General features: G+C 63.4%; 51 protein-coding genes and 4 pseudogenes (2 of these 55 only partly in view). 36 read left to right on the top strand and 19 right to left on the bottom strand.

Annotation, left to right across the window (positions count from 1 at the left end):
* From EJ078_RS28990 to EJ078_RS29010, 5 genes and pseudogenes are all read left to right on the top strand, one after another.
* Positions 1–111, top strand: a pseudogene (locus EJ078_RS28990) (metal-dependent hydrolase) (it extends 596 nt beyond the left edge of the window).
* Between the two features lie 137 nt (positions 112–248).
* Positions 249–536, top strand: a complete 288-nt coding sequence (gene gatC / locus EJ078_RS28995) for an Asp-tRNA(Asn)/Glu-tRNA(Gln) amidotransferase subunit GatC (protein ID WP_095800780.1) — start codon at positions 249–251, stop codon at positions 534–536.
* 7 nt (positions 537–543) lie between these two features.
* Entirely contained in the window at positions 544–1,002 is a 459-nt protein-coding gene (locus tag EJ078_RS29000) for a GNAT family N-acetyltransferase (RefSeq protein ID WP_127240654.1), read from the top strand.
* Positions 1,002–2,567 carry an amidase family protein gene (locus EJ078_RS29005; RefSeq protein ID WP_127404107.1) on the top strand — a complete coding sequence of 522 codons (1,566 nt, stop codon included), beginning with the start codon at positions 1,002–1,004 and terminating at the stop codon, positions 2,565–2,567. The genes EJ078_RS29000 and EJ078_RS29005 overlap by 1 nt, the downstream gene beginning before the upstream one ends.
* A gap of 82 nt (positions 2,568–2,649) precedes the next feature.
* Entirely contained in the window at positions 2,650–3,447 is a 798-nt protein-coding gene (locus EJ078_RS29010) for a YdcF family protein (protein ID WP_128294538.1), read from the top strand.
* Here the strand turns inward: EJ078_RS29010 and EJ078_RS29015 are convergent.
* Entirely contained in the window at positions 3,420–4,139 is a 720-nt protein-coding gene (locus EJ078_RS29015) for a DUF599 domain-containing protein (RefSeq protein ID WP_095800776.1), read from the bottom strand. The two genes, EJ078_RS29010 and EJ078_RS29015, sit on opposite strands and share 28 nt — an antisense overlap.
* Positions 4,140–4,307: 168 nt before the next feature.
* Between EJ078_RS29015 and EJ078_RS29020 the strand changes: the two genes are divergently transcribed.
* The 3 genes from EJ078_RS29020 (at position 4,308) to EJ078_RS29030 (ending at position 7,110) form a co-directional block, all read left to right on the top strand.
* Positions 4,308–5,711, top strand: a complete 1,404-nt coding sequence (locus tag EJ078_RS29020; RefSeq protein ID WP_208720973.1) for an L-serine ammonia-lyase — start codon at positions 4,308–4,310, stop codon at positions 5,709–5,711.
* Positions 5,712–5,850: 139 nt separating this feature from the next.
* On the top strand, positions 5,851–6,288 hold the full coding sequence (locus EJ078_RS29025; RefSeq protein WP_127403702.1) for a DUF1489 family protein: 438 nt from the start codon (positions 5,851–5,853) through the stop codon (positions 6,286–6,288).
* Between the two features lie 123 nt (positions 6,289–6,411).
* The gene (locus tag EJ078_RS29030; RefSeq protein ID WP_127403703.1) at positions 6,412–7,110 is read left to right on the top strand and encodes a molecular chaperone DnaJ; all 699 of its coding nucleotides are present in this window, start codon (positions 6,412–6,414) and stop codon (positions 7,108–7,110) included.
* A 41-nt stretch (positions 7,111–7,151) separates the two neighbouring features.
* On the opposite strand, the gene EJ078_RS29035 is transcribed toward EJ078_RS29030, so the two are convergent.
* Positions 7,152–8,606 (bottom strand): D-alanyl-D-alanine carboxypeptidase, encoded by a 1,455-nt coding sequence (locus tag EJ078_RS29035; protein ID WP_127403704.1) that lies wholly within the window; start codon positions 8,604–8,606, stop codon positions 7,152–7,154.
* A 287-nt stretch (positions 8,607–8,893) separates the two neighbouring features.
* On the opposite strand from EJ078_RS29035, the gene EJ078_RS29040 reads away from it, so the two are divergent.
* Positions 8,894–9,223, top strand: coding sequence for a phasin family protein (locus EJ078_RS29040; RefSeq protein ID WP_066992785.1), 330 nt, complete (start codon positions 8,894–8,896; stop codon positions 9,221–9,223).
* A 10-nt stretch (positions 9,224–9,233) separates the two neighbouring features.
* Here EJ078_RS29040 and EJ078_RS29045 read toward each other — a convergent pair whose 3' ends face one another.
* Positions 9,234–9,410, bottom strand: a complete 177-nt coding sequence (locus EJ078_RS29045) for a hypothetical protein (protein ID WP_156751000.1) — start codon at positions 9,408–9,410, stop codon at positions 9,234–9,236.
* A gap of 89 nt (positions 9,411–9,499) precedes the next feature.
* On the opposite strand from EJ078_RS29045, the gene clpS reads away from it, so the two are divergent.
* Positions 9,500–9,826, top strand: a complete 327-nt coding sequence (gene clpS / locus EJ078_RS29050; RefSeq protein ID WP_041000825.1) for an ATP-dependent Clp protease adapter ClpS — start codon at positions 9,500–9,502, stop codon at positions 9,824–9,826.
* 6 nt (positions 9,827–9,832) lie between these two features.
* Positions 9,833–12,298: an ATP-dependent Clp protease ATP-binding subunit ClpA gene (gene clpA, locus EJ078_RS29055; RefSeq protein WP_066992605.1), complete on the top strand. Its 2,466-nt coding sequence runs from the start codon at positions 9,833–9,835 to the stop codon at positions 12,296–12,298.
* A 238-nt stretch (positions 12,299–12,536) separates the two neighbouring features.
* On the opposite strand, the gene EJ078_RS29060 is transcribed toward clpA, so the two are convergent.
* The 5 genes and pseudogenes from EJ078_RS29060 to EJ078_RS29080 form a co-directional block, all read right to left on the bottom strand.
* Positions 12,537–13,469, bottom strand: coding sequence for a phosphatase PAP2 family protein (locus tag EJ078_RS29060; protein ID WP_127216027.1), 933 nt, complete (start codon positions 13,467–13,469; stop codon positions 12,537–12,539).
* Positions 13,470–13,842: 373 nt separating this feature from the next.
* Positions 13,843–14,271: an HIT family protein gene (locus EJ078_RS29065; RefSeq protein WP_127216022.1), complete on the bottom strand. Its 429-nt coding sequence runs from the start codon at positions 14,269–14,271 to the stop codon at positions 13,843–13,845.
* A 358-nt stretch (positions 14,272–14,629) separates the two neighbouring features.
* Positions 14,630–15,843 (bottom strand): annotated as a pseudogene (locus tag EJ078_RS29070) (GNAT family N-acetyltransferase).
* A 144-nt stretch (positions 15,844–15,987) separates the two neighbouring features.
* Positions 15,988–16,716 carry a glycerophosphodiester phosphodiesterase gene (locus tag EJ078_RS29075; RefSeq protein WP_127216025.1) on the bottom strand — a complete coding sequence of 243 codons (729 nt, stop codon included), beginning with the start codon at positions 16,714–16,716 and terminating at the stop codon, positions 15,988–15,990.
* 12 nt (positions 16,717–16,728) lie between these two features.
* The gene (locus EJ078_RS29080; RefSeq protein WP_066992618.1) at positions 16,729–17,193 is read right to left on the bottom strand and encodes a RidA family protein; all 465 of its coding nucleotides are present in this window, start codon (positions 17,191–17,193) and stop codon (positions 16,729–16,731) included.
* Positions 17,194–17,331: 138 nt separating this feature from the next.
* Between EJ078_RS29080 and EJ078_RS29085 the strand changes: the two genes are divergently transcribed.
* The 5 genes from EJ078_RS29085 (at position 17,332) to tsf (ending at position 21,976) form a co-directional block, all read left to right on the top strand.
* Positions 17,332–18,162: a cell envelope integrity EipB family protein gene (locus tag EJ078_RS29085; RefSeq protein WP_127216026.1), complete on the top strand. Its 831-nt coding sequence runs from the start codon at positions 17,332–17,334 to the stop codon at positions 18,160–18,162.
* 96 nt (positions 18,163–18,258) lie between these two features.
* Entirely contained in the window at positions 18,259–19,554 is a 1,296-nt protein-coding gene (locus EJ078_RS29090) for a hypothetical protein (RefSeq protein WP_127403706.1), read from the top strand.
* A 64-nt stretch (positions 19,555–19,618) separates the two neighbouring features.
* Positions 19,619–19,897 (top strand): DUF4031 domain-containing protein, encoded by a 279-nt coding sequence (locus EJ078_RS29095; RefSeq protein WP_067319872.1) that lies wholly within the window; start codon positions 19,619–19,621, stop codon positions 19,895–19,897.
* 259 nt (positions 19,898–20,156) lie between these two features.
* Positions 20,157–20,936, top strand: coding sequence for a 30S ribosomal protein S2 (gene rpsB / locus EJ078_RS29100; protein ID WP_059188654.1), 780 nt, complete (start codon positions 20,157–20,159; stop codon positions 20,934–20,936).
* Positions 20,937–21,055: 119 nt separating this feature from the next.
* Complete coding sequence (tsf, locus tag EJ078_RS29105; protein WP_127216993.1) at positions 21,056–21,976, top strand: translation elongation factor Ts; 921 nt, start codon at positions 21,056–21,058, stop codon at positions 21,974–21,976.
* 27 nt (positions 21,977–22,003) lie between these two features.
* On the opposite strand, the gene EJ078_RS29110 is transcribed toward tsf, so the two are convergent.
* Positions 22,004–22,930, bottom strand: a complete 927-nt coding sequence (locus EJ078_RS29110; protein WP_127216992.1) for a LysR family transcriptional regulator — start codon at positions 22,928–22,930, stop codon at positions 22,004–22,006.
* 115 nt (positions 22,931–23,045) lie between these two features.
* Here EJ078_RS29110 and EJ078_RS29115 point away from each other — a divergent pair, with 115 nt between their 5' ends.
* From EJ078_RS29115 to lpxB, 13 genes and pseudogenes are all read left to right on the top strand, one after another.
* On the top strand, positions 23,046–23,573 hold the full coding sequence (locus tag EJ078_RS29115) for a nuclear transport factor 2 family protein (RefSeq protein WP_067319881.1): 528 nt from the start codon (positions 23,046–23,048) through the stop codon (positions 23,571–23,573).
* A gap of 29 nt (positions 23,574–23,602) precedes the next feature.
* Positions 23,603–24,712: an aldo/keto reductase gene (locus EJ078_RS29120; protein WP_127216991.1), complete on the top strand. Its 1,110-nt coding sequence runs from the start codon at positions 23,603–23,605 to the stop codon at positions 24,710–24,712.
* Between the two features lie 151 nt (positions 24,713–24,863).
* The gene (pyrH, locus tag EJ078_RS29125; RefSeq protein WP_067319888.1) at positions 24,864–25,586 is read left to right on the top strand and encodes a UMP kinase; all 723 of its coding nucleotides are present in this window, start codon (positions 24,864–24,866) and stop codon (positions 25,584–25,586) included.
* Positions 25,587–25,674: 88 nt separating this feature from the next.
* On the top strand, positions 25,675–26,229 hold the full coding sequence (gene frr / locus EJ078_RS29130) for a ribosome recycling factor (protein WP_082953689.1): 555 nt from the start codon (positions 25,675–25,677) through the stop codon (positions 26,227–26,229).
* 20 nt (positions 26,230–26,249) lie between these two features.
* A pseudogene (locus tag EJ078_RS29135) lies at positions 26,250–26,981 on the top strand (isoprenyl transferase); the annotation flags it as partial.
* 10 nt (positions 26,982–26,991) lie between these two features.
* On the top strand, positions 26,992–27,807 hold the full coding sequence (locus EJ078_RS29140; RefSeq protein WP_127216500.1) for a phosphatidate cytidylyltransferase: 816 nt from the start codon (positions 26,992–26,994) through the stop codon (positions 27,805–27,807).
* Positions 27,808–27,909: 102 nt separating this feature from the next.
* Complete coding sequence (rseP, locus tag EJ078_RS29145) at positions 27,910–29,052, top strand: RIP metalloprotease RseP (RefSeq protein WP_066992647.1); 1,143 nt, start codon at positions 27,910–27,912, stop codon at positions 29,050–29,052.
* Between the two features lie 218 nt (positions 29,053–29,270).
* A complete protein-coding gene (gene bamA / locus EJ078_RS29150; protein ID WP_128294537.1) occupies positions 29,271–31,640 on the top strand; it encodes an outer membrane protein assembly factor BamA in 2,370 nt (789 codons plus the stop codon).
* Between the two features lie 78 nt (positions 31,641–31,718).
* On the top strand, positions 31,719–32,774 hold the full coding sequence (gene lpxD, locus EJ078_RS29155) for a UDP-3-O-(3-hydroxymyristoyl)glucosamine N-acyltransferase (RefSeq protein WP_067319901.1): 1,056 nt from the start codon (positions 31,719–31,721) through the stop codon (positions 32,772–32,774).
* Positions 32,767–33,228 (top strand): 3-hydroxyacyl-ACP dehydratase FabZ, encoded by a 462-nt coding sequence (fabZ, locus tag EJ078_RS29160; protein ID WP_095800760.1) that lies wholly within the window; start codon positions 32,767–32,769, stop codon positions 33,226–33,228. The genes lpxD and fabZ overlap by 8 nt, the downstream gene beginning before the upstream one ends.
* A gap of 15 nt (positions 33,229–33,243) precedes the next feature.
* Positions 33,244–34,080 (top strand): acyl-ACP--UDP-N-acetylglucosamine O-acyltransferase, encoded by an 837-nt coding sequence (lpxA, locus tag EJ078_RS29165; protein ID WP_127216498.1) that lies wholly within the window; start codon positions 33,244–33,246, stop codon positions 34,078–34,080.
* Entirely contained in the window at positions 34,067–34,969 is a 903-nt protein-coding gene (gene lpxI, locus EJ078_RS29170) for a UDP-2,3-diacylglucosamine diphosphatase LpxI (RefSeq protein WP_127403946.1), read from the top strand. The genes lpxA and lpxI overlap by 14 nt, the downstream gene beginning before the upstream one ends.
* A complete protein-coding gene (gene lpxB, locus EJ078_RS29175; RefSeq protein WP_127217074.1) occupies positions 34,959–36,140 on the top strand; it encodes a lipid-A-disaccharide synthase in 1,182 nt (393 codons plus the stop codon). The genes lpxI and lpxB overlap by 11 nt, the downstream gene beginning before the upstream one ends.
* A gap of 79 nt (positions 36,141–36,219) precedes the next feature.
* On the opposite strand, the gene gltA is transcribed toward lpxB, so the two are convergent.
* Together gltA and gltX are read right to left on the bottom strand one after the other, a co-directional pair.
* Entirely contained in the window at positions 36,220–37,548 is a 1,329-nt protein-coding gene (gene gltA / locus EJ078_RS29180) for a citrate synthase (protein ID WP_095777720.1), read from the bottom strand.
* Between the two features lie 181 nt (positions 37,549–37,729).
* Positions 37,730–39,154, bottom strand: coding sequence for a glutamate--tRNA ligase (gene gltX / locus EJ078_RS29185; RefSeq protein WP_127217075.1), 1,425 nt, complete (start codon positions 39,152–39,154; stop codon positions 37,730–37,732).
* A gap of 102 nt (positions 39,155–39,256) precedes the next feature.
* On the opposite strand from gltX, the gene EJ078_RS29190 reads away from it, so the two are divergent.
* On the top strand, positions 39,257–41,713 hold the full coding sequence (locus tag EJ078_RS29190; RefSeq protein WP_208720974.1) for a ComEC/Rec2 family competence protein: 2,457 nt from the start codon (positions 39,257–39,259) through the stop codon (positions 41,711–41,713).
* Here EJ078_RS29190 and lexA read toward each other — a convergent pair.
* From lexA to EJ078_RS29220, 6 genes and pseudogenes are all read right to left on the bottom strand, one after another.
* On the bottom strand, positions 41,697–42,431 hold the full coding sequence (gene lexA, locus EJ078_RS29195) for a transcriptional repressor LexA (protein ID WP_066992799.1): 735 nt from the start codon (positions 42,429–42,431) through the stop codon (positions 41,697–41,699). The two genes, EJ078_RS29190 and lexA, sit on opposite strands and share 17 nt — an antisense overlap.
* Positions 42,432–42,547: 116 nt before the next feature.
* A pseudogene (gene glp, locus EJ078_RS29200) lies at positions 42,548–43,752 on the bottom strand (gephyrin-like molybdotransferase Glp).
* A 1-nt stretch (position 43,753) separates the two neighbouring features.
* Positions 43,754–44,233 (bottom strand): cyclic pyranopterin monophosphate synthase MoaC, encoded by a 480-nt coding sequence (gene moaC, locus EJ078_RS29205; RefSeq protein WP_095825377.1) that lies wholly within the window; start codon positions 44,231–44,233, stop codon positions 43,754–43,756.
* A gap of 2 nt (positions 44,234–44,235) precedes the next feature.
* On the bottom strand, positions 44,236–45,051 hold the full coding sequence (trpC, locus tag EJ078_RS29210) for an indole-3-glycerol phosphate synthase TrpC (RefSeq protein WP_067320163.1): 816 nt from the start codon (positions 45,049–45,051) through the stop codon (positions 44,236–44,238).
* 1 nt (position 45,052) lies between these two features.
* Positions 45,053–46,063 (bottom strand): anthranilate phosphoribosyltransferase, encoded by a 1,011-nt coding sequence (gene trpD, locus EJ078_RS29215; protein ID WP_067319924.1) that lies wholly within the window; start codon positions 46,061–46,063, stop codon positions 45,053–45,055.
* On the bottom strand, positions 46,060–47,952 hold the full coding sequence (locus EJ078_RS29220) for a SurA N-terminal domain-containing protein (RefSeq protein WP_127216131.1): 1,893 nt from the start codon (positions 47,950–47,952) through the stop codon (positions 46,060–46,062). The genes trpD and EJ078_RS29220 overlap by 4 nt, the downstream gene beginning before the upstream one ends.
* Before the next feature lie 144 nt (positions 47,953–48,096).
* Here EJ078_RS29220 and tpiA point away from each other — a divergent pair, with 144 nt between their 5' ends.
* The 5 genes from tpiA (at position 48,097) to EJ078_RS29245 (ending at position 53,332) form a co-directional block, all read left to right on the top strand.
* Positions 48,097–48,864, top strand: coding sequence for a triose-phosphate isomerase (gene tpiA, locus EJ078_RS29225; RefSeq protein ID WP_066992805.1), 768 nt, complete (start codon positions 48,097–48,099; stop codon positions 48,862–48,864).
* Between the two features lie 161 nt (positions 48,865–49,025).
* Positions 49,026–49,550 carry a preprotein translocase subunit SecG gene (secG, locus tag EJ078_RS29230; RefSeq protein WP_127216132.1) on the top strand — a complete coding sequence of 175 codons (525 nt, stop codon included), beginning with the start codon at positions 49,026–49,028 and terminating at the stop codon, positions 49,548–49,550.
* Positions 49,551–49,763: 213 nt separating this feature from the next.
* Positions 49,764–50,888: a L,D-transpeptidase gene (locus EJ078_RS29235; protein WP_127216133.1), complete on the top strand. Its 1,125-nt coding sequence runs from the start codon at positions 49,764–49,766 to the stop codon at positions 50,886–50,888.
* A gap of 249 nt (positions 50,889–51,137) precedes the next feature.
* Positions 51,138–52,775, top strand: coding sequence for a CTP synthase (locus EJ078_RS29240; protein WP_127403782.1), 1,638 nt, complete (start codon positions 51,138–51,140; stop codon positions 52,773–52,775).
* A gap of 17 nt (positions 52,776–52,792) precedes the next feature.
* A complete protein-coding gene (locus EJ078_RS29245) occupies positions 52,793–53,332 on the top strand; it encodes a DUF1697 domain-containing protein (protein WP_067319938.1) in 540 nt (179 codons plus the stop codon).
* Between the two features lie 573 nt (positions 53,333–53,905).
* On the opposite strand, the gene EJ078_RS29250 is transcribed toward EJ078_RS29245, so the two are convergent.
* Positions 53,906–55,159, bottom strand: coding sequence for a serine hydrolase domain-containing protein (locus EJ078_RS29250; RefSeq protein ID WP_095825380.1), 1,254 nt, complete (start codon positions 55,157–55,159; stop codon positions 53,906–53,908).
* A 246-nt stretch (positions 55,160–55,405) separates the two neighbouring features.
* Here EJ078_RS29250 and EJ078_RS29255 point away from each other — a divergent pair, with 246 nt between their 5' ends.
* Entirely contained in the window at positions 55,406–55,687 is a 282-nt protein-coding gene (locus EJ078_RS29255; RefSeq protein WP_127217328.1) for a hypothetical protein, read from the top strand.
* A gap of 420 nt (positions 55,688–56,107) precedes the next feature.
* On the opposite strand, the gene EJ078_RS29260 is transcribed toward EJ078_RS29255, so the two are convergent.
* A protein-coding gene (locus tag EJ078_RS29260) for an NCS1 family nucleobase:cation symporter-1 (RefSeq protein WP_067319942.1) crosses the window boundary here: on the bottom strand, positions 56,108–56,876 show its 3' portion. It continues 689 nt past the right edge of the window; only the last 769 of its 1,458 coding nucleotides appear in the window; its start codon lies off the right edge, out of view; the stop codon is at positions 56,108–56,110.

Consider the following 56,876-nt stretch of genomic DNA (forward strand, 5'->3'; position numbering starts at 1 on the left):
TTCGGCACCTTCCCGATGATCGACCAGACCGCCGACAAATTCGTCGCCGGCATGGAGGGATCCGGCGTCAAGGTGGCGCTGCCCGAGATCGGCAAGGCGATCACGATCTAGGCGTTCGCCCTATGTAGTAGGGTACACTACCTAGAGCGGCGCCCGAAGCACCGCATCCCGGTCGGCGGCATGATCTATGTTGCGCCGCAAGCGCGGCGCCGCTATAGCCCGCACTGGTTTTCCCGAGGCAAATAGACATGTCCGTTGATCTTCAGACCGTGAAGCGCGTCGCGCACCTTGCCCGCATTGCCGTGAGCGAGCAGGATGCCGAGCGCATGACAGGCGAGCTGAACGCCATCCTTGGCTTCGTCGAGCAGTTGAACGAGGTGGACGTCTCCGGCGTCGAACCGATGACTTCGGTCACGCCGATGGAGATGAAGAAGCGGCAGGATATGATCACCGACGGCAACAAAGCGGTCGACATCGTCGCCAACGCGCCGGCCATGGAAGAGAATTTCTTCCTCGTTCCCAAGGTTGTGGAGTAAGGGCAGGATGGCCGTCGAAATCGGCGTCGAGACGCCCTTGCAGGACGACGTGCGCGCGCTGGTCGCAGAACTCAACACCGCGCTGCTCGAACTGACGCCGCCGGAACATTGCTATCACCTCACCGTCGAGCAGATGGCTGGCCACGACACGACCGTGTTCGTCGCCCGCGACGCTGGCCTTGCGGTCGGCTGCGGCGCGCTGAAGCGTCATGCGGACGCGGTCGGCGAGGTCAAGCGCATGTACACGCGGCCCACGCATCGCGGCCAGAAGATCGGTGCCCAAATCGTTGCGCGGATCGAGGGTCTGGCGCGGCAGGAAGGCCTGAAGCGCCTGGTTCTGGAGACCGGCGATCGCCACCCTGCCGCCTGGGCCGTCTACGAACGCGCCGGGTTTTCGCGTTGCGGCCCGGTGCTGGAATATCCCGACTCGGAATGGTCGGTGTTTTACGAAAAGAGCCTTGCCTGATGAGCGACCTCACACATCTCACCATTTCCGAGGCCCGCGCCAAGCTGCGCGGCAAGGAGATTTCGGCTGCCGAGATCACCGAAGCCTATCTCTCGGCGATCGAGCGCGCCAATCCGGTGCTCAATGCCTATGTCGCGGTGACCGGCGACAAGGCGCGCGAGATGGCCAAGGTTTCCGACGCGAAGCTCGGCAAGGGCGAGGGCGGGGCGCTCGAAGGAATTCCGCTCGGCATCAAGGATCTGTTCGCCACCGAAGGCGTCCACACCCAGGCCTGCAGCCATGTGCTCGACGGTTTCCAACCGCGCTACGAATCGACCGTCACATCCAATCTGTGGGCCGACGGCGCCGTTATGCTCGGCAAGCTCAACATGGACGAGTTCGCCATGGGCTCCTCCAACGAGACCTCCTATTACGGCCCGGTTATCAATCCTTGGCGGCGCTCGCGCCTCGACACGGTGATGACGCCGACGACGCATCAGGGCGACGGCGGGTTTGTCTCGGCCGGCGGCGCGAAGACCGCGCGTACGTTGGATAACGCCCAGCTGGTGCCGGGCGGCTCCTCCGGCGGATCGGCTTCCGCGGTCGCCGCCTTCCTCTGCGCCGGCGCCACCGCGACCGACACCGGCGGCTCGATCCGCCAGCCGGCAGCCTTCACCGGCACCGTCGGCATCAAGCCGACCTATGGCCGCTGCTCACGCTGGGGCGTCGTCGCCTTCGCGTCCTCGCTCGACCAGGCCGGTCCGATCGCGCGCGATGTGCGCGACGCCGCGATCCTGTTGAAGTCGATGGCCTCCTCCGACCCGAAGGACACGACGTCGGTCGACCGGCCGGTGCCGGACTACGAGGCGGTGATCGGCAAGCCGATCAAGGGCATGAAGGTCGGCATTCCGAAGGAGTACCGCGTCGACGGCATGCCCGAGGATATCGAGGCGCTCTGGCAGAAAGGCATTGCCTGGCTGAAGGATGCCGGGGCGGAGATCGTCGATATCTCTTTGCCGCACACCAAATACGCGCTGCCGGCCTACTACATCGTGGCGCCGGCCGAGGCCTCGTCCAACCTCGCCCGCTATGACGGCGTGCGCTACGGGTTGCGCGTGCCCAGCAAGGACATCGTCGACATGTATGAGAAGACGCGCGCCGCCGGCTTCGGCCGCGAGGTTAAGCGCCGCATCATGATCGGCACCTACGTGCTTTCCGCGGGTTACTACGACGCCTACTACCTGCAGGCGCAGAAGGTGCGCACGCTGATCAAGCGCGATTTCGAGACCGTCTTTGCTGCCGGTGTCGACGTCATCCTGACCCCGGCCACACCGTCGGCTGCCTTCGGCGTCGCCGACGAGGACATGAACGCCGATCCGGTGAAAATGTATCTCAACGACATCTTCACCGTGACGGTGAACATGGCCGGGCTGCCGGGGATATCGGTGCCCGCCGGCCTTGACGGCAAAGGCCTGCCGCTCGGCCTGCAGCTCATCGGCAGGCCGTTCGACGAGGAAACGCTGTTCCAGACCGCCCACGTCATCGAACAGGCCGCGGGCAGGTTCCAGCCGGACAAGTGGTGGTAGCGTTGTCCCTCATCTAGTCCGTTAGCGTTGTGGCGTTCTTTGCGCGTCCAAACGGACGCGCGGCGCCGTAATGGGGTGAGGGATGTTCTATTATCTTTCCAAGATCCTCTGGTTTCTCGTCCAGCCGCTCAATTTGGCGATCTTCCTGCTGCTCGCCGGTCTGCTGGCGGCGCTCTTCCGCCGCCCTCGGCTGGCCGGCACCGGCAGCGTGCTCGCCTTCCTGATCCTCGCGCTTTCGACCTGGACCTCGCTTGGCGCAATGATGCTCAATCCGCTGGAGGAACGCTTTCCCAAGCCGCCGCTGCCGGACAAGGCCGACGGCATCGTCGTGCTCGGCGGCGGTTTCGAGGGCGCGATCAATCTGGCGCGCGGCGGCTATGAACTGAACAGCGGCGGCGATCGCATGGTCGAGACGGCGATCCTCGCTAGGCGTTTTCCGCAAGCGAAAGTGGTCGTCTCCGGCGGCAATGGCGAGCTTTTCCTGGACGGCGAGGGCGATGCCGACACCGCGCCGCGCCTGCTTGGCGCGCTGGGGGTCGCGCCCGATCGCCTGATTCTTGAGAACAAGTCCCGCAACACGCACGAAAATGCAGTCTTCACCCGCAGGCTGGTCGAGCCGAAACCGGGCGAGACATGGCTGCTGGTGACGTCTGCCTTCCATATGCCGCGCGCCAAGGCGCTGTTCGACAAGGCCGGTTTTCCAACCGTCCCTTGGCCGGTCGATTACCGGACCTCAGGCAAGGAAGGCATCGGTCTGTTCCGCGACAATCCGGCCGATTCGCTGCAGGCGACCACCATGGCGATCCGCGAATGGATCGGGCTCTCCGCCTATTGGCTGTCGGGCCGCATCGATCAACCTTTCCCTGCGCCGGGCGGCTGACCGAGCACTGCCTGGCGCGCGGCCGAGAAGAACTGGCGCCGCACAAGCACGGCAAGCAGCACCAGCGTCGACAGCACGAACACCGTCGGGCCGACGAACGAGCCGAGATAGCCGATCGAGAAGAAGACGGCGCGCAGGCCGGAATTGAAATGCTTGCCGGCAAGCACGTTCATGCGGGTGGCCCGCCACACCGCCGCCCCGCTGACCGGATTGCGCGAGGCCTCGCCATGCGGGACCGGCACGGCACCGATCAGGATCGAGCAGTAGTTGAACAGCCGGTAGGCCCAGCCGAATTTGAAGAAGGCGAAGGCGAGGATCAGCACCAGGCCGAACATCTTGGTCTGGAAGGCTTCGCGGGAGGATGCGGAGGCCAACGGCAGGTCAGCCATTATGGTTAGAACCCGGTCGGAAGCGCCGAGAAGGGCAAAGCAGCCGCCGAGCGCGATCAGAGAGCTCGAGGCAAAGAAGGCGGTGCCTTGCTGCAGCCCGGACATGATGGCGGTGTCGACTATGCGCACCTCGCGCTCGGCCATGTTGCGCATCCAGGCTTCGCGCTGAGCGTTCATGGCCGTGGTCAGCGACACGCGGCTAACGAGCTTGCCGTCGGAGGCCAGCGTATGCAGCACCCAGACGACCAGGAAAAAGGCCAGAGCGGCCAGGTCTGTCGCCGAAAGATGAAGGGAATCGCCCATACGTTCTTTTACCACAGGCCGGGCGCTTCGACGGCGGAAGCAAGCGGTACATGTCGCTGCCGGAGCAAACAAGGTCGGCTGACGCCGCGCCGCGACATGCAAAACAGCGGAAACATCGCGAGAATTCCTATATGTAAGTTTTGAGCGGCCTCCAGGAGACAGCGGCGCGTGTTCCTTTCGGTTTTCGACCTGTTCAAGATCGGCATCGGTCCATCGAGCTCGCATACGATGGGGCCGATGACGGCTGCCCGCCGTTTCCTCGACGAGATCCTCGCCGACGACTGGCCGCGCCCGGCCGGCGTCAAGGTCGATCGGATCGGCGCCAGCCTGCACGGCTCGCTCGCTTATACCGGCATCGGCCATGGCTCGGACCGCGCCGTCATCCTCGGACTGGCCGGCGAGATGCCGCAGACGGTCGATCCGGATGAGGCGGATAGCATCGTTGCCCGCATCGGAACGGAGAAACGGATTTCGCCGCCTGGGCATCCGGCCTACCGCTTCGACCCGGCCAAGGATCTGGTGCTCGACCGCAAGACGCCGCTGACCGGTCACGCCAACGGCATGGCCTTCTATGCCTACGATGCGTCCGACCGGCTGCTGCTCAAGCGCATCTATTATTCGATCGGCGGCGGCTTCGTCGTTTCCGAGGAAGAGTTGCAGCGCATGAAGTCCAAGGGCTCGGTGACGACGGAAGGCAAGAAGGTGCCTTATCCCTTCAAGAACGCCGTCGAGATGCTGGCGATGGCGGCCAAGAGCGGGCTTTCGATTGCCGAAATGAAGCGGTCCAACGAGGAAACGCACATGTCGCGCGAGGAGCTGGACGCCGGCCTCGACGCGATCTGGAGCGCCATGAAGGGCTGCATCGACCGCGGGCTGTCGCAGGACGGCATCATGCCGGGCGGACTGAAGGTGCGGCGCCGCGCACGCCAATTGCATGACAAGCTGCAGGAACAGTGGCAGCAGAACCGGCCCAACCCCTTGCTCGCCAATGACTGGCTGTCGATCTATGCCATGGCGGTGAACGAGGAGAACGCCGCCGGCGGGCGCGTGGTCACTGCGCCGACCAACGGTGCCGCCGGCACGCTGCCGGCAGTGCTGCGCTACTGGCTGCATTTCCATCCCGAAGCTGACCAGCCGAGCATCCGCGACTTCTTGCTGACGGCCGCCGCCGTCGGCGGCATCATCAAGTCAAACGCTTCGATCTCGGGCGCCGAGGTCGGCTGCCAGGGCGAAGTGGGATCCGCTTCGGCAATGGCGGCGGCCGGGCTTTGCGCCGTCATCGGAGGCACTCCGGAGCAGGTCGAGAACGCCGCCGAAATCGCGCTCGAGCACCACCTCGGCATGACCTGCGATCCGGTCGGCGGCCTGGTGCAGGTGCCCTGCATCGAGCGCAATGCGCTGGGCGCGGTCAAGGCGGTGACAGCCGCCTCGCTCGCCATCAAGGGCGACGGGACGCATTTCGTGCCGCTGGATGCTGCGATCGAGACCATGCGCCAGACCGGTCTCGACATGAACGAGAAATACAAGGAAACCAGCCTCGGCGGACTCGCTGTCAACGTGGTCGAGTGCTGACCTTGCCCTTTCCACCGGCGGGCTTGGTTTGCCGAAGCGATCGAAACGGCCACGCTGGCCTCATGATTTGGCTGCAGTCGGCCTGTGCATAATCCCGCTTGGCGTTGAATGCCTCCGGCGCTGTCGCTAGATTGCGGGCATGTCTCTGAATCTCGTCAAACTCTGCGTCGGCTGCGACAGCGTCGAGGACCTGGAAGAGTGGATCGCCTTCCGTCTCGACGAGCGGTGCCGCGCCGGCGAGCCGGCCGAGCACTGGCACACCACGCGCATGGTGCCGACGCGCGGTGGGGAGATCACCGATGGCGGCTCGCTCTACTGGGTGATCAAGGGCAACGTCCAATGCCGGCAGCTGATCACGGAGATCCGGCCTTTCGTCGACGGCGAAGGCATCGGCCGCTGCCATCTCGTGCTCGATCCCGAAGTGGTGCGCACCGACTGGCAGCCGCGCCGCGCCTTCCAGGGCTGGCGTTATCTTAAGCCCTCCGATACGCCGGCCGATCTCGGCAAGGGCAGGGCCGCATTGGCCGAGATGCCGCCGAAACTGCGCCTGGAGCTTGCGGAACTCGGCCTGCTGTAGGACTGCAGGTCCTCATCTTCCGCTTGCTGGCCCTTCGAGCGGCCCGGCGTGGGGCTTGCAAGCAACGCCCCTGCGCCACATCTTGATTTCGATGCACAATCATTTGGATGGCGGTGCAAACTGATGGGCGTGATCATCGCATTGGCAGCCGTGCTCCTGGTGCTCTTCGGCGCCGCGACAATCTTTGTGCGTGCCGACGCAGCGAGGATGGCGGACAGTCTCAGAACGCTTGGGCCCGCGCTGTTGGGCCTGATCGGCGCGACGATGCTCGTGGTCGGCCGCAGCAGCTTTGGCGGTCTGCTGATGATTGCTGCGGCAGGCTGGTATGCCTGGATGCGGGCGAGGCGACCGCCACCGAAACTTGTCGCGGCCAAACGCTCAACCGTGCGCACCGCGGCTCTCGAAATGGAGCTCGACCACGACAGCGGCAAGCTCGAAGGCCTTGTTCTCGCCGGCCACTATGAGGGGAGAATGCTGAGCGCCTTGGAGATCGCCGAGCTGCAGCAACTCCATGTCGAGCTACGGCCGGACCCGGAGAGCCGCCAACTGCTAGAGACGTATCTTGACGGCCGTTTTCCCGTCTGGCGCAAGGACGCGCAGCCGGACAGTGGCGAAGGGCTGGGTGTTGCGCCAGGTGCGGGCGCCATGACTAAGGAGGAGGCCTACAAGATCCTTGGTCTTGAAGCGGGGGCTGCCGCGGCGGATATCCGCAAGGCGCACCGCCGCCTGATGCAGCGCCTGAACGCCGATGTCGGCGGCACGTCTGTCCTGGCGGCGCGGATCAATGAAGCCAAGGACGTCTTGCTCTCCAATCACGACTAGTCTCCTTCGACGCGGAACTTCCCGGGAGGTTCAAAAGCCGCCTATTGCTGGACGGCGTAGCACTCGATCTTCTTTCGCTTCAGGGCGTCGCAAGCTTTCCAGGCTGCGTCCTTCGAGCCGAAACCGCCGAAGCGGGCGCGGTAGTAGGTGACGCCGCCCTTGTCGAACGCGATCGTGAAGCCCGATGCGTCGGCCAGCACCTTCGGCGCCTGCTTGGTCGTCTTGTCGAGAAGCGCCTGAGCCCCCGATTGCGTCGGCGAGGACGCGACCTGCACCACCCATCCCGACGGCAGCGAGGCCGTCTTGACCGGATCGATGGCCGGGGCGGCGGCTGCGGCCGGCTCGGCGTAAGCGGCAACCGTCTGGGACGTGGCTTCGGGCTGTGATGCGGTTTCGGTCTCTGAGGTGGTTTCTTGGGGCGCGGGTGCCGGAGCCATGGCGGCCACCGCAACCGTCTTCACCTTCCTGACCTGGATCACCGGCTTGGTTTCCTCAGCGACCGGCGCGCTGTCATCGGCTGACGCGACTTCGGTGTCGTCGACAGCCGGTTTTTCGTCCGGAGTCGGCGCGTCATGCTTGGGCAGGAGGACCTTGGCCAGAGCCTTGATCGGATTGCCGCCGCCCGCCTTGGCGATCAGGTTGCCGCCGCCGCGGGTCGAGGCGCGCGGCAAATAGGTGTTGATCAGTGAAGCCATCTGGTTGTCGCGGCTGCGGCCGGAAGCGCCGCCCATCACCACTGCGACGAGGCGGCGATCGCCATCGGCGACTGAGGAGACCAGGTTGTAGCCGGAAGCGCGCGTGTAGCCGGTTTTGATGCCGTCGACACCCTTGATGCGGCCGAGCAGGCGATTATGGCCGTTGATGCGCTGGCGGCCATAGAGGAACGAGCGCTGCGAGAAATAGCCGTAATATTGCGGGAAGTGCTCGCGGAGCGCGATGCCGAGCATCGCCATGTCGTGCGCCGTGGTGAACTGGCCCGGATCGGGCAGGCCATTGGCATTGCGGAAGACAGTGCCGTTCATGCCAAGCTGGCGTGCCTTGGCCGTCATCATGCGGGCAAAATTGTCTTCGCTGCCGCCGAGCAACTCGCCCAGCGCGGTCGCCGAGTCGTTCGCCGACTTCGTCACCATCGACAGGATCGCGGTCTCGACCGGCACCGACCCGCCGGCGCGCACGCCGAGCTTGGTCGGCGGCTCGGACGCGGCATGGGCCGAGAACGGCACCGGCGTGTTCTTGCCGATCCTGCCCTTCGCCAAGGCCTCGAAGGTGAGGTAGAGCGTCATCATCTTGGTGAGCGAAGCCGGATAGCGCCGGCCGTTGGCGTCGGCCGAATAAAGCACCCTTCCGGTCTTGGCGTCGACGACAATCGCGGCAGACTTTGCCGCCATCGCGGAGGCGACATCGGCGGTGACAATCGTCACCGCGAGCGCGGCAATCATGATCGCCTTGAAGGAGAATGAAGATTTGGAGACGAAGCCCGACAACGCCTGACGCACCGTTACTTACCCTGAATTTTCGTTGCCCCGGAGGCGGCAGAGGGGTGCCTGCCTCACTTCCGGCCAAGCTATCGCGGTCAGCGTTACCAATCCGTTTATGGTAACCGCCGCGTTCACCATTTCTGGCGATTTGAGCCTCTGTTTATTCGAACTTTAGCGGTCGCTGTCGCGCGGAGCCCTTGCGGCTCAAGGCAATCTTGACTTTTGTGCAGCGCACAATATATTCCAGTGCATTGCACAAGGGCGCCCGGGGCTAAATGGGCGTTTCAACCAAGGGAAGGCATGAAATGACCCAGACCTATGAGGACTTCGCGAAATACGGCAAGGAGTTTGCCGACACCGGGCTGAAGAGCTTTGCCTCGCTCACCAAGGGTGCGCAGGCGATCGCGACCGAAGCCGGCGAATACACCAAGAAGAGCTTCGAGGCCGGCAGCGCCGCCTTCGAGAAGCTGTTCTCGGCCAAGTCGATCGAGAAGGCCATCGAGATCCAGACCGACTACGCCAAGCAGAGCTACGAGAGCTTCGTGGCCGAGGCCAGCAAGATCGGCAATCTCTATGCCGAGCTCGCCAAGGAAGCCTACAAGCCGTTCGAATCGGTCGTCGCCAAGGCGAAGTAATTTCGTCCGATCACATCGGGCAGGCTAGCCGGCCCGCAAAAACAACCCGGTCGCGGAAGCGCGGCCGGGTTTTTTCATGCGCCGCCGCAACCACCCGCGCCTTGCCGCATTCACGATTGAGAAATTCGCTGAAGTTTGCGTACCTAGCCATATTGTCAGCTAAACAGAAGGGCTTAAAATCGGCCATCGAAGACCTACATGTTGAACTCGCATGAGGATTCGAAAAGGCAGGACTACGTGACGATCGGTTTGACTGCCACGGCAGGCGTGGTGCGAATGCAAGGTGACGGCGACCGCAACGATCCCGGTCGCGGCACGGCGGTCATCACGCGCACCAAAACCAAGACAAAAAAGCCCAGCCTCTACAGGGTCCTCATCCTTAACGACGACTACACTCCCATGGAGTTCGTGGTCCACGTCCTGGAGCGTTTTTTTCAGAAGGACCGCGAGGCCGCCACACGCATCATGCTGCATGTTCATAATCATGGAGTGGGCGAGTGCGGGGTCTACACATTCGAGGTGGCCGAGACCAAAGTGTCTCAGGTCATGGATTTCGCCCGACAGAATCAGCATCCGCTGCAATGCGTGATGGAGAAGAAGTGAGGTAACATGCCGGCTTTCTCCCAAGGCCTGGAAAAGGCGCTACATCAGGCGCTGACGTTCGCCAACGAGCGGCATCATGAATATGCAACGCTCGAACACCTGCTGCTGGCGCTCATCGACGACACCGAGGCGGCCGCGGTGATGCGCGCCTGCAATGTCGATCTCGACGAGCTCAAGCACACCGTTCTGACCTATATCGACACCGAGCTTGACAATCTCGTCACCGGTTACGACGAGGATTCGAAACCGACCGCCGGGTTCCAGCGCGTCATCCAGCGCGCCGTCATCCATGTGCAGTCGTCCGGCCGCGAGGAGGTGTCCGGGGCCAATGTGCTCGTCGCAATCTTTGCCGAGCGCGAAAGCCATGCGGCCTATTTCCTGCAGGAACAGCAGATGACCCGCTACGACGCGGTCAACTACATCTCGCACGGCATCGCCAAGCGCCCCGGCGCTTCGGAGTCGCGCACGCCGCGCGGCGCCGACGATGAGCAGGGCGGTCAGAACGGCGCCGAGCCGCAGGAAGACGGCGGCAAGAAGAAGCCGCAGGACGCGCTGACGGCCTACTGCATCAACCTCAACAACAAGGCCAAGGCCGGCAAGATCGATCCGCTGATCGGTCGCGAGAGCGAGATCAATCGCACCATCCAGGTGCTGTGCCGCCGCTCCAAGAACAACCCGCTCTATGTCGGCGACCCAGGCGTCGGCAAGACGGCGATCGCCGAGGGCCTTGCCAAGCGCATCGTCGAAGGCGACGTGCCCGAGGTGCTGCAGGACGCCACCATCTTCGCGCTCGACATGGGCACTCTGTTGGCCGGCACGCGCTATCGCGGCGACTTCGAGGAGCGGCTGAAGCAGGTCGTCAAGGAGCTCGAGGACTATCCGGGCGCGGTGCTGTTCATCGACGAGATCCACACCGTGATCGGGGCAGGGGCCACGTCTGGCGGCGCCATGGATGCCTCGAACCTGTTGAAGCCGGCGCTGTCGTCCGGCGCGATCCGCTGCATCGGCTCGACAACGTACAAGGAGTTCCGCCAGTTCTTCGAGAAGGACCGCGCGCTGGTGCGGCGCTTCCAGAAGATCGACGTCAACGAGCCGACCATCGAGGACGCCATCGAGATCATGAAGGGCCTGAAGCCCTATTTCGAGGAGTTCCACAAGGTCCGCTACACGAGCGAAGCGATCAAGGCTTCGGTGGAGTTGTCGGCCCGCTACATCAGCGACCGCAAGCTGCCGGACAAGGCGATCGACGTGATCGACGAGACCGGCGCCTCGCAGATGCTGGTGCCTGAGGCCAAGCGCAAGAAGACGATCGGCATCAAGGAAATCGAGGCGACGATCGCCACCATGGCGCGCATCCCGCCGAAGACGGTTTCGGCGGACGACGAGAAGGTGCTGCAGGGTCTCGATGTCGAGCTGAAGCGCGTCGTCTACGGTCAGGATACCGCAATCACCGCGCTGACGTCGGCGATCAAGCTGGCGCGGGCGGGCCTGCGCGAGCCGGAGAAGCCGATCGGCTCCTACCTTTTCTCAGGGCCGACCGGCGTCGGCAAGACGGAAGTGGCCAAGCAGCTTGCGGCCTCGCTCGGCGTCGAGCTGATCCGCTTCGACATGTCGGAATATATGGAACGCCACACCGTCTCGCGGCTGATCGGCGCACCTCCCGGCTATGTCGGCTTCGACCAGGGTGGACTGTTGACCGACGGTGTCGACCAGCATCCCCATTGCGTGCTGTTGCTCGACGAGGTGGAGAAGGCGCATCCGGATCTGTTCAACATCCTGTTGCAGGTGATGGACCATGGCAAGCTGACCGACCACAACGGCAAGCAGATCGACTTCCGCAACGTCATCCTGATCATGACGACCAATGCGGGCGCATCGGACGCTCAGCGCGCGGCGATCGGCTTCGGCTCGACCAAGCGCGAGGGCGACGACGTCGAGGCTATCAACCGGCTGTTCACGCCCGAATTCCGCAACCGTCTCGACGCGATCATTCCGTTCGGCTCGCTGCCGATCCCGGTGATCCATCAGGTGGTGCAGAAATTCGTCATGCAGCTCGAGGCCCAACTTTCCGAGCGGGGCGTCACCTTCGACCTGTCGCCGGACGCGATCGCCTGGCTGGCCGACAAGGGCTATGACGAGCGCATGGGCGCGCGTCCGCTCGGCCGCGTCATTCAGGAGCACATCAAGAAGCCGCTGGCCGACGAGGTGCTGTTCGGCAAGCTGAAGAAGGGTGGCACGGTGCGCGTCACCGTCGAGAAGAAGGAAACCGGCGAGACCGGCCTGAAGCTCGAATCGTTGGCCGATGAAGCTCCGGTGAAGCCGAAGAAGGAAGAGCCGGAGGACGCGCCGAAGCCGAGGAAGGCGGCGGCGAAGAAGCCTGCCGCCAAGAAGGCCGTGGCGCAGAAGCCGGAGCCGAAGGGCAAGGACGGCGGCAAGCGAAGCCTGGTGCCGCAGCTGCCCCGCAAGGGCTGATCGACCTGAAGCGCGTCCCGCTGAAACGGATTCAGGCGGCGCGCGCTAGGTGCTTGTTACCAAAACGGCCGCCCGCCTTTGGGCGACATGCATTGAAGTCAAAAAGCCCCGGCAACGGGGCTTTTTGACTTGGGAGGAACCGGCACGTGACGGCTGGCCAGATCACCCATACGGAATGGCGCGCGGCCCTCCGGAAGTCGAGCATTGCCGCCCCGTGAAATGTTTGCTGGCTGCAGAGTCAAGCAACGCCGTCCGGCGCGAAGCGTGTCAGGAAATATCCGCACGCCTTCCAGATCATGATGGACAAGAGGGCACCCGCGTAGCCGTCGATGGCATAGTGCCAGCCAAGCGCGACTGAGCCGACCATTATCACAGCAGCGAATGCCCACATCAGGATACCGGCCGGCCGGGAGCGCTGCGTTGCATACAAGGAGAAAAGCACCGCCATCGCCACGTGCATGGACGGGAAAGCGGATATGCCGATGCTGCCGACGGTCGCGCCGGTATAGCCGCTCCATAGCATGTTCTGCGTGCTAAGCGCCCAGATCGGATAGATGCGGTCGGCGGCGGCGAGTGCCTGCATGAGAGGACGGAAGTCACCGCCGAGTCCCAGTCGCTCGTAAAAGCACGGCCCTGCCGACGACAGCCCCATCGCCAGGAAGAAGCCGCCAAGCGTCCATATCAGCATGAAGCTCATCAGGAACTGATGACGCAGCTTCGTATCTGTGCGCGTGATGCAGGCGGTGAAAACCGTGGCGATGAGCACGATGAACCAGAAATTGTAGGCGAGATTGAGCATCCTCAATGCAAAGGGCGACTGGACGACAAACCACAGCCATTCGTCCGGCGCTCTACCGAAATGCAGGATCCGATCGGCGTGGGCCAGCGCCTTGTCCCATGCAAAAGGGGAGAGGATTGCGATGGCTCCTTTCAGAACGCCGACGGCGGATACGAAGGCGATGCTGGCGGTCAGGCCGTTGAGGCTGTTGGCCGTGCGTTCGGCGTCGCCGAAAAAGCTGCCCAGCGATTTCAGGAAGGTGCCGAGCGGTTCGGGATCCCGTTTGACCAGTGCAAGGTGGAGAAAGATCCCAAGTGCAAAGACGCAACCGCAGATCCAGAAAGCGATCAAAAGGTACTCAATGTATTCCTTCAGTATGCCGAAATCCGGCATGTTTCCGGTGCGCATGCCGATAGCTATTGCCAGAAGCAGAGCGCCGACGGCCAAGGCATGGAGCATCCTGTGCCGTCGAAAGGCGTGTGCCAGGACGATCAGAAAAGCCCGTCCGCCAGCCATCCTCGCAAGGGGGGTCGACGCCGCAACCGAATTGTCCATGGATTGAAACCCAATAGCTCGCTACGCCTCAGCGTTCTACAGCGAGATGGTTCGATATTTCCTAACCAAACGATTCGAGTGCGAACGGTCGCATCCGGCGCCGCACGCGGCCGGCCGGGGAAAAACGCGCCGGGGTTGTCGCGGCAAACCGAAATAGGATCGTCAGTGCGGGGCTGTCAGCCGGCCTTCAACGGCGACGGAGCCGCGCGCTTTAGTTCCCCAGTGCCGCGCGGATCTTGCCGGCGTTCTCGGCCAGCACTTCCGGCTTTTCCATCTGCCCGGAATGAGGCTTCAGCGGCACGCCGTCGAAGCGCGGAATGACGTGGACATGGAGATGGTAGACGGTCTGCCCGGAGGCCGGCTCGTTGAATTGCATCAAGGTGACGCCGTCGGCGCTGAAGGCCTTTTTCACGGCAACCGCCACCTGCTGCACCACGGCAAACAGCGGACCGAATGTTGCCGGATCGGCGTCGAGGATATTGCGCGACGGCGCCTTCGGCACCACCAGCGTATGGCCGACCCCTTGCGGCATCACATCCATGAAGGCTACGACCGCATCGTCCTCATAGATGCGGTGCGAGGGGATTTCGCCGCGCAGGATTTTCGCAAAGATGTTGCCGGGATCGTAGGCTTCGGCCATGGCGGGCACTCCGGATTAGGTCGTCGTCCGGTGTAGCGAAGCCGCTTCCGAGCGGCAAGACGATTGAGCGATCTGTCGGCAGCGCGGTCGAGCGCCGGCCGCCGCTCGAGCGGAAGGTCATCAGGTAGAGCCAGGCGGCGGTGCGCGGTTCGGCCATCGCTGATGGAGCGACTGTGAAGTGGATCGTCGCCGGATGGCTGTTGTTCATTGTGTCGGCGCTGTTCTTCATCGCCGCCGCGTGGCGCGCAGGCGATCTGCTGGCGCTTGGCGGCGGCATTTTCTTCCTGGTTGCCTGCTTTCGTTCCTCGTTCCGATCGCGGCCCGAAAGCCGCAATGACTGTGGATGGCAAGGCCCGAGCTATTCCTTGAGATCCTTGCGGAACGGGGTGTGCTCTTCGAGATACTCCCCATCCGCTCCACCTCGCGCCTCTCGCGGCGAAGGTAGTCGGCGACCGCGTTGCGCAGGCCAGGATGGGCGATGTAGTGCGCCGAATGCATGGTCACCGGCTGGTAGCCGCGCGCCAACTTGTGCTCGCCTTGCGCGCCGGCCTCCACCACCTTCAACTTGCGCTCGATCGCGAAGTCGATCGCCTGATGGTAGCAGACCTCGAAATGCAGGAAGGGGTGATCCTCGATGCAACCCCAGTTGCGGCCGTAAAGCGCGTCGGACCCGATGAAGTTGATGGCGCCCGCAATGTAGCGGCCGTTTCGCTTGGCCATGACCAGGAGAATGTCCTCGGCCATGCGCTCGCCGATCAGCGAGAAGAACTGGCGGTTGAGATAAGGGCGGCCCCATTTCCTGCCGCCGGTATCCATGTAGAAAGCGAAGAAATCGTCCCAGACGCGTTCGGTGATGTCCCTGCCGGTCAGCCAATCGATGCTGATGCCGTCGGCCAGCGCCTCGCGACGCTCCTTTTTCATCGCCTTACGCTTGCGTGAAGCGAGCGTGGCGAGGAAGTCATCATAGCTCGAAAAGCCTTCGTTGAAGAAATGGAACTGCTGGTCGGTCCGGTGCAGGAAACCCGCTGCTTCGAGCGTCGCAATGTCGGGCTCGGCGGCGAAAGTGACATGCGCGGAAGACACGCCGAGCTTGTCGGTCACCAATTTCAGGCCGGCGGCGAGGCCGGCCCTCACCGCGCCTTCGTCCTCGCCCCTGCTTACGAGCAGGCGAGGGCCGGTGACGGGCGTGAACGGCACCGAGCATTGCAGCTTCGGATAATAGCGCCCACCTGCGCGCTCGAACGCGTCCGACCAGCCGTGGTCGAAGACATATTCGCCCTGACTGTGCGATTTGAGATAGCAAGGCACGGCGCCCAGCAGCTTGCCTTGCGCCGTCTCGAGCCTGAGGTGATGACCCTGCCAGCCGGTGCGCCGCACGGCACAGCCAGAATCCTCAAGCGCGCTCAGAAAACCGAATGAAACGAGGGGGTTGTAGCCGTTTGCTTTGTCGCCGCGCGCGGTTGCGGCGAAGCCGTTCCATTCATCGCAGGTGAATGCGCCGATGGTCGCCGCGACGCGGACCGAATAGTCCGCATTCGCTGTCGGTCCATCGTCGTCGTCACCCTGATCCATCCGGCTTATTTAAGCGTCCTCAGGGCAGCTACAAGTCACGTTTCAGGCACTGCCTCACAGCATGATGCCGAAAGTGCGAAGCGGTTTTCGGACGGCATCATGCTCGGATCTGATCCAGGTCGTTCGACCTGAAATCATCCAGCTCTAGGCGACCTTGACCAGGTCCGGCTCAAAGCCCTCGAAGGTCATCTGGTCGGCATATTTGAAGGTGAGGTCGACCGCCGGCTGGTCGTGCACGGTCCAGGTGATGACCGGCATCTTGAGCTTTTCGCGCACGAAGCTGACGAACGGGTTCGGCAGATCGCCGGCGGCGTAAGAGGTGAAGGCGAGGTTGTGCGCCAGCATGGCAAAATGCGCCTCGATCAGCTGGTCGTCCTTGCCGTAGGCGGTGAGCCCGCCGGGAATGCCCGGCGCCTCCCTGGCGAAGTCGCGGATCAGCCAATGGTCAAACGACATGATCGCCACCTTGCCAGTGTAGCGCTTGAGCAGCCTGCCGACGCTCGCGACCAATCCGCTGTCGTGGCCGGGAACACCTTTCAGCTCGACCACCAGCGGCACGCGTCCGTCGATCAGGTCGAGCGCCTCCTGCAACGTCGGCACATGATCTTTCGTGCAGCCCACCTTGAGCGCGGTGAGCTCGGCCGCGGTGCGTTGCCAGACGAAGCCATTCTCGCCTGTCAGGCGTTTCAGGTCGCAGTCGTGGATGATGACGGGAACGCCGTCGGACGAGACATGCACGTCGCATTCGATCGCGTAACCGCGGTCGGCTGCCGCGGCGAAGGCCGACAGCGTGTTCTCCCAGCGTGTCTTGTTCATGTCATGGAAGCCGCGATGCGCGACGGGGCGGGCAATCAACCAGGAAAGGTCGGTCATGTCAGGCTCGTTTCACTCGACTTCGAAGATCGCTTCGATCTCGACCGCGGCATTGAGCGGGAGCGACGCAGTGCCGACGGCGGAGCGAGCGTGCTTGCCACGTTCGCCGAGGACCGCGACGAGGAAGTCGGAGGCGCCGTTGGCGACCAGATGCTGCTCGACGAAGTCCGGCGCCGAGGCGACGAAGACCGTGATCTTGACCAGCCGGCGGATTTTTTCGAGATCGCCAAGTGCTGCCTTGGCCTGCGCCAGGATGTTGATGGCGCAGAATTTTGCGCCCTCCTTGCCGGCGGCGGTATCGATGTCGCGGCCAAGCAGCCCGCTTGCCTGCAGCTTGCCGTCCTTCAGCGGCAGCTGCCCGGCGGTGAAGAGCGTGTTGCCGGTCCGGCAGTAGGGCACGTAGTTGGCGGCCGGCGCTGCTGCGGCCGGAATGGCGACGCCGAGATCGCTTAGCCGCTTTTCGATTGTTTCGCTCATTGGTTTTCCCTATTGCTGGAAGGCGCCGCGTTGGCGGGGCCGAAATTGCTATTTTTGCCTCGCTTCCGCCACGACTTTTTTTAAGCTGGACCATCTTTCCCTGCGGCCTACCATCGGCCGCGACGATCGGAGCACTGCATGCGCTTGACGCGCCTTTTCCTTTCCGCCGCTCTCCTGTCGGCGGCCATCCCGATGGCTCCGGCCCTTGCCGTGCCAGCGCTGCAGGCGCACCGCGCCGTCTACGATCTCACGCTCAACAAGGCGTCCGATCGCTCCGGCATCACAGGCATCTCCGGCCGCATGGTCTATGAGTTCAACGGCTCTCCCTGCGAGGGCTATACGGTGAAGTTCCGTTTCGTCACGCAGATCGTCACCAGCGAGAACACCAGGCTGACCGACCAGCAGACGACGACGTTCGAGGACGCAGAAGGCAAGACCTTCTCCTTCGTGACGAAGTCCTTCGTCGACCAGAACCTCGACAAGGAAGTCAAGGGTATGGCGACCAGGGAGCCGAAGGGCCTCAAAGTCAACATCGACAAGCCCGAGAAGAACACGCTCGAGCTCGCCGCCACGCAGTTCCCCACCCAGCACCTCGTGGAGCTGATCGGCAAGGCCGAGAAGGGAGAGAACTTCTATCAGACCAATCTGTTCGACGGCTCCGAGGAAGCCAATAAGGTAATGACGACCACCGTCGTCGTCGGCAAGAGAGCCGACGCCGACAAGGCGGACCCGGAAGCGCCGGCGCTCGCAAAGCTAGCCACCGACAAATACTGGCCGGTCGACATCGCCTATTTCGACGACACCGACAAAAGCGGCGAAGAGGTGCCGGAGTACCGGATCAGCTTCAAACTGCATGAGAACGGCATCACGCGCGACCTCGTCATGGATTATGGCGACTTCTCAATGACCGGCAAATTGGTGAACCTGTCGCTGTTCGATCAGGCCAAGCCCTGTCCGGCCTCGAAATAGCGGCGGGTTAACCGCTACGGCGATCCGTCGCCGAGCCTGACTTGAAGACGCCGCAATCCCGTTCCAGCATCCCGTAGGCATTTCGGGGGGAAAAGCTTGGGCAGGATCGACGTGTTCGTGGCGCCGCGACCCAATCCGGCGCTGATCAAGGTGATGACGATCGTCAACCGCATCGTCATGTTGCGAGGGGTTCCCGGCTTCCGCGACCTGTTGCCGTTCAATCGGCTCGCCGGCCTGCGCGGCGTCGCCAATATCCGTCACATCGACTTTCCCGTCGCCGACCAGCAGAAGCTGCACGCCTGCTGCGGCGAAGGCCAAGCGACGTTCATCACGCCCAACCATCCGGAATTCTTCACCGACTGGATGATCGACAAGGAGATCGTCTCGCGCGTCAGCCCGCTTGCCGCCTCATGGGCAACACATGGGGTGGTGAACGGGCTCGGTCGGCTGATGCAGAAATTCTGGCTGGCCAACAATCTGATCGCGCAGATTCCCGGCAACAGCGAAGCCGCCAAGGCGCATTCGGTCGATTGGGCGCTGAAAGGCCATGGCGTGCTGCTTCATCCGGAAGGCAGCGTCGGCTGGCACGGCAACCATGTCGCGCCGCTGCTTCCCGGCGCGGTGGAGATGGGGCTGGCGGCGCTGAAGCGCGGGCGCGAAACCAACAAGGATTTCAAGGTCTGGGTGGCTCCTGTTGTCTGGAAGCTCGCCTTCATCGGCAATGTCGAGCGGCCGCTCGCCAGGGAATGCGCCTATGTCGAGAAAAAGCTGAAAATGGAAAGTGTTGCAGCCGGCTCCCTGCCGGAGCGCGTCTACAGCATCTATTCAGGCCTGCTCTCCCTCGACGAGCAGGCCTGCGGCCTGACCGCAGAGGCGGGCGCTTCCTTTGCCAGCCGCCAGCAAAGGGTGCTGGCCGAGCTTGGCCTGCGGCTCGCCGATGCCGTTGCGGCCGAACCCGACCTCGATTTGGCCGAGTTGCTGCGGCGTTCACGCCGCTGGCTGCGCGAGGGCAAGGCTGATGCGGATGAGCAAAAACGCGTGCGAAAACTGGCGGAAACGATCCAGCGCGTCCAGCGCGTCAGCTCCTGGGCCTTCGCCAATCAGACGATAACCCAGGAGGAGATCGCCGAGCATCTGAAGCGCATCCGCAACGACTATTGCAAAGGCGCTTTGCGCGATTCGATCAACCGCTTCATTCCGCAGCCCGCCGGGCCGCGCTGCGCTCACATCCGCGTGCCCGAGCCGTTGGCGCTTCATGCATATGATGGTTCGGTCGAAGAGGCGCTCGCCGTGCTGCGCTCAAGGATGCAGGAAGCGGTGTCGAGGATCGTGACCGAACTTGAAGCCGCCGGCGGCTTCATTTCCTATCCGAATCCCTTCTATCATCGCTGACTTCGCGTCGGCCCGGGGTGATTGTGAGCGGGCCGCCGATGTCGGTTGGAGTGCGGCAAGCTAGATGGCTGTCTATGTCGATGCGGCGATCTGGAAATGGGCCGGCCATCGCTGGTGCCATCTGCTCGCCGACGACACCGACGAGCTCCACCGCTTTGCCGCCGAGCTCGGCCTCAAGCGCTCGTCCTATCAGGGGCCGCCGAAGACTTCGGCGCCGCATTACGATATCACCGGCTTTGAGCGCGACCGCGCCGTGCGGCTTGGCGCGGTCGAATGCAGTCGCGAGGAGATTGTCGCCGTCTTCCGCCGCGTCAGAGTGCCGAACGGCAAGACCCGACGCTGACGGAGTTTTGATGCATGTCGTTGTCCCAGAACCGCCGAACACTTCTGGGCGACATGCATAAGTGCGCGGATCGCCGCAGGTGAGGGCGTTTTCCGGTAGCTCGCTTGCGTTTACGAGACTTCCCCTCTATATGCGCGCTCATTCCACACACGGACTTTGGTGTCTGCCCGGGAGAAATCCGGCTGAAACCTCCGGTGGCATCAGGACATAAGTCCGAAATGCCTGTGTCCGTGGAGGCCAACCGGAAAGGAACTAAAGAATGGCTCTGCCTGATTTCAGCATGCGCCAGCTTCTGGAAGCTGGTGTTCACTTCGGACACCAGACCCACCGCTGGAACCCGAAGATGGCGCCCTACATCTATGGCGCCCGCAACAACATCCACATCATCGACCTGTCGCAGACGGTGCCGCTGCTGCACCAGGCCCTGAAGCAGGTTTCCGACACCGTCGCCAAGGGCGGCCGTGTGCTGTTCGTCGGCACCAAGCGCCAGGCTTCGGACATCGTCGCCGACGCCGCCCAGCGTTCGGCCCAGTATTATGTCAACTCGCGTTGGCTGGGCGGCATGCTGACCAACTGGAAGACGATCTCGAATTCGATCCAGCGCCTGCGCAAGCTCGACGAGACGCTGGCCGGCGAGGCCCAGGGCCTCACCAAGAAGGAGCGCCTCAACCTCGACCGTGAGCGCGAGAAGCTCAACAAGGCGCTGGGCGGCATCAAGGACATGGGTTCGACGCCGGACCTGATGTTCGTCATCGACACCAACAAGGAGGCGATCGCCATCCTCGAGGCCAAGCGCCTCGGCATCCCGGTCGTCGCCATCATCGATTCCAACTGCGACCCGGACAAAATCGACTTCCCGATCCCCGGCAATGACGACGCGGCCCGCGCGATCCAGCTTTATTGCGACCTGATCGCCAAGGCTGCGATCGACGGCATCGCCCGGCAGCAGGGCGCGCTCGGCATGGACATCGGCGCGTCGGCCGAGGCTCCGGTCGAACCGGCGCTCGACACTCCGGCCACTGAAGCTCCGGAAGCTTGAAAAACGAAGGCCGGCTTCGGCCTTCATCTTTCCAATAAGTTGGCGCGTTAAAGCGCTTTTGCCGGGCGCATCATCGGGATTCGATGGTGCGTCGGCGCTTTTGAAACAAAGAGGCGACAATGAGCATTTCGGCTGCACAGGTCAAAGAACTCCGCGACTTGACCGGCGCGGGCATGATGGACTGCAAGGCGGCGTTGAACGAAACCAACGGCGACATGGAAGCGGCCGTCGACTGGCTGCGCAAGAAGGGCATCTCCAAGGCCGACAAGAAGGCCGGCCGCACCGCGGCGGAAGGCCTGATCGGCGTCGATTCCGGTGTTCGCGAAGCCGCGGTCGTCGAGGTGAACTCCGAGACCGACTTCGTCGCGCGCAACTCCGCCTTCCAGGAAATCGTCGCCAACGTCGCCAAGGTGGCGCTCGCCTATGGCACGACCGAAGCAGTTGCCGCGGCCAAGTATCCGGGCTCCGACAAGTCAGTCACCGACACCATCAAGGACGCGGTCGGCACCATCGGCGAGAACATGGGCTTCCGCCGCTCGGCCAAGCTCACTGTCCCGCATGGCGCGGTGGCGACCTATGTCCACAATGCCGTCGCGGATGGCCTCGGCAAGCTCGGCGTGCTGGTCGCGATCGAGACCACCGGCAATGAGCATGCGGCGAACGCCTTCGGCCGCCAGGTCGCCATGCATGTCGCCGCGACCAACCCGGTTGCGCTGACTGCCGAGGAAGTCGACCCGGCCCTGATCGAGCGCGAGAAGGCGATCTTCTCCGACCAGGCCCGCCAGTCCGGCAAGCCGGAAGCGATCATCGAGAAGATGGTCGAGGGCCGGCTGCGTAAGTTCTATGAAGAGGTCGTGCTCCTGAAGCAGGCCTTCGTGCTCAATCCCGACATCACCGTCGAGAAGGCGCTGAAGGATGCCGAGAAGGAGATCGGCGCTCCGGCGAAGATCACCGCCTATCTGCGTTACGCGCTGGGCGAGGGCATCGAGAAGGAAGCGACCGATTTCGCGGCGGAAGTCGCGGCCGCGGTCAAGAAATAGCCCGAAGCAAAAGTAAGGCTACAGAGCTCAGGCAACTCGGCCGGGTGTCCGCATGGATGCCCGGCCGATCTCTTGAGCGGTATCGATAAAGGCTCTGAGCTTCGGCGCCATCGATGCCCTGCGCGGGAAATAGAGGAACAGGCCCGGCTCCTCGATCGCCGTCTTCGGCAGGATCTGAACCAGACGACCCGCGGCGAGATCGGCGCGCACCAGCGGCTCGAATACGTAGGCGAGCCCGACGCCAGCAAGCGCAAGATCGATCGCCGCAAGCGAATCTGTGACGATGGCCGTGCCGCGCGTCTCGACCACGACATCCTTGCCGTTTTCGTTCAGATCCCAACGATAGAGCCCGCCGGAGCGGACAAGCCGGTAGCCGATGCAATTGTGCCTCGCCAGGTCGGCTACGTCGCGCGGCCGGCCGTGCTTTCCGATATAGCCGGGCGAGGCGACAACCACTGCCTTGACGGGAGGCGTAAGCCGCACGGTGATCATATCCTGTGCGATCATCTCGCCCAGCCTGATGCCGGCATCGAAACCCTCGCCGACGATATCGACCAGGGCCTGGTCGGCGAAGACCTCGACCGTCACCTCCGGATAGCGTTCGGCCATGGCCGCGATCACCGGCGTGACCGCCAGGGGGATCGCGATATTGGACGCATTGATCCTGAGCAGGCCGGAGGGCCTGCCCTTGACGGCGCGGATGCGGTCGATGCGCTCGGAGATGTCCTGCAGGGCAGGGGCCGCGGTCTCCACCAGCGCCTTGCCGGCTTCGGTCAGCGAAACGCTGCGCGTGGTGCGCGCAAACAGCGGCTGGCCGATGCGCTCTTCCACCAGCCGCACCGCATGACTGACCGCCGACGGACTCATGCCGAGTTCGGCCGCGGCAAGCGCGAAGCCGCCGCGCCGAGCCACGGCGACGATCACCGGCAGATGCGTCAGCAGATCTCGATCCATTCATGAATAATATCGCATAGTCCTTGCGAACAATGCAATCTTATCGATGCCGCCAAGCTGGTCCACATTGGCGCCAACACACGGGCGGTGGGGCCGATGCGCAAGGAGAAAAAACATGAATGCTTTGAGACATGTGACCTTCGCGGCAGGACTGGCACTGGCGCCCGTCGATGCCGGCGGAGCCGAACCAATGGGCTGGCAAACGCTCGCCGACGAGCGCGCCGTCATCCGCATCGCGGATGCCATTGACCGCGCCGTCGATGCGCAGGATTGGAAACTCGCCCGCAGCTTCTTCGCCGACCGGGTTACCGCGGACTTCAGCAGCCTTTCCGGACAGCCCGCGGCCAGGGTCGCCTCCGACGATCTGATCGGCGCCTGGGCTGCCAATCTCAAAGGCAGCAAGACGAGCCTGCACCTGCGGACCAACCACCAGGTCGAAATAGAGGCCGATACGGCGACCGTCCGTTCCAACGGCTATGCCTGGAACAGGATGGAAGGCAATGGCGATCCGCTCTGGGAGGTCTGGGGCACCTATGAGCATCGCCTGAGCCGATCGGGTCAAGGCTGGAAGGTGGACGGCTTCACGTTCCGCATGACGCATGAGCGCGGCAATCCCTGGGTGAAAGCGACGCCTGGCCAATAAGCCCATACCAAACACGATCGGAACACGTCATGAGCATGAACTATTACACGCTCGGCAATAGCGGCCTGCGCGTCAGCCGGCTGGCGCTGGGCACCATGACCTTCGGCACCGAATGGGGCTGGGGTGCTGACAGGGAAACCTCCCGCGCCATGTTCGACGCCTATGTCGAGGCTGGCGGCAATTTCTTCGACACGGCCGACCTCTACACCGGCGGGACGGCAGAGACCTGGCTCGGCGAATTCGTCGCCGAGCGCGGCTTGCGCGACAAGGCGGTGATCGCCACCAAATTCACGATGAACAAGGAACCCGGCAATCCGAATGCCGGCGGCAATGGCCGAAAGAACATCATGCGCGCGGTGGACGCTTCGCTGAAGCGGCTCGGAACCGACTATATCGATCTTTACCTCATGCATGTCTGGGACAGGCTCACGCCGGCCGAGGAGGTGTTGCGCACGCTGGACGATTTGGTGCGTGCCGGCAAAGTACGCCATATCGGTCTTTCTGACGTGCCGGCCTGGTATGCCGGGCGGGCGCAGGCGATCGCCGAACTGCGCGGCTATGAGCCGGTCTCGGCCCTGCAGCTCGAATATTCGCTCGTCGAGCGCTCGATCGAACATGAATTCGCGCCTTTCGCCTCGCGTCACGGCGCCGGCATCATGGCGTGGAGCCCGCTGGCCAGCGGCCTGCTAAGCGGCAAATACCGCCCGGCGCAAGCCGGCAGTGCCGGCCGGCTCGACGGGTTCCGCAACACCACGCATCCGGGTTTCCAGAAATTCAGCGAACGCAATTGGGCGATCGTTACGGAACTCGAGAAGGTGGCTTCCGAACTCGACCGAAGCATGGCGCAGGTGGCGCTGAACTGGGTTGCGGCGCAGCCGGGTGTGGCCACCGTCATCCTCGGCGCGACGAAACTTGCCCAGTTGCAGGACAATCTCCGGGCGCTGGACTTTTCAATCCCTGCCGAACTCCGCAAGCGGCTCGATTCGGTGAGCCTTGCGCCCGCGCCGTTCCCGCATTCCTTTTTTGGACCCGAGATTCAGGTCAGGGTGGCCGGCGGCGTCGTGACGGGCGACAAGCCGTCCGGCTATTCGCTGCCGGTCCTGATCGAAGGCGAACTGGTCGGGATCAGCAGCAACTGATCGGAAAAGCCTGGAATTTTGCGCGAGGGCGCGGCGTGACATCGCCGCGCCCTTCGTGTATCGGGTCGAACCATCGTGCCAGCGCCGCCAGGCGAAGCGAGGCGCCTTTCGCCTCCAGATTTGCCCGCGCCGAGATTTTTCGAGGAACCAGATGACGGTGAAGCCCCTCTATCGACGTGTCTTGCTGAAAGCTTCGGGCGAAGCCTTGATGGGGGAACAGCATTTCGGCATCGACGTCTCGGTCGTCGACCGTATCGCAGCCGACATTGCCGAGGCGCGGGCGCTTGGCGTCGAAGTCGGAGTCGTGATCGGCGGCGGCAACATCTTCCGCGGCGTGGCCGTCGCCTCCAAGGGCGGCGACCGCGTCACCGGCGATCACATGGGCATGCTCGCCACCGTCATCAACTCGCTGGCGCTGCGCACCTCGCTGAACAAAATCGGCGTCGACGCCGTGGTGCTTTCGGCCATTGCCATGCCGGAACTCTGCGAAAGTTTTTCACAGCGCCAGGCGACCGCCTATATGAATCAAGGCAAGGTGGTGATCTTTGCCGGCGGCACCGGCAATCCGTTCTTCACCACCGATTCGGCCGCAGCGCTGCGCGCCGCCGAGATCGGCGCCGACGCGCTGTTCAAGGGCACGCAGGTCGACGGCGTCTATTCGGCCGACCCGAAGAAGGATCCGGATGCGGTGCGCTTCGACCGCATAAGTCATGCCGAAGTCATCAAACGCGGGCTTACGATCATGGATACGGCCGCGATTGCACTTGCGCGTGAAAACAACATTCCGATAATCGTCTATTCGATCCACGAAAAAGGTGGTTTCGGCGAAATTCTAAGAGGCGGCGGCCGTTGCACGATCGTCGCGGACAATTGACTGGGGCCGAAGACGGCAGAATGATCGCCGGTCCGGTCGAGATTAGAAGACAAGCATTGAACCCGGCGAACGGGTCGAGGAGATGATCATGAGTGGCGAGTACGACGATCTCAAGCGGCGCATGGACGGGGCGATCGCGGCCTTCAAGCACGATCTCGCTTCGCTGCGCACCGGCCGCGCTTCCAGCAACCTGCTCGACGCCGTGCAGGTCCATGCCTATGGCACGACGATGCCCATCAATCAGGTGGCCAACGTCACGGTTCCGGAGCCGCGGATGATTTCGGTATCGGTTTGGGACAAATCGATGGTGAGCGCCGTCGACCGCGCTATCCGCGAGGCCAATCTTGGCTTCAATCCGATCGTCGACGGCACCAATCTGAGGATTCCTTTGCCCGAACTCAACGAGCAGCGCCGCAAGGAACTGGTCAAGATCTCGCACGGCTATGCGGAGAACGCCCGCGTCGCGGTTCGCCATGTCCGTCGCGACGGCATGGATTTCCTCAAAAAGGCGGAAAAGGACGGCACGATCAGCGAAGACGATCATCGCAAGCGCTCCGACCAGGTTCAGAAGCTGACCGATGAGATGATCAGCACCATCGATCACCTGCTTTCCGATAAGGAAGCTGAAATCATGCAGGTTTAGGGTCGGTTTCTCACCGGCTCGAAAGCGAGACCATGACAACCCCCGCGCATGTCGCGATCATCATGGACGGAAACGGACGCTGGGCCAAGGCGCGCGGCATGCCGAGGCTCGCCGGCCACCGCGCCGGCGTCGAAGCCTTGCGCAAGACGGTGCGCGCCGCGCCAGAGCTCGGCATCTCCTATCTGACGGTCTACGCCTTCTCCTCTGAAAACTGGTCGCGGCCGAAGTCCGAGGTCAGCGACCTGATGGGCCTCCTGAAGCTCTTCATCCGCCGGGATCTCGCCGAGCTGCACCAAAACGGCGTGCGGGTGAGGGTGATCGGCGACAGGGAAGGGCTGCAGCCGGACATCAGAGGCCTGCTGCAGGAGGCCGAATCGCTGACCGCGGGCAATGAGGCGCTGACCCTGGTCATCGCCTTCAACTATGGCGGGCGCGACGAGATCGTGCGCACCGTGCGCAAGCTCGCCGATGCCGTGGCTCGCGGCGAAATGACAACCGACGCCATCACGATGGAGAGCTTTGCCGGCGCGCTCGACACCGAGGGCATTCCCGATCCGGACCTCGTGATCCGCACCAGCGGCGAGCTCAGGCTGTCGAACTTCCTCTTGTGGCAGGCCGCCTACAGCGAGCTCGTCTTCCTGCCTTGCTACTGGCCGGACTTCAGCCGGGAGCACTTGGCCGACGCCCTGCGCGACTTTGCCGGCCGCGAACGCCGTTTCGGCGGGCTCGCCGCCCGCGACGTCGCCTTGTAGCGCGGCATCGATGAGCAATCTCCAGCAGCGTGTCATCTCGGCCATCGTGATGGCAGCCGCCACACTTGCGCTCACCTGGCTCGGCGGGCTGCCGTTCCGCCTGTTCTGTGCGGCGATCGCGGCGTTGATCTTCTACGAATGGACGCGCATGTCGCGCGCTGAGAACGGTGCGACGCTCGGCTTTCTGCCGGAAGTGCTGATTCTGGTCTTCATCGGCGCGCTGGTCGCCGGCCTGCCGGCACTGTGGCTGCTGCTTCTGGTCGCAGCCATCACTGTTATCGTCGCTGTTGCCGCGCGACTGCGGGGAGCAGCGCAGTGGGAGGCCTCGGGGCTGGCATACGCGTCGCTGTCCGGCTTGTCGCTCGCCTATCTGCGCGGGGACAGCCACTCAGGATTGATCGCCATCCTCTTCCTGTTCGCGGTCGTCTGGGCGACCGACATAGCGGCCTATTTCGTCGGCCGCAGGGTCGGCGGCCCGAAGCTTGCGCCATCGATCTCGCCCGGCAAGACGCAGAGCGGCGCGCTTGGCGGCGCTGTCGGCGGCATCGCTGCCGGATTGGTGCTGGCAATCGCCGCCGGGGCCGGCAATCTCACTATGCTTGGCCTCGTCGCCTTGGCGCTCTCGATCGTCTCGCAGATCGGCGATCTGTTCGAATCCTGGGTCAAGCGCCGGCAGGGCTGCAAGGATTCAAGCAATCTCATCCCCGGCCATGGCGGCGTCATGGACAGGGTGGACGGGCTTGTCGCGGCTGCGTTCGCCCTGTACGTCATCGGTTGGATTGCGGCGGGCGCCGACCATCCGGCAATGGGGCTGTTTCCGAACTGACTGGCGTCGCCAATGGGCAAAACGACGCGTGCCACGGATTCGCCCGGATTGATGCCACAGTCGCGGCGGACTGTCGCGCTGGGCGAATTTTGAGGGCATGACTTGAACGAGATTCTTCACGCGCTCTTCAGCACGCAAGGCTTTGTCCTCGGCACCCTTGTGCCGTTCCTGTTCGTGCTCACCGTCGTGGTGTTCGTGCATGAGATGGGCCACTACCTCATCGGCCGCTGGTGCGGCATCGGCGTCAAGGCTTTTGCCATCGGCTTCGGCCCGGAGCTCTTCGGTTTCAACGACCGCCACGGCACCCGCTGGAAGCTTTGCGCCATTCCGCTTGGCGGCTACGTGAAATTCGTCGGCGACATGAACGCGACATCGAGCCAGCCGAGCACCGAAGACCTCGAATCGCTGAGCGAGGCCGAGCGCGAGGTCGCCTTCCACACCCAGCCGATCTGGAAACGCGCGGCGACCGTCGTCGCCGGGCCGCTGTTCAATTTCCTGCTGACGATCGCCGTGTTCGCGGTGCTGTTTTCCCTCTATGGCCGCCCGGTGATGGAGCCGATGGTGGCCGAAGTCAGCGCCGGCAGCCCGGCGGCGCGGGCGGGCATTCAGCCCGGCGATCGATTCGTCAGAGTCGACGGCAACAAGGTGGAGACCTTCGCCGACGTTCAACGCCTGGTTTCGGGCCGCGCCGGCGATGCCATCACCTTCACCATGTTGCGCGACGGCAAGGAAATCACCGTCACCGCGACACCGGAACCGATGGAGCAGCAGGATGCGCTGGGCAACAAGGTCAAGGTCGCGATCATCGGCGTGGCCAACAATGCGGAGCTCGGGCAGCCGCGACTGGTCTCCTACACGCCCGCGGGCGCGCTGGCGGCGGCTGTCGAGGAAACCGGGCATGTGATCGAGCGCACCGGGCAATTTCTGCAACGTTTCGTCGTCGGGCGCGAAGACAAATGCCAACTCGGCGGCCCGATCAAGATCGCGAAAATGTCGGGTCAGGCGGCCAAACTCGGTTTCGAATGGCTGGTGCAGCTTGTTGCATTCCTGTCAGTCGGGATAGGGATTCTCAATCTGCTACCGATTCCCCCTCTCGACGGCGGCCACCTCTTGTTCTACGGCGTGGAGGCCGTCATAAGGCGGCCCGTGTCGGAGCGGATGATGGAGATGGCCTACCGGACCGGTCTCCTTCTGGTGCTCGGATTTATGGGTTTCGTTTTTTGGAATGATCTGTTTGGGTGCTGAAATCATGAAGGAATTTGGCTTCGGCCCCACCCATATTGAGACGCCGTTTACCATGCGTGGGGATATGCGTGACACGAAAGCCACGCAACAGGGTTAAGTAAATACAAATTAACCGGGAGCCTTGCGTGTAGGGGAAATCCGGTTAATACGGTAAGGGAAAATACCGCACGTCCGGTTTTCTCGCCGTGGGGACTACGAGAAAAAGGTACAAAAGCCCGATGAAGGCAGCATCCAAGTTTCTGAGCGCCGCGTCCGCGGCGGCTTTGTCCGCCGCCCTGGTTTTGCCAGGCGCGCTCGCAGTGCAGTTCGTTGCCACATCGGTAGCCGAAGCAGCAGTGGTCAGCAGGGTCGAGGTCAGCGGCAACCAGCGTGTCGATGCCGAAACCATCCGCAATTACATCGCGATCAAGCCCGGCAAGGCGTTTTCAAGTGCCGATATCGATAGCGCCGTGAAGGCGCTGTTCGGCACCGGGCTGTTCTCGGACGTCCAGATCAATCAGGTCGGCTCGACCCTGGTCGTCAAGGTTTCCGAATACAAGGTCGTCAACCAGGTCCTGTTCCAGGGCAACAAGAAGCTCAAGGACAACGCGCTCCAGGCCGCTGTCCAGCTGAAGCCGCGCGCGACCTTCTCGCAGCAGGCGCTCGACGCCGACGTCGAGGCGGTCAAGGCTGCCTATCGGCGTATCGGCCGCGACGACGCCGCCGTGACCACTCAGATCATGGACCTCGGCGACAATCGCGTGAACGTGGTCTTCAACATTAACGAAGGCGCGCGCACGCAGATCGCGGCGATCAATTTCGTCGGCAACAGCGCTTTTTCCAGCCGACGCCTGTCGGACGTCATCAACACCAAGCGTTCGTCCTGGCTTTCGTTCGTGCTGCGCGACGACGTCTATGACGAGGACAAACTGCGCGCCGATCAGGAGTTGCTGCGCCGCTTCTACTACAATCACGGTTACGCCGATTTCCAGGTCGTTTCGGCCGTCGGTGAGTTGGACGAAGCCACCAACAAATACACGGTCACCATCACCGTGCAGGAAGGCGAGCGCTACAACTTCGGCGACATCAGTGTCGAGAGCACGATTCCCGAGGTCGACTCAAAGTCGCTGGAATCGGTGGTCGAGACGCACAAGGGCGATGTGTATAACGCCAAGGACGTCGAGGACACGATCGTTGCGCTCACCGAAAAGGTCGCCGGCTCAGGCTATGCGTTTGCCCAGGTAACGCCGCGCGGCGACCGCAATTTCGAGAATCACACGATCTCGGTCGTCTACACAATCGACCAGGGCACCAAGGCCTATATCGAGCGCATCGAAATCCGCGGCAACGACCGCACGCGTGACTATGTCATCCGGCGCGAATTCGACGTCAGCGAAGGCGACGCCTTCAACCAGGTTCTTATCCAGCGCGCGAAGAAGCGGCTGGAAGCCCTGGATTATTTTGAAAAAGTCGACATCTCGACGGTCCCTGGGTCCGCTCCGGACCAGGTCGTCCTAGTGGTTGACGTGGTCGAGAAGTCGACCGGTGAGTTCTCGGTCGGCGCCGGCTATTCGACCGGCGGCGACACGCCGGGCCCGTCCGTCGAAGGCTCGATCACCGAGCGCAACTTCCTCGGCCGCGGCCAGTACATCAAGCTGTCGGCCGGCGGCGGCAAGAACTCGCGCGACTACGCGATCTCCTTCACCGAGCCGTATTTCCTCGGCCGGCGCATCGCCGCGGGCTTCGATATCTACAAGTCGACCCGTGAGTACAACCATTACGATACGGACGTCACCGGCGCGACCATTCGCTTCGGCCTGCCGATCACCGACAGCATTTCGACGCAGCTGGCGTATAATATCTCGCAGGAGAAGTATTCGATCGCCGATGGCTGCTTGACCAGCGGCGTCTACGATCCGTCCAAGTGCACGATCTCCCAGGCCATCCGGGACGGCGTCGCCGAAAGCCCATGGACCAAGTCGTCTGTCAGCCTCGGCCTGGTCTACAATACCATCGACGACATGAAGAATCCGCACGAGGGTCTTTACATCACAGGCACAACGGAAGTCGCCGGTCTCGGCGGTGACGCCAAGTGGGTGAAGTTGACCGGGCGAGCAAGCGTCTACCAGACCTTGTCCGAGCAGTTGGACCTAGTCGGCCTGGTGTCGGGTGGCGCTGGCTATATCGCGGGCTATGGCAATGGCGATCTGCGCATCTTCGACCACTTCCAGAGCAATGACCGCATGATCCGCGGTTTCGCCTATGGCGGCATTGGCCCGATTGCCAGCGACACCAGTGGCGACCATCTCGGCGGCACGACCTATTTCAATGCCTCGGCGGAAGCCCAATTCCCGATGCCGGTTATTCCGGAAAGCTTCGGCTTGCGTGGCGCTGTGTTTGCCGATGCGGCAACGCTTTACGGCAGCAAGCTCGATCCTGCTTTGATCAAGCCGGGGTCGGCTGACATGCATCTGCGCGCTTCGGTCGGTGTCGGCCTAATGTGGGCTTCGCCGTTCGGTCCGATCCGCATCGATTATGCGATTCCGGTCGAGAAGCAGCCGGGCGACGACGTGCAGGAATTCAACTTCGGCATAGCGACCCGTTTCTAATCCGCGGGTTACGATGTTTCCGGGTCGTGTGATGACCCGGAATCGACTGATCCGACCTAGCTGGATAATGTTTGTGGAATGACCGATCCGGTGTTCTTCGCGCCTTCACGCCGGTATACGGCTGGCGAGGTCGCGAATCTGACCGGCGCCAATCTTATTGATTCCTCGCAGGCCGACATCGCCATCGACGCGCTGGCGCCCGCCAATGAGGGTGGCGACGGTGCGCTCGTCTTTGTCGACGGCAAGCGCAATTTCGCCTTGATGCATTCGCTCAAGGCGGCTGCCGTTCTCTGTCCTGCCGACTTCGCCAACAGGGCGCCGCAGGGGATTGCGGTGCTGGCGCATCCGCGCCCGCAGCAGGCCTTCGCCATGGTGGGGCGGCTGCTCTTTCCGCAGGCCGCCACGCCCGGGCCGATGACCGGCGAAACCGGCATTTCGCCGCAAGCGCACATCGATCCGTCCGCGCATGTCGAGGCGGGTGCGATTGTGGAGGCGGGCGCCGTGATCGGTCCCGACGTTTCTATCGGGAGCGGCACGGTCATTGCGCCCCATGCGGTCATTGGCCGCTCCTGCAAGATAGGTCGTGATGGCTATGTCGGTCCGGGTGCCAGCATCCAATATGCGCTGATCGGCAACCGCGTCATCATTCATGGCGGTGCAAGGATCGGTCAGGACGGGTTCGGCTTCGTGGCCGGCGCGAAGGGACCTGAGCGCGTGCCGCAGATCGGCCGCGTCATCATCCAGGATGACGTCGAGATCGGCTCCAACTCGACCGTCGATCGCGGTGCGATGTCCGACACGATCATCGGACAAGGCACCAAGATCGACAATCTGGTGCAGATCGCCCACAATGTTCGCATCGGCCGCAATTGCATTATAGCCGGGCTTTCGGGTATTTCCGGTTCCGTCGTCGTCGGCGACAACGTCACCATGGGTGGCGGCGTCGGCCTCGCCGATCATTTGACCATCGGTCCCGGGGCCAAGCTTGCTGCGAGAAGTGGTTTCATGAGCAACGTGCCGGCGGGCGAGGTCTGGGGAGGCTATCCGGCGCAGCCAATGGCGGAAGCCATGCGTGAGATCGCGATGCTGCGCAGGCTGGCCAGGACGCGCAAGCAGGGCGACGGAAATGGCTGACACGGTTGCGATGACACTTGAGGCGGTCGACATAATGGGGCTGATGAAGCTCCTGCCGCACCGTTATCCGTTTCTGCTGATCGACCGCATCGTCGAAATCGACGGCGACGACTCCGCGGTCGGCATCAAGAACGTGACCATCAACGAACCTCATTTTCAGGGCCATTTCCCGCAGCAGCCGGTGATGCCGGGCGTGCTCATCATCGAGGCGATGGCCCAGACCGCCGGCGCGATCTGCATTCGCAGCCTCAATGCGGAAAAGCCCTCGCTGGTTTATTTCATGACCATCGACAACGCGAAGTTCCGCAAGCCGGTCGTCCCAGGCGATCAGCTCAGGATCCACGTCAAGAAGATCAAGAAGCGCGGCAACCTGCTGAAATTTGCCTGCGAGGCGATGGTGGATGGCGCAAAGGCCGCCGAAGCCGAAGTTTCGGCTATGATGGTCACCGGCTGACGGTTTCTAATGCTCATGAAAGTTCAGACATCAATCCACCCTTCCTCGGTCGTCGAAGAAGGTGCCCAGCTCGGCGAAGGTGTGCGTATCGGACCCTTCTGCCATGTCGGCGCCGATGCCGTCATCGGCGATCGCGTCGAGCTGGTCAGCCATGTCTCGGTGATGGGCGCGACCACCGTCGGCGGCTCGACCAAGGTCTATCCAATGTCGACGCTCGGGGCGCCGCCGCAAAACACCAAGCACAAGGGCGGGCGCACGACGCTGGTCATCGGCGAAAATTGCACCATCCGCGAAGGCGTCACCATGCATGTCGGCACCGATTCCAGCCGCGGCGAGACGGCGATCGGCGACAATGGCAATTTCCTGGCCTATGCCCACATTGCCCATGACTGCGTCGTCGGCAAGAATGTCACCTTCGCCAATGGGGCGACGCTCGGCGGGCATTGCGAGATCGGCGACAATGTCTATATCGGCGGCCTGACCGCCGTGCATCAGTTTGTCCGCGTCGGCGACAACGCCTTTATCGGCGGCTGCTCGGCGGTCGTCGGCGACGTCATTCCCTATGCGATCGCCGTCGGCAATCGCGCCAAGCTGCGCGGTCTCAACGTCATCGGCCTGAAGCGCTCCGGCCTGCCGCGCGCCGAAATCTACATGCTGCGAAGGGCTTACAGGGCGATTTTCGACCACTCCCGCACGGTCGGGGAGAATGTCGAGATCGCCAAGGCGGAGTTCGCCTCGTCACCGACGGCCATGAAGATGATCGACTTCATCACCAGTCGCGGCAAGCGGCATTATGCCGTCCCGCCGCTGAAGGGCGGTGGCGGCGATGACGATGGCGATGACGAGGGCTGAGCCCGCCGGGTCAGGGCTTGCACTCGCGCCGGGCTCCAGGGTCGGCATCATCGCCGGTGGCGGCAGCCTGCCGGTCGAAGTGGCGGAAGGTCTGGTCAGACAGGGACATTCGCCTTTCATCATCCTGGCCGAGGGCGAGGTGGATCGCGAAGCGGACTTTGCCGCCTACGAGCAGGCGACGCTTGCGCTCGAAGACATCGGCTTCCTGCTTCCCTTGCTGAAGCGCGAAGGCATTAGCCACCTGGTTCTTGCCGGCGAGATCAAGCGCAGGCCGCGGCTTGCGAAGATACGTCCAACGCTCAGTCTGCTGACGATAATCCCCTCCGTGGCAATGGCGCTGGCCCGCGGCGACGACGGGCTTCTGAAGGTTCTGACGCGCGGGCTGGAAAGGCGCGGTATCACCGTGGTCGGAGCGCATGAGATCGTTCCAGATCTCGCTGCCGGCGAGGGCACGCTGACCAAGGCAGGACCAAAGCAATCGGACTGGCGCGATATCGAGGCGGGCCGCGCGGCGGCCAAGGCGATCGGCGAGCTCGACATCGGCCAGGCGGCGATTGCAATTGGAGGGCGGGTTATCGCGTTGGAAGGCATCGAAGGCACTAAGGGCCTGCTCGAGCGGACGCGCGAATTGCGCGGGCACGGCAGGCTCGCCGGCAAGACGCGCGGCGTTCTCGTCAAATGCGCCAAGCCAGGGCAGGAGCTGCGCGCCGACCTGCCCTCGATAGGCCCGCAGACGGTCGAGGCCGCACATGCGGCCGGCCTTGCCGGCATCGCCGTTGAAGCCGGCCGCTCGCTCATTCTCGAAGGCCCGGCGACTCTTGCGCGGGCCAATGCGCTTGGCTTGTTCATCGTCGGATTTCCCGCGACGGAGCCGACCGATGGCCAGTGAGAGGCCACTCAAGATCGCCATCGTCGCGGGCGAGGAATCGGGCGACCTGCTCGGCGCCGACATCGTGCGTGCGCTCGAGAAGACCACCGGCCGTAAGATCCGGCTCGTCGGCATCGGCGGCCGGCATCTGCAGGACCTGGGGCTGACACCGCTCTTCGACGGCAGCGAGATCGCGCTGATGGGCTTCAGCGCCGTCTTGCGCGACCTGCCGCGGCTGATGCGCCGGATCAGCCAAACAGCCGGCACCATCGCGGCGGAGCGGCCGGATTGCCTGATCACCATCGACAGCCCTGATTTTTCGCTGCGGGTCGCCAAAAGGGTCCGCGCCGCCGCGCCCGCCATCCCGATCGTCCATTATGTCTGCCCGAGCGTGTGGGCATGGCGGCCGGGCAGGGCGGCGGCGATGAAGCCCTATGTCGATCACATCCTCTGCATCCTGCCCTTCGAAGTGAAGGCGCTCACCCGACTTGGTGGGCCGCCCGGCACCTATGTCGGCCACCGGCTGACCCAGGATCCCGGCGTGCTTGGCGCCGCCAAGGCGCAGAGCTTGCCGCGGGACCTGTCGGAGGATCGCGTGAAGACGCTGCTCGTGCTGCCCGGCTCGCGCCGCGGCGAGGTGCGCCGGCTGATCGAGCCGTTCGGCAAGGCGATATCGGTCTTGCATCAGCGCGGTCACCGCTTGCGGCTGATGCTGCCGACGGTGCCGCATGTCGCCGACCTGGTAAAGGCGTCCGTCACGCGGTGGGACGAGAAGCCAGAGATCGTCACCGATCCGGAGCGCAAATGGTTGGCTTTCGGCAAGGCCGATGCGGCTCTGATCGCCTCCGGAACAGTTTCGCTCGAGCTTGCGCTTTGCCGTGTTCCAATGGTCTCCAGCTACAAGCTCGATCCGATCGCGAGGCAGCTGCTGCAGCATCTGGTGACGACCTGGTCGGCGCTGCTGCCCAACCTGATCGCCGATCGCGCGCTGGTGCCGGAGTTCTACGATCAGTATGTCAGGCCGGAGAACCTGGCGCGTCAGCTGGAAGCCCTGTTTGCCGATACCGGCATGCGCGCCTGGCAGCAGGCAGGCTTCGCCGAAATCGCCAGGCGCATGGCGACCGACAGGCCGTCGGGCGAGATTGCTGCAGAGGTGGTGCTGGGGTGCATCAAGAAAGCGAATAGGGAGTAGCGAATAGCGAGCAGGCTAGGCGCGAGCGCCGACGGGTTTCTTTCACTGTTCGCTACTCGCTATTTCGCTATTCGCTCAATCACCGCTTCGCAATCGGCACGTAGTCGCGCTCCGTGGCGCCGGTGTAGAGCTGGCGCGGGCGGCCGATCTTCTGGTGCGGGTCTTCGATCATTTCCTTCCATTGCGCGATCCAGCCGACGGTGCGGGCGACCGCGAACAGCACGGTGAACATGGTGGTGGGGAAGCCCAGCGCCTTCAGCGTGATACCCGAATAGAAGTCGACGTTCGGATAGAGCTTCTTCTCGATGAAATACTCGTCGGTCAGCGCGATCTTCTCCAGCTCCATCGCGATGTCGAGCAGCGGATCATCCTTGATGCCGAGCTCGCCCAGCACCTCATGCGCCGTCTTCTGCATGATCTTGGCGCGCGGATCGTAGTTCTTGTAGACGCGATGGCCGAAGCCCATCAGGCGGAACGGGTCGTTCTTGTCCTTGGCGCGGGCGATGAATTCCGGGATGTGATCGACATGGCCGATCTCGCCCAGCATGTTGAGGGCCGCCTCGTTGGCGCCGCCATGCGCGGGGCCCCAGAGGCAAGCAATGCCGGCCGCGATGCAGGCGAACGGATTGGCGCCCGAAGAGCCGGCGAGACGAACCGTCGAAGTCGACGCGTTCTGCTCGTGATCGGCGTGCAGGATGAAGATGCGCTCCATGGCGCGCGCCAGCACCGGATTGATCTTGTACTCCTCACACGGGACGGCAAAGCACATGTGCAGGAAGTTGGCGGCGAAATTCAGCTCGTTCTTCGGGTAAATGAAGGGCTGGCCGATGTGGTATTTGTAGGCCATCGCCGCGATCGTCGGCATCTTGGCGATCAGTCGCATGGAGGCGACCATGCGCTGATATGGGTCCGAGATGTCGGTCGAGTCGTGGTAGAAGGCCGACAGCGCGCCGACCACGCCGCACATGACGGCCATCGGATGGGCGTCGCGGCGGAAGCCGGTGAAGAAGCGCGACATCTGCTCATGCACCATGGTGTGGCGCGTCACGCGATAGTCGAAGTCGTCCTTCTGCGCCTTGGTCGGCAATTCGCCGTAGAGCAGGAGATAACAGACCTCGAGGAAGTCGCCGTGCTCGGCGAGCTGGTCGATCGGGTACCCGCGATGCAGTAGGATGCCGGCGTCGCCGTCGATGAAGGTGATCGCCGACTCGCAGCTTGCCGTCGAGGTGAAACCGGGATCGTAGGTGAAGGCCCCGGTGGTGCTGTACAGCGCGCCGATGTCGATGACGTCGGGCCCGGTCGAGCCGCTTCGCACCTTGAATTCATGCGTCTTGCCGGCGAGCTCGAGCCTTGCGGTCGACTCGCGCGCCTTGCCGCCCGATTCCAGTTTTGTCGCAGCTTCGCTCATTGCAAACTCCTTTATGTTTTCTCATGCCGGCAAGGCAATTCCTGCAAACGACACGTCGAAATCACCGGAATGCGCGAACTTGCCACCGCATTTTAGGAGGTGCGTGCCAGATTGGGCCAAAGCCTAATGTTGCACTGCGAAACACACCTTTCAATGCCAATCTTCTTGGGCCAGTTCGCTCCTAATCGATTTGATCCGCAACCCGCGCCAGGCTCTCCTCACGGCCGAGCACAGCGAGCACATCGAACACGCCGGGCGAGGTGCTGCGGCCGGTGAGCGCGGCTCTCAGCGGTTGAGCCACGGCGCCGAGCTTATGGCCGCCTGCCTGCGCAAAATCGCGAATAGCGGCTTCCGCGGTCGCGGCGCTCCATTGGCTGGAGATCGCGGCGAGCGCGGCATGGGCGCCGCGCAAAATGGCGCGGGCGTCGCTGCCAAGCAACCCCGCAGCCTTTTCGTCGAGCCGCAAGGGCCGCTCGGCGAACAGGAAGCCGGCTCCATCGACAAGCTCGACCAACGTCTTTGCCCGCTCCTTCAGGCCCGGCATGGCAGCAAGCAGCTGTGCCCGGCGCCTGTCGTCGAGCTTGGCCGCGAGCGCCGGGCCACCCTCGAGATAGGGCAGGGTGGCTACGAGAACATCAAACAGCGCCTTGTCGTCCATCTTGCGCATATGGACGCCGTTCAGCGCCTCGAGCTTGGCGAAGTCGAAACGGGCGGCGCCCTTGTTGACGTCGCCGATATCGAACCAGGAGATCATGTTCTTGATCGACATTACTTCGTCGTCGCCGTGGCTCCAGCCGAGCCTAGCCAGATAGTTGAGCAGGGCCTCCGGCAGATAGCCCATGGCGCGATAAGCCTCGACGCCGAGCGCGCCGTGGCGCTTCGACAGCTTGGCGCCGTCGGCACCATGGATCAGCGGGATGTGCGACATCGACGGCACGGTCCAGCCCATGGCGTTGTAGATTACGGTCTGGCGCGCGGCGTTGGTCAGGTGATCGTCGCCGCGGATGATGTGGGTGACGCCCATATCGTGATCGTCGACGACGACGGCATGCATGTAGGTCGGGTTGCCGTCCGAGCGCAGGATGATGAAGTCGTCGAGGTCCTTGTTCGGGAATCGCACCTCGCCCTGCACGCGGTCGTGCACGACGGTCTCTCCTTCGATCGGCGCCTTGATGCGGATCGCGCCCTTGACGCCGGGAGGCGCCTCGGAGGGGTCGCGGTCGCGCCACTGGCCATTGTAGCGCGGCGGCAGCCCCTTGGCCCGCGCCGCCTCGCGCATCGCCTCCAGCTCGGCAGGCGTCTCATAGCTGTAATAGGCCTTGCCTAGCCGTACGAGCTCCTCTGCCACCTCACGGTGGCGCGGCGCTCGCTCGAACTGCGACACGGCCTCGCCGTCCCATGAGAGGCCGAGCCAGGTCAGCCCGTCCAGGATAGCGGCTGTCGCCGCTTCGGTGGAGCGCTCGCGGTCAGTGTCCTCGATGCGCAGCAGCATCGTGCCGCCCGTGTGCCTGGCGTAGAGCCAGTTGAACAGCGCCGTGCGCGCCCCGCCGATGTGCAGATAGCCGGTGGGCGAGGGGGCAAAGCGGGTGACGACCTTGTCGGACATGGAACTCTCGGAAGAAGCTCTGAAGCGGGCATGATTGCGCGGACTTTCGCGCGGTGGGCGTTCATGTAGCATAGGAGGTCTGGGGCGCAAGGGGCAGACCCGATGGCTGGACGTGGCCGGGGTGCGGAGGATGGCGAGAAGACGACGGCTGGCGTGAGCGAGCGCCTGCTGTTTGCCGACACCGTGCCTGCTGAGGCAGTACCGGTTTGGGTTCCCGTGCCGCGTCCGGCCACCGAGATTTCGGACGGCGACGCCGTCGTGAAGCCGCCTCCGCCGGCGGCCATCGACTTAATCCGCAGGCGGTTCCGCCGTGCCTCGTTTTCCGTGTTTCGCCGGGGTGTGGCCGAGGCAGCCTCAACCGAGCTCGACCGCGGCATCGGCTTCCTGCTGGTGCCGGTGTTCCTGGCCGCCGGCGTGATACTCTATTATTCCGTGAGCGCCGAGCCGGATCTTTACAGACCGCTGGCGGCGGTGGCGCTGATGGCTCTATGCGCGGCGGTTTCGCGCCTCTGGCTGAAGACACACCTGGTCTTTATGGCGGCGCTGTTTTGCGCGCTGGGCTTCGTCGCCGCGAAGGTCGAGACCTGGCGCGCCGCTACACCGATGCTCGGCTCCGAAATCCAGACGCGGCTGACAGGCCGCGTCGTCATCGCCGAGGAAATGGCCAATGGCCGCGTCAGGCTGACCATCGATCTCGTCTCGACCGCGCATCCAAAGCTGCGCTACGCACCGGATCGCGTCAGGGTCTCGGCACGCAGGATCCCGGCCGGCATGAAGGCCGGATCGCTGGTGACGGGTTACGCGCGGCTCCTGCCGCCGACAGGGCCGGTCCGTCCGGAAAGTTATGATTTTTCCTTCGACAGCTATTTTTCCGGCATCGGCGGCAGCGGATTTTTCCTCGGCGACCCGAAACTCATTCCGCCAACCGACCCGATCGGCCAGACGAGCATCGCCTCGGCCATCGAGAACGCGCGCGAAAATATTGCCGACCACATCAGAAGCACCGTCGGCGGACCCGAAGGCGAAATTGCCGCCGCACTGATCGTCGGCGTGCGCGCCGGCATTCCGGAGGACATCAACGAGGCGATGCGGCGGACCGGCATCTATCACATCATCTCGATTTCGGGCCTGCACATGGCGCTGGTCGCCGGCACGGTCATGCTTCTGCTGCGCGGCGCCTTTGCGCTGTTCCCGGATTTTTCGTCACGCCGGCCGGTGAAGAAATATGCCGCGGCAATCGCGCTTATGTCGATCGCCGCCTACCTCGTCATCTCCGGCGTGGTGGTCGCCGCCGAGCGAAGCTTCATCATGCTGGCCGTGATGCTGATCGCCGTGCTTTTCGACCGCGCCGCGCTGACGATGCGCAATTTGGCGATCTCGGCCATCGCCGTCATCCTGGTGTCGCCGCATGAAGTGGTTGGCCCGAGCTTTCAGATGTCGTTCGCGGCAACCGCCGCCCTTGTCGGCGCCTATGCCGGCTGGTCCGACTACCGCGCCGGCAAGGTGAGAGCGCCGCCGGCAAAGCGTTCGTTCCTGCGGTTCATGTCGCACAAACTGGCAGTCGGAGCAGGTGGCGCCGCGATGACGTCGATCATTGCCGGAAGTGCCACGGCGCTGTTTGCCATCTGGCATTTCCAGCGCGTCTCGCCGCTTAGCCTGCTGGCCAATCTCGCGATCATGCCGATCGTCACGATCGTGATGTTTCTCGCCGTCGCCAGCGCGGTCATGATGCCGTTCGGCTTCGACGGGCCCTTCCTCTATTTGATGGGCAAGGGCCTGGCGGCGATGATCGCGATCTCGGCGTGGATTTCGGAGTGGTCGCCGGTCGATGCCGTGGGCCTGATCTCGATCGATTCGGTGCTGCTGGCGACGATCGCGCTCGTCATCGCCACGATGGCGACTACGTGGCTCAGGCTGGCCGCGATTCCTTTCGCTGCCGCGGCCGTCATGATGATCCCGCAGGTGCGCACGCCCGACCTGCTGATCTCGGAGGACGCGCATCTGGTGGCGATGCCGATCGGCGGCGGCGAACTCGCCATCAATCGTGCCCGCTCGAACGAGTTCACCACCGATAACTGGAAACGCGCGCTCAAGGCCGAAACGATCGTGCCGCCGGAGACATTCGCCAAGGGCACGCTGGACATAGCCGATCCCGTCGACCTGCCGCCTGGATCGCCCTTTTACTGCACGGGCGATCTCTGCATTGGCCGGCATCCATCAGGCGCGATCGTCGCGCTCGCCGAAAAACGCGAAGCTGCCCGGCCTGCCTGCGACTTCGCAGACCTCATCGTCATTAACGACGCCACGGCCTACAATCCCTGCCGCGATCCGCGTGTCCTCGTTGTCACCAAGCGGCAGCTCGCGCGCGACGGCAGTGCCGCCGTCTTCTTCGATCCGCAATCGGCGACGGCGCGAGCAACCATTCAATACGCCGTCGAAAAACCGTACCGCCCTTGGCACGAACAGCGGCGCTACTCGCGTGAGGCGAGGGGGTTGGCGCCTTACAAGAAGCCCGAGAAGCCGAAAGCCAAGCCGCAGCCCCTCAGTAGCGGCGGATGAGCCCGACGAGCTTGCCCTGAACCTTGACGCGATCGGGACCGAAGATGCGCGTCTCATAGGCCGGATTGGCAGCCTCGAGCGCGATGGAGGCGCCCTTGCGGCGGAAGCGCTTCAGCGTCGCCTCCTCGTCATCGACCAGCGCCACGACGATCTCCCCGGGGCTCGCAGTGCTGGCGTTGCGGATGATGACCGTGTCGCCGTCGAAGATGCCGGCCTCGATCATCGAATCGCCTTTGACCTCGAGCGCGTAGTGCTCGCCGCCCGCGATCATGTCCGGCGGCACTGTGATCGAATGCGTCTGGTGCTGGATGGCGTCGATCGGCACGCCGGCGGCAATGCGACCCATCACCGGGATGGAGACGGCTGAAACGGCGTCGTCGTCATTGCTGGGCGTCGGCGTGCGGGCGGGCGCCGCGGGTTTGATCTGGCGGCCGAGATTGCCTTGGCCGCCCTGGATGACGCTCGGCGAGAATTTCTTCGCCGCATTGAGGCCGGGCGCGATCGAGTCAGGTAGGCGCAGCACTTCAAGAGCACGCGCCCGGTTCGGAAGCCGGCGAATGAAACCGCGCTCCTCCAGCGCCGTGATCAGGCGGTGGATGCCCGATTTCGAGGCAAGGTCGAGCGCTTCCTTCATCTCATCGAAAGACGGCGGAATGCCGCTTTCCTTGAGCCGTTCATGGATGAACATCAGCAGTTCATGTTGTTTGCGCGTCAGCATGGCGGCCCCCATGGGTTCTGAAACCAGAATCAGAAAAACAAACCCAGAACAAACACTATCTGTTCCAGTTGTGTTCCGCAACCGTTTAAAGTTTAGTGAATGTGTTGACGTTTTGTTCAGCGTAACATCAGAACGGTGCATTCCTCGCCGGCTTCAGCCGCCGGTGCGAAGGGTTGGCGCACGATCAGGCCATTGGCATCGGCGAGCATCCTTAACATCGAGGAATCCTGGATGCCGAACGGTGTTGCGATCAACCCCCCGCATCTTCGCGGACCACGGCGCGGACATAGTCCTGCCTGAGATCGTTGGCGTGCATTGCGACGCCTAACCGGGCCGTGCGGATTTCCTGACGGCAGGACCGGCCGCCCAGCCGCGCCAGAAGCGGCTTCAGGAACAGCTGCGAGCAGACCAGGCTTGCGACCGGATTGCCGGGCAGGCCGATGCAGCGAATGTCGCCGAGCCGGCCAAACATCAGCGGCTTGCCGGGACGCATGGCGATCTTCCAGAAGTCGAGCTGCATGCCTTCGCCGGTCAGCACGTCATGGATCAAGTCGTGGTCGCCGACGGAGGCGCCGCCAAGCGTGACGATGACGTCGGCGCCGGCCTTGACCGCCTTCTTGACCAGGGCCGCGATCGCGTCCTTGCGGTCGGCGGCAATGCCGAGGTCGAGCGCGCGCGCGCCGACCGACTGGGCCGTAGCTGTGACGCCACAGGTATTCGACGAGATGATCTGGTCGGGGCCGAGCGCGCTGCCCGGCGGCAGCAATTCATCGCCGGTGGCGATGATGGCGAGCAGCGGCTGCCGCACCACGTTGAGACTCGGATGGTTGGCCGATGCCGCCAGCGAAAGCGCCGCCGGATCGAGCTGGCGGCCTTTTTCGAGGAGCAGGTCGCCCTCGCAGAAGTCGAGGCCGCGGCGACGGACGTTTCGTCCCTCCACGGTCGGCTCGGTCACTTCGATGCCGCCGCCGCCGAGATCGCGGACATTCTCCTGGATAACGATGGTATCGGCGCCTTCGGGGAGCGGCGCGCCGGTGAAGATGCGCACGGCCTCGCCCTTGCCGACAGAGCCGGTGAAGCCACGCCCGGCGGGCGCCATGCCGATCACGGAGAGCCGCGCCGGCGCCGAGGCTACGTCGGCGGCCCGCACGGCATAGCCGTCCATCGCCGACGCATTGAAGGGCGGCTGGGTGCGCAGAGCCACCACGGGGTCGGCCAGCACCCGGCCGGACGCGTCGGCCAGCGGCACGCTTTCGCCTGGCAGCGCGGTCGCGCCGTCCAACAGGCGTTGGAGCGCCTCGGCGACCGGAAGCAAAGCCATGCTAAGGACCTACCTTGTAGTCGCCCGACTTGCCGCCGGTTTTCTCGACCAGCCTGATGCCGGAAATCGCCATGGCGCGGTCCGCTGCCTTGGCCATGTCGTAGATGGTGAGGCAGGCAACCGACGCCGCGGTCAGCGCCTCCATTTCGACCCCGGTCTTGCCGGTAACCCTGGCAAGCGCGGTGACCCTCAGGCCGGGAAGCGCGCGATCGGGCTCGATCTCGACGGCAACCTTGGTGAGAAGGAGGGGATGGCAAAGCGGGATGAGCTCATGCGTCTTCTTGGCCGCCATGATGCCGGCGAGGCGCGCCGTGCCAAGCACGTCGCCTTTCTTGGCGTCGCCGGCCAGGATCATCTCCAGCGTTTCCGGCTGCATGGTGACATACCCTTCGGCGATGGCCGTGCGCGTCGTCTCGGCCTTGCCGCCGACATCGACCATGTTGGCTTCGCCCTTGGCGCCGAGATGCGTAAGCGCGGGCATCCTCAAACGGCCTCGGCCGGCGCCTTGCCCGTCAGCAGAAGGGCGGTCGCGGCGGCCACGTCGGCCTGCCGCATCAGGCTTTCGCCAACGAGGAAGGTGCCGATCTTGCTCTTTTCCAGCCGGCGGCAGTCCTGATGGGTGAAGATGCCGCTCTCGCTGACCAGCAGCCGGTCGTCCGGGACCATGGCGGCAAGCCTCTCGGAAACGTCGAGGCTGGTTTCGAAGGTTCTCAAATCGCGGTTGTTGATGCCGATCAGCCGCGACGAGAGGCGAAGCGCGCGTTCCATCTCCTGTTCGTCATGCACCTCGACCAGCGCGTCCATGCCGAGATCGAAGGCCGTGACTTCCAATTCACTGGCCAAGGCGTCGTCGACGCTCGCCATGATGATGAGGATCGCGTCCGCGCCCCAGGCGCGGGCTTCATGAACCTGATACGGGTCGAAGAGGAAATCCTTGCGCAGGGCGGGCAGGCCAACGGCGGCGCGCGCTGCGGTCAGAAAGCCGGGCGCGCCCTGGAAGGACGGTGCGTCGGTCAGCACCGAAAGACAGGCAGCACCGCCTTGCTGATAGGCCCTGGCGAGCGCCGGCGGGTCGAAGTCGGCGCGGATCAAGCCCCTGGAAGGGCTGGCCTTCTTGATCTCCGCAATCAGCGCGAAGCCGCCGGCCTTCCGCTTGGCCTCAAGCGCCGCAAGGAAGCTGCGCGGGGGTTCCGCATCCTTGGCCTTCGCCTTGACCTCGGCAAGCGGCGCGCTGAGCTTTGCGGCGGCGATCTCATCGCGCTTGTAGGCTTCTATCTTGCGCAGGATATCGGACAAAATTCTAACCGTTCGAAATCTCGATGAGCTTGTCGAGCACCGCGAGCGCCCGGCCGCTGTCGATGGCCTGCGCTGCTGCCTCGATGCCATCGCCGAGCGTCGTCGCCTTGCCGGCCACCACCAGCCCGGCGCCGGCATTCATCAGCACGGTGTCGCGATAAGCGCCGGCAGCGCCGCCCAGCATATCGCGCAATGCCTTGGCATTGTAGGCCGCTTCGCCGCCGCGCAGATCCTCTTTGTTATGCCGCTTCAGTCCGACCGCTTCCGGAGTGAGGGTAAAGGTGCGGATCTCGCCGCCGGCGAGCTCTGCGACCTGCGTCTCGCCCGTGGTGGTGATCTCGTCATAACCGTCGCCGTGCACGATCCAGGCATGATCGGTACCCAGCGCCTTCAGCGTCTCAGCCACCGGCATGATCCATTCGGGCAGGAAGACGCCAACCATCTGCCGGCCGACGCCGGCTGGATTCGACAGCGGCCCGAGCAGATTGAAGATGGTGCGCGTGCCGAGCTCGCCCCGGACAGGACCGACATGCTTCATCGCCGGATGATGCGCTGGCGCGAACATGAAGCCGACGCCGGCCTCCTGGATGCAGCGGCCGATCGTCTCCGGTGCGATGTCGACCTTGACGCCGAGGGCCATCAGCACATCCGCCGCGCCGGTCAGCGAGGACAGGCCGCGATTGCCGTGCTTGGCCACCGGAACACCCGCGGCGGCGATGACGAATGCCGATCCGGTCGAAATGTTCACCGAGTGCGAATTGTCGCCGCCGGTGCCGACGATGTCGATGGCGCCGCGCGGGGCTTCGACGCGGAGCATCTTGGCGCGCATCGTGGCGACCGCGCCGGAGATCTCGCTCACGGCTTCGCCGCGCACGCGCAACGCCATCAGGAAGCCACCGATCTGCCCCGGCGTCGCGTCGCCCGACATGATGATGTCGAAGGCCTCGCGCGCTTCCTCGAAGGAGAGCGCGGTGCCGGTCGCGACCTTGGCGATATATGTCTTAAGCGCGCTCATCGTGTCTGTGCTTGGGAAACGGCGGCCGGATCGATACGAACGTCATATTGCGACTGCAGCTGCGCCACCAGCTGATCGAGCAGGTCGTCGGATATGCCGGCGCTGAAAGATTTCTGCGCGTCTTCCGGGACAGAGCTGCCATCGGCACCGGCAGGTTCGAAGACTTCGGCAACCTTGAACAGGATCTGACCGTCGCCGGTGGGCGAGGGGATCAGGCCCGTGCTGCCTTCGCCGACGCCGAACATGGCCGCCGCGCCCTCCTTGCCGAAATCGGCATCGTCGGCTTCGCGCTTCAGGCCGCGCTTGGTCTGCTTCTCGAGCTTAAGCTCGCCCGCGATCACGTCGAGCGTCGCACCGGCCTTGAGGCGCTTTTCCAACTCCCCGGCCTTGGCGGTGAGCCGCTTGTCGGTCTCGGCCGCGGTCCAGTCGGCCACCACCTTCTGGCGAACCTCGTCCAGCGTGCTGTCGCGCGCCGGCGTGATCGACTGGACTTCATAGAAAACGAAGCCGTTGGCGGCAGTGGTCAGGCCTTCATTCTCGGTGTTCGGCTCGGCCTCGAAGACGGCCTTGATGAGGTCCGCCGATTGCGGCAGGTCGTTGACGATCGTGCCGTCCGGCCGCTGGCCGGTGCGGTCGATGGCGTCGATGGTGACGACCTTGAGCTTTAGCTTGTCGGCCGCCTGGGCAAGCGAGGCACCGGAAGCGCGGGTGTCCTCGTAGCTGTCGTGGACGTCGAGCAGGACGCGGCTTGCCTCGCCGAGCGCAAGATCCTTGCGGATCTGGTCGGACACTTCCGAAAGCGGCTTCACCACCTGCGGCTTGATCTCGGTGACGCGCAAGAGCACCGGGCCGAAGGCGCCCTGAACCACCGGGCTGACCTCGTTGACGTTGAGCGAGAAGGCTGCGTCGGCCACCGCCTTGTCGGCGATCTTGTCCTTTGCCAGCGTGCCGAGCACGGTGTCGGCCTGCGTCTTGCCCTCTGCGGTGACGATCTTGTCGAAGGTGGCGCCGGCCTTCAGGGAGTCAAATGCCGCCTTGGCCGCGTCCGGCGTCTTGAACACCAGCTGTTCGATGGTGCGCATTTCGGGCGTCGTATAGCGCGCCTTGTTCTTGTTGTAGTCGTCAGCGACCTGCTGATCGGTGACCGCCGTCGGGTCCATGATGTCCTGCGGCTCAAGCCGGATATAGGAGAATTTGCGGTATTCCGGCGCGGCGTAGTTCTTCTTGTTGGCTTCGAAATAGGTTTTCAGCGCGCTGTCGGACGGCGCCTCGATCGGCTGGACGAGTGTCTTCGGCAGGACGAGATAGTCGATCGTGCGGTCCTCTCCGCGATAGAGCGCGACCGCCTTCAGGAAGGTCTGCGGCGCCTTGAGGCCGTCGGAAATCGCCTCGACGATCTGTTGGCGGACCGCCACCTGCGAGCGGTTCTTCAGATAGTCCTCGGGTCGCATGCCGATCTGGCTCAGCAGATATTCGAAGGTCCTGCGGTCGAACTGGCCGCCTGGACCCTTGAAGGCCGGATCCTCGCGCGTCAGCTCGGCCAGCCGGTCCTTGGAAAGGCCAAGCCCGAGCTTGCGAGCCTGCTCGTCGAGAACGGCGCCGGAGACGAGCTGCGCCAGGACCTGGTTGTCGAGGCCGAGCAGCTTAGCCTGTTCATGCGTGATGCGCTGGCCATATTGCTGCGACAGCAGGTTGATCTGGCGATCGTAGGCGAGGCGGTATTCGTTGATCGAAACCGTGGTGCCGCCGGCGGTAATCACCGAATGATGGCCAGCCAAGCTTCCCGACAGGCGCCCGGAAATACCCCAGACGGCAAAGCTCACCACCAGCAAGGACAGCAAAGCTTTCGCGACCCAGGTGCCCGCCGCGCTTCTCAAAATACCAAGCATGCCCACTTCCGATCTTTGCGCATTTTCGCATGCGCCGACTCTGAAACAAGCGCAATAGCGTCCTTCCGGCCCACTGTCGATTGCTTTGTGGCCCGATTTTGATAGTGAGGGCGCTGCCTTATGTTGCCTGGAGAACTCGACGCCATGACCCCTGGAATCCGTCCGCTCGTTGCCGGCAACTGGAAAATGAACGGCACCAGCGCCTCGCTCAACGAGTTGAGGATGATCGGCAACGGCTTCATGAGCGGCCTCGATGCGGAGACGGAAGCCCTGGTCTGCGTTCCGGCCACCTTGCTTCACCAGGCCGCAGAGATCCTTTCGCGGACACCGGTTCGCGCCGGCGGCGAGGATTGCCACCCCAAGGAGAGCGGCGCCTATACGGGTGAGATTTCGGCCGAGATGCTGAAGGATGCCGGCGCAAGCCATGTCATCGTCGGCCACTCCGAGCGGCGCGAGCAATGCGGCGACGACGATGCGATCGTCAATGCCAAGGCTTCGGCCGCCTGGCGGGCAGGGCTGGTGGCCATCATCTGCATCGGCGAGACGCGCGCCGAGCGTGAAGCCGGCGCGACGCTCGATGTCCTGTCGCGGCAGCTCGACGGTTCCGTGCCGGCGAGCGCCACCGCCGCCAACACCATCATCGCTTACGAGCCCGTCTGGGCCATCGGCACCGGCCTGACGCCGACCGCGGCCGACGTCGCCGAGGCGCATGCCCATATCCGTGGCAAGCTGACGGCGCTGCTCGGCGATGCCGCGGCCAGAATGCGCATTCTCTATGGCGGTTCGGTCAAGCCGTCCAATGCTGTGGAGCTGCTCGGCGTCGAGAATGTCGATGGCGCGCTGGTCGGCGGCGCAAGCCTGAAGGCGGCCGACTTCCTCGCCATTGCCGAAGCCTATATGCACATGTCATAGCCGCAGACGGCGGCAGGGGCGCGGCCCAAATCGTTGCAATGGCCGCATTGCTCCCCATATTCCCGGCCACGGGCTTGGAAATGCCGCCAAAGCATTGTAAGGAGCCGCCTCCAAATCACCGGTCGTATGCGCGGCCGCGCAAGGCCTCGCCAGGATAAATTATGGAAACGGTACTGATCGTCGTTCATCTTATGGTCGTGCTCGCCCTTGTCGGCGTGGTGCTGCTGCAGCGCTCCGAAGGCGGCGGTCTCGGCATTGGTGGCGGTTCCGGTTTCATGACGGCGCGGGGCGCAGCCAACGCGCTTACCCGCGCGACTGCGATCCTGGCCGCGGCTTTCTTCGTGACCTCGCTCGCGCTCTCCATCCTTGCCCGCTACGGCGAGAAGCCGATCGACATCCTCGACAGGGCACCGGCTTCGACCTCGGGCAATGCCGGCAAGGGCGTGCTCAACCAATTGCCGGGCGCCACCGGTCCGGTGGGCAGCTCGCAGCCGGCGGCGCCGGCTGGCGGCACCGCGCCGGCCGCCCCGTCGGGCGAAACGACAACCACGACGCCGCTGTCGAATGGCGGCACCACCACGGCCCCGGCCACTGCTCCCGCAACACCGGCGCCCGCGAATCCGACCACGCCGCCGGCCGCGAACGGCGTTACCTTGCCGGTCACCCCGCAGGTTCCGAACCAGTAGCCGGACAAGCATTGCTGCCGCGATCTGTTGTTCTTTGAACACAGTCGCGGCAAATGCCGCTCGATCACGAAGATTCAACCAAATGTAACGCGTCGCTCAGCTTGAGGGCGCGCTGGCTAATCGATTATAGATTGCGCGCGGCACTTTTCGGCGTCCTTGGGGGGCGCCGGGCGACGCCGTTGGGCAACTAGCAAAGAAAATCGGATCTTCGCCATGCAGCTTCGCAGCTTCATCCTTTTGGGATTCTGTGCCGTATTCGGCATGGGCTCCGCGGCCTTTGCCTCACCGGCAAATCTGGCCGCTTCGCCGTCGGTAGAGAAGACCGACGCAATTCCCGTCGCCGCCAAGAGCGACGCATCGCAGCTGAGGCTTCTCAAGAAGAAGAAAAACCCGACTCCGGACGACCTCGCGCAGATCGAAAAGCTCGAGGCCAAGATCGCTGCCGACAAGGAAGCGGCCAAGCAAAAGGCGCTCGAAGCCCGCAAGCTGGCGATGCGTGAGGCGGCCAAGGCCAAGGCAGATGCGGCGCGTCAGGAATGGCTCTCCAAGAAGGGTTCGGCCGCGCCGGCCGAAGTGGCTGATGCGAAGCCCGGGAAGAAGACCGTCAAGATCATCGAACCGCTCATGCCCGTGGCGCCGATCGCCTCGCTCCAGGCCGAGGAGCCGATCCCGGCCGAGGCGATGAACATCACGGCCACCGGCAACAACGGTGAGTTGCGAAGCGAACAACCCGGCCAGAAGCGGGCGAGCAGCGGCGGCCTGTTCGCCGGCCTGTTCGGCGGTTCCTCGGTGACCTCGATCAACTATCTGCCGGAGACCCGCGCGCTTGATTCGGCGCTCGCCAAGAAGGATGCCAAGAGGCCGTTCAAGGTGAAGCCGGAGTTCGTGCCGCAGGACGTCGCCTTCACCGGCTATGAGCCCGGGACGATCGTCATCGACACGACTGCTCGCCGCCTCTACCTCGTCGAATCGTTTTCCACCGCGCGCCGCTACGCCATCGCAGTCGGCCGTGAAGGCCTGCAGTTCAAGGGGACGGTGGCCGTCGGCGACAAGCAGGAATGGCCACGCTGGATCCCGACGCTCGACATGCAGAAGCGCGAGCCGAAGCACTATGGCCAGTACAAGGACGGCATGCCCGGTGGCGGCGAAAACCCGCTCGGCGCGCGCGCCATCTACCTCTATGACGGCAAGAAGGACACGCATCTGCGCATCCACGGCACCATTGCACCGCAGTCGATCGGAACCAGCGCTTCCAACGGCTGCTTCCGCATGATCAACGAGCACGTCATGGATCTCTACAGCCGCGTCAAGATCGGCACCAAGGTCGTTATTATCTAACGCGTTGAAGCAAACTGCCGAAAGGGCCGGCACCACCGGCCCTTTTTCTTTGATCAAAGCGCGTCGCGTTAAAAGACGCTGGTGCCGCGCTTTCGAGTTTCTGTTCTGATGCCTGCCGTTCTCCCAAAACCACTGCACAGTTTTGGGCGGCATGCTTCAGAGAAATGCCCGTCCGGACACAGCGCCATCTGGGAAAAAGCCTTCGCGGCGGTTTTTTCTCTGGCGGAATCAATCAGGCCGCGTTAAGCGATGACTCCCATGGCGCGATATGTATTCATCACAGGCGGCGTGGTTTCCTCACTCGGAAAAGGCATCGCTGCAGCAGCTCTTGGGGCTCTTCTGCAGGCGCGTGGCTATCGCGCGCGGATCAAGAAGCTCGATCCATACCTCAATGTCGACCCCGGAACGATGTCGCCGTATCAGCATGGCGAAGTGTTCGTGACCGACGACGGCGCCGAGACCGATCTCGATCTCGGCCATTATGAGCGTTTTACCGGCCGCTCGGCCAACCAGCAGGACAACATCACCACCGGCCGCATCTACAAGAACATCATCGAGCGCGAGCGGCGCGGCGACTATCTCGGCGCGACCGTGCAGGTGATCCCGCACGTCACCGACGAGATCAAGCATTTCGTCCTTGAAGGCAATGACGATTACGACTTTGTGCTGTGCGAGATCGGCGGCACTGTCGGCGACATCGAGGCGATGCCGTTCCTGGAGGCGATTCGCCAGCTCGGCAACGACCTGCCGCGCAACAACGCGGTCTATGTGCATCTCACCCTGATGCCGTACATCCCTACCGCCGGCGAATTGAAGACCAAGCCGACGCAGCATTCTGTCAAGGAATTGCGCGGCATCGGCATCGCGCCCGACATCCTTCTGGTGCGCGCCGACCGGCCGATCCCCAAGGAAGAGCGCCGCAAGCTCTCGCTGTTCTGCAATGTGCGCGAGAGCGCCGTCATCCAGGCGCTCGACGTGCCGCACATCTACGACGTGCCGATGGCGTATCACAAGGAAGGGCTGGATTCCGAAGTGCTCGCCGCCTTCGGCATCGATCCGGCGCCGAAGCCGCGGATGGAGCCCTGGCAGGCGCTCTCCAGCCGCATCCACAATCCGGAAGGCGAGGTGACGATTGCCGTCGTCGGCAAATACACCGGCCTCAAGGACGCCTACAAATCGCTGATCGAGGCGCTGTCGCATGGCGGGCTTGCCAACCGCGTCAAGGTCAAGCTCGACTGGATCGAGAGCGAGATCTTCGAAAAGGAAGACCCGACGCCGTGGTTGGAGAAGGTGCACGGCATTCTCGTTCCCGGCGGTTTCGGCGAGCGCGGCTCCGAGGGCAAGATCCTGGCCGCGAAGTTCGCGCGCGAGCGCAAGGTGCCTTACTTCGGCATCTGCTTCGGCATGCAGATGGCCTGCATCGAGGCTGCGCGGTCGCTCGCCGGCGTCGAGCATGCCTCTTCCACCGAATTCGGCCCGACCGAGGAGCCGGTGGTCGGCCTGATGACAGAATGGCTGAAGGGCAACATGCTGGAGAAGCGCAGGGCTACCGGCGATCTCGGCGGCACCATGCGCCTCGGCGCTTATCAAGCCGACCTCGCCAAGGGGTCGAAGATCGCCGAGATCTACGGCGACACGCAGATCTCCGAGCGCCACCGGCACCGCTACGAGGTGAACATCGACTACAAGCCGCGGCTTGAGGATTGTGGCCTGGTCTTTGCCGGCATGTCGCCAGACGGGGTGCTGCCGGAGACGGTGGAATATCCCGACCATCCCTGGTTCATCGGCGTGCAGTACCACCCTGAACTGAAGAGCCGCCCGCTCGAGCCGCACCCGCTGTTTGCAAGCTTCATCGAAGCGGCGGTGGAGCAGTCGCGGCTGGTCTGAACGATCGGCCGGCGACCATGCGAACTTACGTCGCGCTGCTCTACAGCATCATCCTGGGCGAGGGGCGGCGCGTTGTCATGTCCGAGCTCAAGGCGATGGCCGAAGCCATCGGGCTGAAAAACGTCCGCACGCTGGTCGCCACGGGTAATCTGGTCTTCGAGGCGCGGACGGCCAGCGTTTCCGGTCTCGAACGGCGGCTGGAAAAGGCCTTCGAAGAGACTTTCGGCCGCCATGTCGATATCATCGTGCGCGGCGCAGAAGACTGGCTGAAGCTTGCTGCCGCCAATCCGTTCCCGGACGAATCGGCAAAAGCCGGCGATCAGGTCGCGGTGCGGGTGATGCGCCGGCCGGCGCCGGAAGAAGCCGCAGCGGCTCTTACAGCCTATGCCGCCGCGGACGAGAAGGTGCTGACGGTCGACGGCGATATTTGGGTCGTCTTTTCGCGCGAGCGGCCAAGCTCGCGGCTGCTCGCCGCAGCAAACCACAAGCGCATGGGGATCGGCACATCGCGCAACTGGAACACGGTGCGCAGACTGTCCGAGATGGTCGCCAAATAGGTTGAAATAAGGGTGGCTTTCGCCGCCCCGACTACGCAAGTCTCAACCCTCCGCGCCGGAGCAGGGCGAATCCGATTCCTCGATCGTTCACCGAAATCTGAGGCAGGCGACCGTTCCGATGAAAGGCCGCTGAGAAACACCTGCACGCAATCTGGAGATGATTCTCGTTTCGAGAAGCTGGCGCAAAACGGGAGATTTGATAAGGTTTGCTGAAGTCTACATGTCAGGGGGCATCGTGAGTTTGTAAGTAAATCTCAGCCACGCTTACAAGTGCCTAGCACGACACGGGCGTGGATTACACCGAAGAAGAACTGGGCTCGGCCGGGGTAGGGATGGCAAGCTTCTTTCGGACAGCACCTCAATGCGGGGGCGATAATCGCAATACCGTTCCAAGACAGCCAAGAGCTGGCCATACCGGCACGCGATTCCTGTTGCAACTCATCGGTTCATATTAGAGCGATGCCGGGAAAGCCCGACACAGAGTTCCGCCGTGCTTCAAACGAGGAGACGGAGCGGCTCACAACGGGTGAGCCGCTGCAAAATTGTCGAGCCGTCTCGGCTCTTATCGGGCATTCAGTGGGGGTTGGGCGGCGTATACGGCTGGCCAAGAGCCTCTGAAACCGCAACAAATACACGCGTTGCAGGCGAAGAGCAGACCGTGTCGCGTGGATCGTCGGTCAGCGTCGGCTCCGCCTTGCAATCGCCGGAAGCAATGTCGCTGTTGGTCTGGACCACGGCGGCTATGTCCGCACCTGCCTTGTAAAACAAGGTCGTGTTGTAGCCTGGCAGTTCGCCCGTATGGCCCACCCAGCCGCCGATGCAACCGACGCCGATCCCGTAGCCGGCCGCGCCCGGGAAGGTCAGCCGCTCCTTCTGCGCAGCTGCCCCCAGCAAGCCGTTCCCGGTGCCCAGTGCCCGAGCATAAACCAGCAAATCGTCGATATTGGAAATCAGTTCCCCTGCAGTCCATCCCCAGGATGGGTTCCAGTTCGTCGCGTTGCTTGGTGCATCCGGCTTGGCAAAATCCCCCTGCAGGGTAAAGCCCTGAGCATAGGGCACCGGCATATCCACCGAGTCACCCGGCCAGGACGTGTTCTTGAGCTTCAGCGGATCAAAGATCTGCTCCTTGAAAACCTCGCCGACGGTCTTTCCAGTAACCTGCTCCATGACCATGCCGAGCAGGATAGTGTTGGTGTTCGAATAGTTGAACGAGGCTCCGGGCTCGAAGAGAGGCGATTCAGCCACGCCGATGGCCACCAGCTCCTTGGGCGTGAAGATCGTTTGAGGCTTGGAGAACAAGACATCTTGGAATTTTGCACTTTGGGTATAGCTCGCAATGCCGCTGGTCATATCGGCGAGCTGGCGGAGCGTGATCCGATCGCCATTGGGGATGCCGGGTACGTATTTCTGGATCTTGTCGTCAAGCGACAGCTTCCCAGCTTCGGCCAGCTGCATGATCGCTGTGCCGGTGAATGTCTTGGTAACTGAACCGATGCGCGTGTGCATCCCCACAGCCATGGGTGTGCCGGCGGAAGGGTCGGCCTTGCCATACGCCGCCTTCCATATTCCGGAAGGTGTCACCACGCCGACGATGACACCCGGTGCCGCCGTCTTGGGCAGCGCGGATCGAACCGCAGCGTCAAGCTTCGCGCTGAGCTTCGAGGGCAGCGGCGTTGCCTTGGCCGGAACCGACCCATCGGCAATCACTTTTTCGATGTTCGCAACGCATCGCGCGCTATCGGCTGCGAATGCATATTGGGAGGAAAAAGCAAACAGGGCGACGGAACCGATGCAGCGGACGATCAGACGAAACCCATTCTCTTCCATTGCCATTCTCCACATTTAGAAAAAGGTCGAACGAACATCATGGTGAGCAGTCAAGGATCGAAAAGTCGAGCGCAGGGCGTTTTGGAGCTCTTGGGGAGTGCACACCGCCGGCGTTGATTTGCGAGCGCAAGTTCGTATAAACGAACATTTTCAACCCGGACGGGAACTCGCCTCTCCAACCTGCGCCCTCCGCGTAAGCTCCGTTCCGAGGCAAAGATACGATAAGATAAGGTCCGGAGCCAAGGTTTGTCGCTGGGCGTGGAGCGCTTTGGCAGAACTCGCCTGGCCGGCGTTAGTGCCAGCAAAATGGTGCTCCGCGGCTTGGAGAATGGCGATGTTCGACTTCGAAAATATTGGTCCGAAGCGAAAAGCGGGAATCTTCCGAAAGTATCGGAGACTTCCACCGTTCCGGTGACGCGAAGGCACGTGCTCGCAAGCTCAACCCTGCCGTTTCTCGTCGCCTTTGCCGGTGTTCGGCGGGCAGCGGGCGGATCGCAGGATCCGGTGTTTCAACTGACCAAAAGCTAAGTTCCTGATCGCAGGGTCGCGCTCCTTCAATGCGTGCTCGAGGACAAAGGGTTTTACTCTTCCGATGTTGATGGACTGTTTGGCCCGCACTGGGGACTACGAGGTCGATCTATATGACAACGCGGATTTGGCAAGGTTGGCTATCGCGTCTTATTCCCACGAATTCGGTTCCTGATATCCTTTCACGGACGACCAGCTTCTGGCGGGCTTTGCTGTTACGGACAGCTATATAGACTCAACAGGCAAGGACGTGGTCGCTGTCTCTCCTGAAGAAATGGATCCTACCATTACATCATTGAGCCCGAGGTCGAACTGCCCTGACGCAACTTTTTCGAGCGCAAAGACGCCCGCATTGGCTGGCCCGAAATGGTAGGCAAGTGAGACGAAGCAAATGGGGCGGCTTTCGCCGCCCCGACTGTGTTAAGCCTTGGCCATGCGTGCGCCGGCGCCGAGCGCCATTGTGCGCAGCACATAGTAGACGGCGCCCGCGATCGCGACCCCGAAGAACCAGCCATAGACGCCCCACCAGGACGGCAGCCAGTTGGTGAAGTTGGGCAGGATCGAGGAGAAGATCGCGCCGATGCCGGCGGCGATGAAGGCGTTGACGTGCCAGCCGCCCTGGAAGCGAAACTCGCCATCTTCGCGGTAGAGCGCGTTGACGTCGACCTCGCCCTTACGGATCAGATAATAGTCGACCATCATCACGCCGAAGATCGGCCCCATCGTCGCGCCGATGATGTTGACGAAGGAGGCAGCGCTGCCTTCCCACGGCGCAAACGGATAGAGCACCAGCGCGATCAGCGCCGCGATATAGCCGCCCTTCTTGAAGTCGATCTGACGCGGGAAGACGTTGGAGAAGTCGAAGGCCGGCGAGACGAAGTTCGCCACGACGTTGATGCCCAGGGTCGCCACCGCGAAGGTCAGCGCGGCAAGCGCCGCCAGGAACCAGCTGTCGAATTTGGCCGAGATCTGGTCGGGGTGGAGCAGCACCTCGTGATAGACGTCGTAGGCGGCGATCGTGGTGACGCCGGCGACCAGCGAGAACAGGATCAGGTTGACCGGCAGGCCCCAGATGTTGCCCTTGCGCAGCGCCGCGTTGTTGGGCGCGTAGCGGGCGAAGTCGCAGAAGTTGAGGTAGAGCGCCGAAAAGTAGGTTACCCAGATTGCCGCCACCGCGAACAGCGCGGTC

Source organism: Mesorhizobium sp. M1A.F.Ca.IN.022.06.1.1, from assembly GCF_003952605.1.
Lineage (GTDB): Bacteria > Pseudomonadota > Alphaproteobacteria > Rhizobiales > Rhizobiaceae > Mesorhizobium.

Bases quoted from the DNA above. Each gene is read 5' to 3' on its own strand.
- tsf (WP_127216993.1), top strand. From the start codon at position 21,056: ATGAGCATTTCGGCTGCACAGGTCAAAGAACTCCGCGACTTGACCGGC.
- frr (WP_082953689.1), top strand. From the start codon at position 25,675: ATGAGTGGCGAGTACGACGATCTCAAGCGGCGCATGGACGGGGCGATC.
- EJ078_RS29220 (WP_127216131.1), bottom strand. From the start codon at position 47,952: ATGCTTGGTATTTTGAGAAGCGCGGCGGGCACCTGGGTCGCGAAAGCT.
- EJ078_RS29110 (WP_127216992.1), bottom strand. From the start codon at position 22,930: ATGGATCGAGATCTGCTGACGCATCTGCCGGTGATCGTCGCCGTGGCT.
- bamA (WP_128294537.1), top strand. From the start codon at position 29,271: ATGAAGGCAGCATCCAAGTTTCTGAGCGCCGCGTCCGCGGCGGCTTTG.
- EJ078_RS29040 (WP_066992785.1), top strand. From the start codon at position 8,894: ATGACCCAGACCTATGAGGACTTCGCGAAATACGGCAAGGAGTTTGCC.
- EJ078_RS29080 (WP_066992618.1), bottom strand. From the start codon at position 17,193: ATGAGCGAAACAATCGAAAAGCGGCTAAGCGATCTCGGCGTCGCCATT.
- lexA (WP_066992799.1), bottom strand. From the start codon at position 42,431: ATGCTGACGCGCAAACAACATGAACTGCTGATGTTCATCCATGAACGG.
- EJ078_RS29025 (WP_127403702.1), top strand. From the start codon at position 5,851: ATGTCTCTGAATCTCGTCAAACTCTGCGTCGGCTGCGACAGCGTCGAG.
- EJ078_RS29140 (WP_127216500.1), top strand. From the start codon at position 26,992: ATGAGCAATCTCCAGCAGCGTGTCATCTCGGCCATCGTGATGGCAGCC.
- EJ078_RS29045 (WP_156751000.1), bottom strand. From the start codon at position 9,410: ATGGCCGATTTTAAGCCCTTCTGTTTAGCTGACAATATGGCTAGGTAC.
- moaC (WP_095825377.1), bottom strand. From the start codon at position 44,233: ATGCCCGCGCTTACGCATCTCGGCGCCAAGGGCGAAGCCAACATGGTC.
- EJ078_RS29250 (WP_095825380.1), bottom strand. From the start codon at position 55,159: ATGGAAGAGAATGGGTTTCGTCTGATCGTCCGCTGCATCGGTTCCGTC.
- EJ078_RS29010 (WP_128294538.1), top strand. From the start codon at position 2,650: ATGTTCTATTATCTTTCCAAGATCCTCTGGTTTCTCGTCCAGCCGCTC.
- lpxD (WP_067319901.1), top strand. From the start codon at position 31,719: ATGACCGATCCGGTGTTCTTCGCGCCTTCACGCCGGTATACGGCTGGC.
- tpiA (WP_066992805.1), top strand. From the start codon at position 48,097: ATGACCCCTGGAATCCGTCCGCTCGTTGCCGGCAACTGGAAAATGAAC.
- EJ078_RS29235 (WP_127216133.1), top strand. From the start codon at position 49,764: ATGCAGCTTCGCAGCTTCATCCTTTTGGGATTCTGTGCCGTATTCGGC.
- EJ078_RS29060 (WP_127216027.1), bottom strand. From the start codon at position 13,469: ATGCCGGATTTCGGCATACTGAAGGAATACATTGAGTACCTTTTGATC.
- EJ078_RS29190 (WP_208720974.1), top strand. From the start codon at position 39,257: ATGGCTGGACGTGGCCGGGGTGCGGAGGATGGCGAGAAGACGACGGCT.
- EJ078_RS29240 (WP_127403782.1), top strand. From the start codon at position 51,138: ATGACTCCCATGGCGCGATATGTATTCATCACAGGCGGCGTGGTTTCC.
- lpxI (WP_127403946.1), top strand. From the start codon at position 34,067: ATGACGAGGGCTGAGCCCGCCGGGTCAGGGCTTGCACTCGCGCCGGGC.
- EJ078_RS29245 (WP_067319938.1), top strand. From the start codon at position 52,793: ATGCGAACTTACGTCGCGCTGCTCTACAGCATCATCCTGGGCGAGGGG.
- EJ078_RS29120 (WP_127216991.1), top strand. From the start codon at position 23,603: ATGAGCATGAACTATTACACGCTCGGCAATAGCGGCCTGCGCGTCAGC.
- secG (WP_127216132.1), top strand. From the start codon at position 49,026: ATGGAAACGGTACTGATCGTCGTTCATCTTATGGTCGTGCTCGCCCTT.
- fabZ (WP_095800760.1), top strand. From the start codon at position 32,767: ATGGCTGACACGGTTGCGATGACACTTGAGGCGGTCGACATAATGGGG.
- gltX (WP_127217075.1), bottom strand. From the start codon at position 39,154: ATGTCCGACAAGGTCGTCACCCGCTTTGCCCCCTCGCCCACCGGCTAT.
- EJ078_RS29085 (WP_127216026.1), top strand. From the start codon at position 17,332: ATGCGCTTGACGCGCCTTTTCCTTTCCGCCGCTCTCCTGTCGGCGGCC.
- EJ078_RS29015 (WP_095800776.1), bottom strand. From the start codon at position 4,139: ATGGGCGATTCCCTTCATCTTTCGGCGACAGACCTGGCCGCTCTGGCC.
- clpA (WP_066992605.1), top strand. From the start codon at position 9,833: ATGCCGGCTTTCTCCCAAGGCCTGGAAAAGGCGCTACATCAGGCGCTG.
- EJ078_RS29065 (WP_127216022.1), bottom strand. From the start codon at position 14,271: ATGGCCGAAGCCTACGATCCCGGCAACATCTTTGCGAAAATCCTGCGC.
- EJ078_RS29005 (WP_127404107.1), top strand. From the start codon at position 1,002: ATGAGCGACCTCACACATCTCACCATTTCCGAGGCCCGCGCCAAGCTG.
- rpsB (WP_059188654.1), top strand. From the start codon at position 20,157: ATGGCTCTGCCTGATTTCAGCATGCGCCAGCTTCTGGAAGCTGGTGTT.
- clpS (WP_041000825.1), top strand. From the start codon at position 9,500: ATGCAAGGTGACGGCGACCGCAACGATCCCGGTCGCGGCACGGCGGTC.
- trpD (WP_067319924.1), bottom strand. From the start codon at position 46,063: ATGAGCGCGCTTAAGACATATATCGCCAAGGTCGCGACCGGCACCGCG.
- EJ078_RS29095 (WP_067319872.1), top strand. From the start codon at position 19,619: ATGGCTGTCTATGTCGATGCGGCGATCTGGAAATGGGCCGGCCATCGC.
- EJ078_RS29115 (WP_067319881.1), top strand. From the start codon at position 23,046: ATGAATGCTTTGAGACATGTGACCTTCGCGGCAGGACTGGCACTGGCG.
- EJ078_RS29000 (WP_127240654.1), top strand. From the start codon at position 544: ATGGCCGTCGAAATCGGCGTCGAGACGCCCTTGCAGGACGACGTGCGC.
- gatC (WP_095800780.1), top strand. From the start codon at position 249: ATGTCCGTTGATCTTCAGACCGTGAAGCGCGTCGCGCACCTTGCCCGC.
- pyrH (WP_067319888.1), top strand. From the start codon at position 24,864: ATGACGGTGAAGCCCCTCTATCGACGTGTCTTGCTGAAAGCTTCGGGC.
- EJ078_RS29030 (WP_127403703.1), top strand. From the start codon at position 6,412: ATGGGCGTGATCATCGCATTGGCAGCCGTGCTCCTGGTGCTCTTCGGC.
- lpxA (WP_127216498.1), top strand. From the start codon at position 33,244: ATGAAAGTTCAGACATCAATCCACCCTTCCTCGGTCGTCGAAGAAGGT.
- lpxB (WP_127217074.1), top strand. From the start codon at position 34,959: ATGGCCAGTGAGAGGCCACTCAAGATCGCCATCGTCGCGGGCGAGGAA.
- EJ078_RS29075 (WP_127216025.1), bottom strand. From the start codon at position 16,716: ATGACCGACCTTTCCTGGTTGATTGCCCGCCCCGTCGCGCATCGCGGC.
- gltA (WP_095777720.1), bottom strand. From the start codon at position 37,548: ATGAGCGAAGCTGCGACAAAACTGGAATCGGGCGGCAAGGCGCGCGAG.